The sequence below is a fragment of the Pandoraea sp. NPDC087047 genome (assembly GCF_044745225.1).
GTDB lineage: Bacteria > Pseudomonadota > Gammaproteobacteria > Burkholderiales > Burkholderiaceae > Pandoraea.
This window is the reverse complement of sequence record NZ_JBIUZU010000011.1, coordinates 181,351-227,376: the sequence shown is the minus strand read 5'-3', so window position 1 is coordinate 227,376 and position 46,026 is coordinate 181,351. Positions and strand designations below refer to the sequence as shown.

Annotated in this window: 40 protein-coding genes, 1 tRNA gene and 2 riboswitches (1 of these 43 only partly in view); of the genes, 28 read left to right on the top strand and 13 right to left on the bottom strand. The window is 64.3% G+C overall.

Annotation, left to right across the window (positions count from 1 at the left end):
• Positions 1-197: 197 nt before the first annotated feature.
• The 6 genes from ACIPHM_RS21050 to ACIPHM_RS21025 form a co-directional block, all read right to left on the bottom strand.
• Positions 198-1,919 carry a hypothetical protein gene (locus tag ACIPHM_RS21050; RefSeq protein ID WP_400332479.1) on the bottom strand — a complete coding sequence of 574 codons (1,722 nt, stop codon included), beginning with the start codon at positions 1,917-1,919 and terminating at the stop codon, positions 198-200.
• A gap of 271 nt (positions 1,920-2,190) precedes the next feature.
• On the bottom strand, positions 2,191-3,594 hold the full coding sequence (locus ACIPHM_RS21045; RefSeq protein WP_400332476.1) for an L-serine ammonia-lyase: 1,404 nt from the start codon (positions 3,592-3,594) through the stop codon (positions 2,191-2,193).
• A gap of 135 nt (positions 3,595-3,729) precedes the next feature.
• Positions 3,730-6,657, bottom strand: coding sequence for an aminomethyl-transferring glycine dehydrogenase (gene gcvP, locus ACIPHM_RS21040; RefSeq protein ID WP_400332474.1), 2,928 nt, complete (start codon positions 6,655-6,657; stop codon positions 3,730-3,732).
• Between the two features lie 154 nt (positions 6,658-6,811).
• On the bottom strand, positions 6,812-7,195 hold the full coding sequence (gene gcvH, locus ACIPHM_RS21035; RefSeq protein ID WP_400332471.1) for a glycine cleavage system protein GcvH: 384 nt from the start codon (positions 7,193-7,195) through the stop codon (positions 6,812-6,814).
• Between the two features lie 78 nt (positions 7,196-7,273).
• The gene (gene gcvT, locus ACIPHM_RS21030) at positions 7,274-8,380 is read right to left on the bottom strand and encodes a glycine cleavage system aminomethyltransferase GcvT (protein ID WP_400332468.1); all 1,107 of its coding nucleotides are present in this window, start codon (positions 8,378-8,380) and stop codon (positions 7,274-7,276) included.
• A 151-nt stretch (positions 8,381-8,531) separates the two neighbouring features.
• Positions 8,532-8,644: riboswitch (glycine riboswitch) on the bottom strand.
• An 8-nt stretch (positions 8,645-8,652) separates the two neighbouring features.
• A riboswitch (glycine riboswitch) is annotated at positions 8,653-8,749 on the bottom strand.
• A gap of 68 nt (positions 8,750-8,817) precedes the next feature.
• Entirely contained in the window at positions 8,818-9,669 is an 852-nt protein-coding gene (locus ACIPHM_RS21025; RefSeq protein ID WP_400332465.1) for a hypothetical protein, read from the bottom strand.
• Positions 9,670-10,169: 500 nt separating this feature from the next.
• Between ACIPHM_RS21025 and ACIPHM_RS21020 the strand changes: the two genes are divergently transcribed.
• Positions 10,170-12,278: a UvrD-helicase domain-containing protein gene (locus ACIPHM_RS21020; RefSeq protein WP_400332463.1), complete on the top strand. Its 2,109-nt coding sequence runs from the start codon at positions 10,170-10,172 to the stop codon at positions 12,276-12,278.
• A gap of 505 nt (positions 12,279-12,783) precedes the next feature.
• The gene (locus ACIPHM_RS21015; protein ID WP_400332461.1) at positions 12,784-13,560 is read left to right on the top strand and encodes a metallophosphoesterase; all 777 of its coding nucleotides are present in this window, start codon (positions 12,784-12,786) and stop codon (positions 13,558-13,560) included.
• Positions 13,561-13,752: 192 nt separating this feature from the next.
• Here ACIPHM_RS21015 and ACIPHM_RS21010 read toward each other — a convergent pair whose 3' ends face one another.
• On the bottom strand, positions 13,753-14,658 hold the full coding sequence (locus tag ACIPHM_RS21010; protein WP_400332458.1) for a c-type cytochrome: 906 nt from the start codon (positions 14,656-14,658) through the stop codon (positions 13,753-13,755).
• Positions 14,659-15,052: 394 nt separating this feature from the next.
• On the opposite strand from ACIPHM_RS21010, the gene ACIPHM_RS21005 reads away from it, so the two are divergent.
• Positions 15,053-15,128, top strand: a tRNA-Arg gene (locus ACIPHM_RS21005).
• Between the two features lie 78 nt (positions 15,129-15,206).
• Here the strand turns inward: ACIPHM_RS21005 and ACIPHM_RS21000 are convergent.
• Together ACIPHM_RS21000 and ACIPHM_RS20995 are read right to left on the bottom strand one after the other, a co-directional pair.
• Positions 15,207-15,740 carry a hypothetical protein gene (locus ACIPHM_RS21000; RefSeq protein WP_400332456.1) on the bottom strand — a complete coding sequence of 178 codons (534 nt, stop codon included), beginning with the start codon at positions 15,738-15,740 and terminating at the stop codon, positions 15,207-15,209.
• Positions 15,740-16,465 carry a flagellar basal body L-ring protein FlgH gene (locus ACIPHM_RS20995; RefSeq protein ID WP_400332453.1) on the bottom strand — a complete coding sequence of 242 codons (726 nt, stop codon included), beginning with the start codon at positions 16,463-16,465 and terminating at the stop codon, positions 15,740-15,742. The genes ACIPHM_RS21000 and ACIPHM_RS20995 overlap by 1 nt, the downstream gene beginning before the upstream one ends.
• A gap of 385 nt (positions 16,466-16,850) precedes the next feature.
• On the opposite strand from ACIPHM_RS20995, the gene ACIPHM_RS20990 reads away from it, so the two are divergent.
• The 4 genes from ACIPHM_RS20990 (at position 16,851) to ACIPHM_RS20975 (ending at position 20,325) form a co-directional block, all read left to right on the top strand.
• Positions 16,851-17,957, top strand: coding sequence for an ATP-binding protein (locus tag ACIPHM_RS20990; protein WP_400332451.1), 1,107 nt, complete (start codon positions 16,851-16,853; stop codon positions 17,955-17,957).
• 112 nt (positions 17,958-18,069) lie between these two features.
• Positions 18,070-18,870: a response regulator gene (locus tag ACIPHM_RS20985; protein ID WP_400332448.1), complete on the top strand. Its 801-nt coding sequence runs from the start codon at positions 18,070-18,072 to the stop codon at positions 18,868-18,870.
• A gap of 41 nt (positions 18,871-18,911) precedes the next feature.
• Positions 18,912-19,391, top strand: a complete 480-nt coding sequence (locus tag ACIPHM_RS20980) for a hypothetical protein (protein WP_400332445.1) — start codon at positions 18,912-18,914, stop codon at positions 19,389-19,391.
• Positions 19,392-19,722: 331 nt separating this feature from the next.
• On the top strand, positions 19,723-20,325 hold the full coding sequence (locus ACIPHM_RS20975) for a YSC84-related protein (protein ID WP_400332442.1): 603 nt from the start codon (positions 19,723-19,725) through the stop codon (positions 20,323-20,325).
• A 114-nt stretch (positions 20,326-20,439) separates the two neighbouring features.
• Here ACIPHM_RS20975 and ACIPHM_RS20970 read toward each other — a convergent pair whose 3' ends face one another.
• The 3 genes from ACIPHM_RS20970 to ACIPHM_RS20960 all read right to left on the bottom strand — a co-directional run bounded on the left by ACIPHM_RS20970 (position 20,440) and on the right by ACIPHM_RS20960 (position 23,470).
• Positions 20,440-21,318: an ABC transporter permease gene (locus tag ACIPHM_RS20970; RefSeq protein WP_400332441.1), complete on the bottom strand. Its 879-nt coding sequence runs from the start codon at positions 21,316-21,318 to the stop codon at positions 20,440-20,442.
• An 88-nt stretch (positions 21,319-21,406) separates the two neighbouring features.
• Complete coding sequence (locus ACIPHM_RS20965; RefSeq protein ID WP_400332438.1) at positions 21,407-22,240, bottom strand: ABC transporter ATP-binding protein; 834 nt, start codon at positions 22,238-22,240, stop codon at positions 21,407-21,409.
• 189 nt (positions 22,241-22,429) lie between these two features.
• Positions 22,430-23,470, bottom strand: a complete 1,041-nt coding sequence (locus tag ACIPHM_RS20960) for an ABC transporter substrate-binding protein (protein ID WP_400332435.1) — start codon at positions 23,468-23,470, stop codon at positions 22,430-22,432.
• Positions 23,471-23,729: 259 nt separating this feature from the next.
• Between ACIPHM_RS20960 and ACIPHM_RS20955 the strand changes: the two genes are divergently transcribed.
• From ACIPHM_RS20955 to ACIPHM_RS20905, 11 genes are all read left to right on the top strand, one after another.
• The gene (locus ACIPHM_RS20955; protein WP_400332433.1) at positions 23,730-24,401 is read left to right on the top strand and encodes a response regulator; all 672 of its coding nucleotides are present in this window, start codon (positions 23,730-23,732) and stop codon (positions 24,399-24,401) included.
• The gene (locus tag ACIPHM_RS20950) at positions 24,394-25,788 is read left to right on the top strand and encodes a sensor histidine kinase (RefSeq protein WP_400332430.1); all 1,395 of its coding nucleotides are present in this window, start codon (positions 24,394-24,396) and stop codon (positions 25,786-25,788) included. The genes ACIPHM_RS20955 and ACIPHM_RS20950 overlap by 8 nt, the downstream gene beginning before the upstream one ends.
• A gap of 369 nt (positions 25,789-26,157) precedes the next feature.
• Positions 26,158-27,057 carry a sensor histidine kinase gene (locus tag ACIPHM_RS20945; RefSeq protein ID WP_400332427.1) on the top strand — a complete coding sequence of 300 codons (900 nt, stop codon included), beginning with the start codon at positions 26,158-26,160 and terminating at the stop codon, positions 27,055-27,057.
• A complete protein-coding gene (locus ACIPHM_RS20940; protein WP_010807699.1) occupies positions 27,054-27,713 on the top strand; it encodes a response regulator transcription factor in 660 nt (219 codons plus the stop codon). The genes ACIPHM_RS20945 and ACIPHM_RS20940 overlap by 4 nt, the downstream gene beginning before the upstream one ends.
• Positions 27,714-28,247: 534 nt before the next feature.
• Positions 28,248-29,630, top strand: coding sequence for a flagellin (locus ACIPHM_RS20935; protein WP_400332423.1), 1,383 nt, complete (start codon positions 28,248-28,250; stop codon positions 29,628-29,630).
• A gap of 155 nt (positions 29,631-29,785) precedes the next feature.
• Positions 29,786-31,831: a flagellar filament capping protein FliD gene (gene fliD, locus ACIPHM_RS20930; protein ID WP_400332420.1), complete on the top strand. Its 2,046-nt coding sequence runs from the start codon at positions 29,786-29,788 to the stop codon at positions 31,829-31,831.
• 15 nt (positions 31,832-31,846) lie between these two features.
• Positions 31,847-32,281, top strand: a complete 435-nt coding sequence (fliS, locus tag ACIPHM_RS20925) for a flagellar export chaperone FliS (protein WP_400332418.1) — start codon at positions 31,847-31,849, stop codon at positions 32,279-32,281.
• Entirely contained in the window at positions 32,274-32,612 is a 339-nt protein-coding gene (locus ACIPHM_RS20920) for a flagellar protein FliT (protein WP_400332415.1), read from the top strand. The genes fliS and ACIPHM_RS20920 overlap by 8 nt, the downstream gene beginning before the upstream one ends.
• Positions 32,613-32,653: 41 nt before the next feature.
• A complete protein-coding gene (locus ACIPHM_RS20915) occupies positions 32,654-34,075 on the top strand; it encodes a flagellar hook-length control protein FliK (RefSeq protein ID WP_400332412.1) in 1,422 nt (473 codons plus the stop codon).
• A complete protein-coding gene (locus ACIPHM_RS20910; RefSeq protein WP_400332410.1) occupies positions 34,072-34,443 on the top strand; it encodes an EscU/YscU/HrcU family type III secretion system export apparatus switch protein in 372 nt (123 codons plus the stop codon). The genes ACIPHM_RS20915 and ACIPHM_RS20910 overlap by 4 nt, the downstream gene beginning before the upstream one ends.
• A 225-nt stretch (positions 34,444-34,668) precedes the next feature.
• A complete protein-coding gene (locus tag ACIPHM_RS20905) occupies positions 34,669-35,913 on the top strand; it encodes an AAA family ATPase (RefSeq protein WP_400332408.1) in 1,245 nt (414 codons plus the stop codon).
• A gap of 126 nt (positions 35,914-36,039) precedes the next feature.
• Here the strand turns inward: ACIPHM_RS20905 and fliE are convergent, their stop codons facing one another.
• Complete coding sequence (gene fliE, locus ACIPHM_RS20900; RefSeq protein ID WP_400332405.1) at positions 36,040-36,375, bottom strand: flagellar hook-basal body complex protein FliE; 336 nt, start codon at positions 36,373-36,375, stop codon at positions 36,040-36,042.
• 338 nt (positions 36,376-36,713) lie between these two features.
• Here fliE and fliF point away from each other — a divergent pair, with 338 nt between their 5' ends.
• The 10 genes from fliF to fliO all read left to right on the top strand — a co-directional run.
• The gene (fliF, locus tag ACIPHM_RS20895; RefSeq protein ID WP_400332402.1) at positions 36,714-38,402 is read left to right on the top strand and encodes a flagellar basal-body MS-ring/collar protein FliF; all 1,689 of its coding nucleotides are present in this window, start codon (positions 36,714-36,716) and stop codon (positions 38,400-38,402) included.
• A complete protein-coding gene (gene fliG / locus ACIPHM_RS20890) occupies positions 38,389-39,387 on the top strand; it encodes a flagellar motor switch protein FliG (RefSeq protein WP_072617532.1) in 999 nt (332 codons plus the stop codon). The genes fliF and fliG overlap by 14 nt, the downstream gene beginning before the upstream one ends.
• Before the next feature lie 19 nt (positions 39,388-39,406).
• Complete coding sequence (fliH, locus tag ACIPHM_RS20885; protein WP_400332399.1) at positions 39,407-40,066, top strand: flagellar assembly protein FliH; 660 nt, start codon at positions 39,407-39,409, stop codon at positions 40,064-40,066.
• Between the two features lie 116 nt (positions 40,067-40,182).
• Complete coding sequence (fliI, locus tag ACIPHM_RS20880; protein WP_400332521.1) at positions 40,183-41,772, top strand: flagellar protein export ATPase FliI; 1,590 nt, start codon at positions 40,183-40,185, stop codon at positions 41,770-41,772.
• 12 nt (positions 41,773-41,784) lie between these two features.
• Positions 41,785-42,237, top strand: a complete 453-nt coding sequence (gene fliJ, locus ACIPHM_RS20875; RefSeq protein WP_400332396.1) for a flagellar export protein FliJ — start codon at positions 41,785-41,787, stop codon at positions 42,235-42,237.
• Between the two features lie 19 nt (positions 42,238-42,256).
• Positions 42,257-43,696 (top strand): flagellar hook-length control protein FliK, encoded by a 1,440-nt coding sequence (locus ACIPHM_RS20870; RefSeq protein WP_400332393.1) that lies wholly within the window; start codon positions 42,257-42,259, stop codon positions 43,694-43,696.
• A 223-nt stretch (positions 43,697-43,919) separates the two neighbouring features.
• Entirely contained in the window at positions 43,920-44,402 is a 483-nt protein-coding gene (gene fliL / locus ACIPHM_RS20865) for a flagellar basal body-associated protein FliL (protein ID WP_400332390.1), read from the top strand.
• 7 nt (positions 44,403-44,409) lie between these two features.
• Complete coding sequence (gene fliM, locus ACIPHM_RS20860; protein WP_400332387.1) at positions 44,410-45,408, top strand: flagellar motor switch protein FliM; 999 nt, start codon at positions 44,410-44,412, stop codon at positions 45,406-45,408.
• Positions 45,408-45,854: a flagellar motor switch protein FliN gene (fliN, locus tag ACIPHM_RS20855; RefSeq protein ID WP_400332384.1), complete on the top strand. Its 447-nt coding sequence runs from the start codon at positions 45,408-45,410 to the stop codon at positions 45,852-45,854. The genes fliM and fliN overlap by 1 nt, the downstream gene beginning before the upstream one ends.
• A 20-nt stretch (positions 45,855-45,874) precedes the next feature.
• Positions 45,875-46,026 carry the 5' end (the start) of a flagellar biosynthetic protein FliO gene (gene fliO / locus ACIPHM_RS20850; RefSeq protein ID WP_400332381.1) on the top strand. It continues 421 nt past the right edge of the window, so 152 of the gene's 573 nt are visible here — the first part of the coding sequence; it begins with the start codon at positions 45,875-45,877; the stop codon falls past the right edge of the window.

Genomic DNA, 46,026 nt, shown 5'->3' with positions numbered 1-46,026 from the left:
TCAACGTCACGTTCTGCATGATGGCCTCCAAAATGAAAACACCCTACCGCGTTACCCGCGTGTAGGGTGGGGGTGACCATCTCATTAGCCGCCCGGCAAACGCCGCGCGGCTCAAAGACAAGGCAAGGAGACATCGAGAAGTAGATTACCCGACGTTTGTGTCGGTCATGTGACGTCACTGGATCGCCACCATGCCCTCATAGCAGCCAATCCTGCGACATGAAGATGACTTTCAGTGCGGCCACAAACTCGGGCGAATCGTCTTCGTAAACATAATTGGACGGCCAATACATCCCCCCTCTCGGCGCCAATCCCTGGTTGTTCCATACATTCCAATGGTAGGCAAGCTGACCATTGGTCAGACAGTACACGTTTCCGCTGCCCCATTCTTCTCCCCTCAGGCTGGCGCCCGGGCCGCGTTTCGCGCCGATGCTGCGCGAGAGCCATCCGCCTCTCACAGGATCCAGAAACAATGATGCCTGGGTCCCCGAGAACGTTCCGCCGGCTTTAAGCGCCTCCACATCCCTCGCACAGAAGAGCGGCGCAGGGCCTTTGCCTTTGTGGTACGCCTGAATGTTGTGATCCTTGTAGATGGGATAGAAGCTGCCTTTCGACTTCATCCCGTCCGATCGCGTCAGTGGAATCACCCATACCTTCCACCCCGGTCTGCGGTTCTCCTTCACGATTTGCTCGACGATCGGTTGAGGCACCTCCCCGGCCGTTGTGGGCACACTCGACAGTTTCCACTCCCACTTGTACCGCTTCCCGGGCTGACACGACATGATGCGGCCGGAATTGTCTCTGCCGATTCCCCAGACAGTGCACTCACTCCCCTCGGCCACCGCCTTGTCCAGTTCTACGATGCCGTTCTTCGATTTGAGCTTCCCCTTGACTTCGTCGGCGTCGACCTCCGTCGCTTTCAGCGACTTGGCTTTGACAGACTTCGCATTGTCGATATCGTTGTTGTCCAAACTCAGCGTGCCACGGATCGTCGACGCGCCCTGCGCGTTGAGCGAGCCGACAGTCGCACTCTGCGTCACATTGAGAGCGCCCATGGACAGCTTGCCCGACCCCTCGATATCTCCGGCATTCACGATATTGTTGTTCTTCTGACTGCCGTCGACCTCAGCGCCCAAATCCAGCGTCCCTTTGATAGACGCCGTCCCACCCACATCGAGGCTGCCCATACTGAGCACACCCGAGCCTTTGATGTCGCCCGCACCGACGATGTTGTGACTCACTTCATTGCCCGTGGCGTTTTTGCTCTTGAGTTGAAGGTCACCCGTCATGCCTCGAGAACCGTCACGCATGACAATATTGTTGAGATCCTTCGTCTGCGAGCCGCCACGCATGGCTAACAGACCGGGGAGCCCAGACGGGTTGGGAATCGGCAGCAGGCCCTCGTCCTGCCCCATGAAGTTGAAATTTCCGTCCACCGACACCCCGCCATACGCGCCGATCTTTCGCGCTGCGACGGTCGCCAGGTTGAGGTCGGCATCCGTCGAGTACGTTTTCTTGATCGGCTCAGTCAGATAGGTGAGTGTTTCGATTCTGCAGGAGTTCGAATTTTCACAAGCTCGATCGACCTGAATCTCGTAGTCGCCCACTCCCGGTGGCGGCTCGGCGGAGACACCCGTCAGGTTCAGCGCCTTTATCAGCGATTCGCCGGTCAGGTTGGCGACGCGAGTCCGGTCGGCCGAAATTTGTTCCCTGGTGAATTCGACCCCATTGATCGTGAGCGTGCCCGCGCCGGAGCCCGCCAGGAACTTGTCGATGTCGCTGTGATATTTGACGGTAAAGGTCTCTACCGCATTACCCATGATCTTGAGCGATTCCCCGATTCGCTCCGCGCGCTCCGTACGCATTTGACGCGCCTGCTGAGATCCCCAAAACGCGATCAACGCGCCGACCACTGCCACCGCTATCGCTGCTGAGACTAGAAACACCCCGGATTGCTTTCGCCGCACTGACGCACCTCGCTGAAAACGGCCACCGCTCGATTCGCGTCAACAATCAACGAATGCAGCGGCACGGAAAGCAGACATTCTCCGTGGGGACACTTCTTTCAGGCTTGGGCTTCGGCCGAAAAACGCGACTTGTGCGCACAAATACGGAAGCCGTATCGCAAAAAGAAAAAGCCGTGTGGCGTCTGCCACACGGCTTCTCGTCATACCTCAAACTACCCGACGCTCAGCACTCGACGATATTCACCGCGAGACCGCCGCGCGCCGTTTCCTTGTACTTCGTCTTCATGTCGGCGCCGGTCTCGCGCATCGTCTTGATGACGGAGTCGAGCGAGACGTAGTGCGCACCGTCGCCGCGCAGCGCCATGCGCGCGGCATTCACGGCCTTGACCGACGCCATCGCGTTTCGCTCGATGCACGGAATCTGCACCAGCCCGCCGACCGGATCGCATGTCAGCCCGAGGTTGTGCTCCATACCGATCTCGGCCGCGTTCTCGACCTGCTCGACCGAGCCGCCCAGCACCGCGGCAAGCGCGCCGGCCGCCATCGAGCACGCCACACCGACCTCACCCTGGCATCCGACTTCCGCACCGGAAATCGACGCGTTGAGCTTGTACAGAATGCCGATGGCCCCGGCCGTGAGCAGGAAGTCGATCACGCCCTGCTCGTTCGCCCCGTGCACGAAGCGGTCGTAGTAATGCATGACCGACGGAATGATCCCGGCCGCGCCGTTGGTCGGTGCCGTCACGACGCGTCCGCCCGCTGCGTTCTCTTCGTTGACGGCAATCGCGTAGAGATTCACCCAGTCCATCACCGACAACGGATCGGACAGCGTGCGCTCCGCGCGCTGCGTGAGCTGGCGATACAGTTCCGGCGCGCGACGTCGCACATGCAACGGCCCCGGCAGTTCGCCGTCGGCTTCCGCATTACCGATGCCGCAACCGCGCGTCACGCACGACTGCATCACATTCCAGATATTGAGCAAGCCACGGCGGATATCCGCTTCCGCGTTCTCGCCGTGATGCCAGACCTTCTCGTTCTCCCACATCAGTTGGGCGATGGTCTTGCCGCTCGCACGGCACATCTCCAGCAACTGCTTGCCGGTGCGGAACGGATACGGCAACTGGTCGTGCGCGGCGAGCACCTGCGCATTCGAGGCGCCGGCCGTCACCACGAAACCGCCGCCCACCGACAGATAACGCCCTTCACGCAGCTTGTTGCCGGCACCGTCGAACGCATGGAATTTCATGCCGTTCGGATGTTCGGCCATCGCCTCGCGACGGTAGAACACCATGTGTTCCTTCTCGACGAAAGGCACGTCGTGCTTGCCGAGAATCGACAGCACTTTCTGCTTGCGCAGCGTGGCCAGACGCGCCGCAATCGTCGACGGATCGACCGTGTCGGGGGCCTCGCCCATGAAACCGAGCAGCACCCCCTTATCGGTGCCGTGGCCCTTGCCCGTGGCGCCCAGCGAACCATACAACTCGGCGCGCACCGATGCCACCTGCGGCAGCAAACCGTCGCGCTCCAACCCCTGCACGAACATCAATGCCGCGCGCATTGGCCCCACGGTATGCGAACTCGACGGTCCGATACCGATCTTGAACAAATCGAAAACTGAAACGGCCATGGGGCTTTCCTGAAATCTGAAACGTATGTGTGACTCGACGAATGCAGCAGTCTGCCGCATTCGCGTTACATCCATAGAGACAAAAAGGGGCCAGCAACGTTCTGCTGGCCCCCTTTGTCGAGATTTTGCGACGTTTTACTCGTAGTCGCTCATCGGCACGCAGGCGCAGAACAGGTTCCGGTCGCCGTAGACGTTATCGGCACGTCCGACCGGCGGCCAGTACTTGCGCTCGCGCAGGGCCTTCACCGGATACGCCGCCTGGCTGCGGGCATAGGCATGCGGCCATTCGTCGGCCGTCACGACATCTGCCGTGTGCGGGGCGTGCTTGAGCGGATTGTCCTCGCGATCGGCACGGCCGTCTTCCACCGCGCGAATTTCTTCGCGAATGGCGACCATCGCCTCGATGAAGCGGTCCAGCTCGTGCTTCGATTCGGACTCGGTCGGCTCGACCATCAGCGTGCCCGGCACCGGGAAGCTCATCGTCGGGGCGTGGAAACCGAAGTCCATGAGGCGCTTGGCCACGTCGTCGACGGTGATGCCGCTGGTGTCCTTGAGCGGACGCAGGTCCAGAATGCACTCGTGCGCGACCCGTCCGCCCGGGCCGGTGTAGAGCACCGGGTAGTACGGCGCGAGCTTCTTCGCGAGGTAGTTCGCGTTGAGAATCGCCGTCTCGGTCGCAGCCGTCAGGCCCGAGGCGCCCATCATGGCAACGTACATCCACGAAATCGGCAGAATCGACGCCGAACCATACGGCGCGGCCGACACGGCACCGATGCCGTCGGCGTCGCGCGAGTAGCCCGTCGAGCGCTGGTTCGGCAGGAACTGCGCCAGATGCGCGCCCACCGCCACCGGGCCCACACCCGGGCCGCCACCGCCGTGCGGAATGCAGAACGTCTTGTGCAGGTTCAGGTGCGAAACGTCGCCGCCGAATTCGCCCGGTGCGCACAGACCGACCATGGCGTTCATGTTCGCGCCGTCGACGTACACCTGACCGCCGTTGGCATGCACGATCTCGCAAATCTGACGTGCGCCCGCTTCGAACACGCCGTGCGTGGACGGGTACGTCATCATGATCGCGGCCAGACGCTCGCGATGCTGCTCGGCCTTCGCTTGCAGATCGGCCAGATCGACGTTGCCGTTGGCGTCGCAGGCAACGACCACGACCTGCATGCCGGCCATCTGCGCCGATGCCGGGTTCGTGCCGTGGGCCGACGCCGGAATCAGGCAGATGTCGCGATGCGCTTCGCCGCGTGAGGCGTGATACGCCTGAATGATGAGCAGGCCGGCGTACTCGCCCTGCGAGCCGGCGTTCGGCTGCAACGAGACAGCGGCGTAGCCGGTCGCGGCCACGAGCATCTGCTCGAGCTGGTCGATCATTGCGCGATAGCCAACGGTTTGCTCGCTCGGGGCGAACGGGTGAATCTGACCGAATTCCGGCCACGTCACCGGCAGCATTTCCGAAGTGGCGTTGAGCTTCATCGTGCACGAGCCCAGCGGGATCATCGTGCGGTCGAGCGCCAGATCCTTGTCCGACAAGCTGCGCAGGTAGCGCAGCATGTCGTGCTCGGAGTGGTAGCGGTTGAACACCGGGTGCGTGAGGTACGCGCTTTGACGCGTCAGCGCCACCGGGTAGCCGTTCGAGACGGTGGCTTCGATGGCGTCGAAGTCCAGCGACACGGCGCTCTTGCCGAGGCCTTCGGCGACCACTTCCCACAGCGCGATCACATCGGCGCGCGTGCTGGTTTCGTCGAGCGAGAGGCCCACGGTGTCGGCGTCTTCGCGACGCAGGTTGAAACGGCGCGCGGCGGCCACGGTGTGCACGGTGTCCGCGCGGCCCGCGACGGGCACCGTCAGCGTGTCGAAGAACGTGGCGTTGCGCGGTGCGGCGCCCAGTGCGGTGAGACCGGCGGCCAGCACGGCGGTGAGACGATGCACGCGCTCGGCGATGACGCGCAGCCCCTGCGGGCCATGGTAAGCCGCGTACATGCTGGCCATGATGGCGAGCAGCGCCTGTGCGGTACAGATGTTCGACGTGGCCTTTTCGCGGCGAATGTGCTGCTCGCGCGTTTGCAGCGCCAGACGCAGCGCAGGCTTGCCCTGCGAATCGACCGACACGCCGACCAGACGACCCGGCATCGAGCGCTTGAGTTCGTCGCGCGTGGCCAGGTAAGCGGCGTGCGGGCCGCCGAAGCCCATCGGCACGCCAAAGCGCTGGCTGTTACCGATGGCCACGTCCGCACCCCACTCGCCCGGCGGCGTGAGCAGCGTGAGCGAGAGCAGGTCGGCCGCGGCGATCAGCATGCCGCCCTTGGCGTGGATTGCGTCGGCCAGTGCACGGTAGTCGCGCACGTCGCCGCCCACGCCCGGGTATTGCACCAGCACGCCGAACGCATCGACTTCGGCGGCAGCGGCCACCGGGCCGATCTGCACTTCGATACCGAGCGGCCTGGCGCGGGTCTGCACCACTTCGATGGTTTGCGGCAGCACGTCGTCGGCCACAAAAAACGTGTTCGACTTCGACTTGCCCGTGCGTTTGACCAACGTCATCGCCTCGGCAGCAGCGGTCGCTTCGTCGAGCATCGACGCGTTGGCAATCGCCAGACCCGTCATGTCGATGATCATCTGCTGATAGTTGAGCAGCGCTTCGAGGCGGCCTTGCGAGATTTCGGGCTGGTACGGCGTGTAAGCCGTGTACCAGGCCGGGTTCTCGAGTACGTTGCGCAGAATCACACTCGGCGTGAGCGTGTTGAAGTAGCCCTGACCGATGAACGACTTGAAGACCTGATTCTGGTCGGCGAGCGCGCGCAGTTGCGCCAGCGCTTGCGACTCGGTTTTCGGTGCGGCGAACTGGCCGAGCGACGTGGCGAATTGCGTGCCGTCGCGGCGAATCGATGCGGGAACGACGGCGTCGATCAGTGCGGCGCGCGAGGCGTAGCCCAGCTCGGAGAGCATCGCCTGTTGTTCGGGGGTATCCGGGCCGATGTGGCGCGCGGAGAAGTTGTCGCGCTGCTCGAGCTCGGTCAGCGAGCGGCGCGGTGCTTGCAGGTCAGTCAAGGCATTCATGGGTCAAATCTCTCGTTCGATCACGGCAAGTGACGGCGGGGGTGCTGCCTGGTGCGTAGTACGTACTGCGGCGTAGTGCGGCGTAGTGCGTCTGATGCGCACGGCGCCGGGAGGCCCCGAGTTACCGGAGTCCCCGCGGCGCCATGCGCCGGCATCAGCCGCCGATCTTCGCGGCGTATTGCTCGGCGTTGAGCAGCTTGTCCAGCTCGGCAGCGTTCGACGGCTTCACGCGGAACAGCCAGTTGCCGTATGCGTCGCGATTGATCAGATCGGGCGAGCCGGGCACTTCCGGGTTGACCTCGACGATCTCGCCGCTGACCGGCGAGTGGACATCGGCGGCGGCCTTGACCGATTCGATCACGGTGGAGGCTTCCTCAGCCGCCACGGTGCGGCCGACGTCCGGCAGCTCGACGAACACGATGTCGCCCAGGGACTCCTGTGCGAAATCGGTAATGCCGACCGTCACGGTGCCGTCGGCTTCGAGGCGGGCCCATTCGTCGGACTCGGTGTACTTCAGGTTATCGGGGATGTTCGCCATGTTGACGCTCCGGGATTCAGTGTTTGGGGTATTCGGTTTTCGGTAATTCGTGTCGCCGCACCGTGGCGCCGATGTTGCTCAGGCCACCACGGCCTTGCCGTGACGCACGAACGGTAATTTGACCACACGTGCGGGCAATTGCTTGTCACGAATTTGCACATGGACGATGGCGCCGTCCGGCACGCCCTTCGGCAAACGGGCAAACGCGATCGATTGCTGCAGGCTCGGGCTGAACGTGCCGCTCGTGATTTCGCCTTCGCCGGCGTCCGTCACCACGACCTGATGCGCGCGCAGCACGCCGCCCTTGCCGTCGAGCACGAGGCCCGCGAAGCGCCACGTCTGGCCGCGCGAGAGCAGCGAATCCTTGCCGACGAACGTGCGTTCGCTTTCCTTCTCGACGGTCCAGCCAAGGCCCGCGTCGAGCGGCGACACATCGTCGCCCATGTCCTGACCGTAGAGGTTCATGCCGGCTTCCAGACGCAGCGTGTCACGCGCGCCCAGGCCTGCCGGACGCACGCCTACCGCCACCAGCGCATTCCAGAGCGCCGCCACGTGGTCGGCGTTCACGATCACTTCGTAGCCGTCTTCGCCGGTATAGCCCGTGCGCGCGATCATCAGCTCGCCGAATGCGGTGTCTTTCGCGAACGCGGCGTTGAATGGCTTGAGGGGTTCGCTCACGCTCTGGCTGCCCGGCACGGCCTGCCAGACCTTGGCGCGCGCGTTCGGCCCTTGAACGGCCACGATCGACAGGTCGCGGCGCGGGGTAATCGTCAGGCTGTAGTCGCCGTGGGCGTTGAGCTGACCGATCCACGCGAGATCCTTTTCGGCCGTCCCTGCGTTCACAACGATGCGGAACCAGTCTTCAGCGAGGAAATAAATGATGAGGTCGTCGATCACGCCGCCGCTCGGATTGAGCATGCAGGTGTAGAGCGCCTTGCCCGGGGTTTGCAGCTTGTCGACGTTGTTGGCGACGGCGTAGCGCAGGAATTCGCGGCAGCTCGGGCCGTGCAGGTCGACCACACACATGTGCGAGACGTCGAACATGCCGGCATCGGTGCGAACGGCGTTGTGCTCTTCGATCTGGGAGCCGTAGTTCACGGGCATGTCCCAGCCGCCGAAATCGACCATGCGGGCGCCCGCGGCGCGGTGCGTATCGTTAAGCGGAGTGCGTTTGAGTTCGGTCATCGGGGCATCTGGCCGTCAGGCATCAAGGTTCATGAATTCCGGAAGACGGCGAGCGTCGTCCGAAAATGCAAAAAGGGGTCATCTCGACGACCGGCACTTCACGCTTCGGACACGTGCTTGCGCACTTGCCCGGCGCAATGCCAGTTGGCGAGATGACCCCTCTGTCCTTGGTACCTGAGAGATTGCCCGGTACATGATGACCGGCCCCTTCGGTGGGATGCCCGCGTGCACTGCACGCCGCAACCGCTCTCCAGAGATCGAAAGCAATGCCTTCGGCGCGGCCGGTCCCTGATGCCTGAGAGTTTATGGGTATTACCCCTTCGGCGGCTCCGGCATGTGCTTCCCGGTGCGCTCTCCCGACTACGCTCGCGCACTTTACGGGGAAAGCCAGGGGCTGTCAATTTGACGTAAATACCGCGCGCGCATTGCCGCGCGGGTCAGCGTTGTTCGCCCGGATTCGTGCCTGCCGGACACCCGTCGCGGCCCCATCGTCCGCTGCACACGGCCCAGATGCAGCGCTGTTTCGGTATCACTTCGAACCAGCGATAGCGTTCGCACCGGGCAAGCGCGACGGCAATGGTGCTGGCCGCCGCGGGGGCCGACGCCACCGGCGCAGGCGTCACCTGACGTTGCGCCTCGGCCGCCGCAATCGGGCCGATGTCGTTGTCGTCGTAATGGGCGGGCAAATCGGTGTTCGTCCCAGGGCGGACGGCATTGCTACGCGTGCCGGTGTCGCGACGGCTGAGCAGTTGCATCATGTCGTCCGGGGCGGGCGGGGTCGCCGGGGGGGAAGCAGCAGGCGCGGTGTTGGCGGGAGGCGGTCTCGGCAGCGATGTGGCCGCGGCGGTCAGGGCCGCCGTTGCGGCAGACGCCGTCAGTGACGCCGACGAAGCGGTGTTGCTGGAGGCAGCAATCTCGGCTGCGGCGCCGGACGCCGCGGCGTCCACCGCGGCCAGCGCCTGTGCGCGCGCCAATGCGGCCGAGGCTTCGCTCGTAGCGCCGCTCGGGGTCATCGCCGACGATGCCGATGGCACCGACGGCACCTCGTTACCCGAATTGAACGGTGTGACGACCAGTCCGCCCGGCACTTTGGGCGCCGGGTCGACATACGGTGCGCGCAGATTCCACCAGATGCCGAGCAACGCGATGGCGGCGAAAACCGCCGTGCCGAGCACCAGCGCGCTATTCAGCCAGTTGGGCTCGCCATCGCGCTCATCGCGCTCATCGCTTTCACGACGCTCACGACGCGTGCGCCGTTTGGCGGGCGATGCGTCGGAACCCGCTTCCAACGCTTCATCACGTGCACCGGATGGCGCGGCACCCGGCCTATCGACGGCGCCAACGTCACTGACCGCCCCCGTCACGCCGGCAACGCCAGCGGGCACGGAGGACGTTGCAGCCCCAGAACCGTCATCCCGGAAACCAGGTTCGGCATCCGCGAGGGTTGCACCGCACTTTTCACAGCGCAGTGCGCGCGTCGCATTGTTCGTCCCACAGGTTGGACATTGCACGGCGACCTCACCACGATGGCAACGTTTTTCATTATAGGCACTCGCTCCGCGTCGACGCCAGCCTGTCCCGCGTCGCCTGCGACAGCCCGTCGCGCCAGCCCCACAGTGAAGGCCATCGTTCCCATGGCGGTGTCACGGCCGCGTGCATCCTGCGTGATAGACTTGCCCACCCCCCGGCGCATGTCAGCTCGCAACACGTTCGTATCTCGTTCGTATCACGCATGCCGCACGCGGCCACCGCTGTCGTCTCCCTCATTTCACCCCCGTCGCGTCACGCCATGTCGTCCTTTCCGCTCAATCCCGCCCAGAACGAAGCCACGCATTATTTCGACGGCCCCTGCCTCGTGCTGGCCGGCGCGGGCAGCGGCAAGACACGCGTCATCACGCAGAAGATCGCGTGGCTCATCGAGGCGAAGGGTTTCGAGCCGAAGCACATCGCCGCCGTGACCTTCACAAACAAGGCCGCCGCCGAAATGCGCGAGCGTGTGGCCAAGCAACTCGAAGGCAAGACCCTCACCACGCCGGGCAAGCAAGGCCGCAAGGTGCCCGTCAATCAGCTCACGATCTGTACGTTCCACTCGCTGGGCGTGCAGATTCTGCGACGCGAGGCGGAAAACGTCGGTCTGAAGCCGCAGTTCTCGATTCTCGACGCCGACGACTGCTTCGGCCTGATTCAGGAGCAGCTCGGCACGACCGACAAGGCGATGATTCGCGGCGTGCAGACGGCCATCTCGCTGTGGAAAAACGGGCTCGTCACGCCCGAGGTGGCGCTGGCCGCCGCGGAGACGGCCGACGAGCATCAGGCCGCCGTCGTCTATCGCAATTACATGGCCACGTTGCAGGCCTATCAGGCGGTCGATTTCGACGATCTCATCCGCCTGCCCGCCGAACTCTTCGATCGCGACGAGGAAGTGCGCGATCGCTGGCAGAACAAGCTGCGCTATCTGCTCATCGACGAATACCAGGACACCAACACCTGTCAGTACCTGCTGCTCAAGCTGCTCGCGGGCCCGCGCGCGGCGTTCACCGCCGTGGGCGACGACGATCAGGCGATCTACGGCTGGCGCGGCGCGACGCTGGAAAACCTCAAGCAATTGCAGGTCGACTTCCCGACGCTCAAGGTCATCAAGCTCGAGCAGAATTACCGGTCGACGTCACGGATTCTGACCGCAGCGAACAACGTCATCGCGAAGAATCCGAAAATCTTCGAGAAGAAGCTCTGGAGTGAGCACGGCCTGGGCGATCCGATCACGGTCACGGCGATGAACGACGAAGAGCACGAAGCCGAGTCGGTCGTCTTCCGTCTGTCGGCGCACAAGTTCGAGCGGCGCGCGGAGTTTCGCGACTACGCGATCCTTTATCGTGGCAACCATCAGGCGCGCATCTTCGAACAGGTGCTGCGTCGCGAGCGGATTCCGTACGTGCTCTCGGGCGGCCAGTCGTTCTTCGACAAGGCGGAAATCAAGGACTTGTGCGCGTATCTGCGCCTGCTCGCCAACCCCGACGACGACCCCGCCTTCATCCGCGCCGTCACCACGCCGCGCCGGGGTGTGGGCAGCACTACGCTGGAAGTGCTGGGCAGTTTCGCGGGACAGGCGAAGGTGTCGCTGTTCGAAGCCGTCTACATGGGTGCGGTCGAAGCGCGTTTGCAACCGCGTCAGCTCGACCCGCTGCGCGCGTTCTGCGATTTCATCCAGCGCATTGCGGCGCGAGCGGCGCGCGACCCGGCCAACGAGGTCATCGACGACCTGATGGAAGGAATTCACTACGAGGCGTATCTGTACGACACGTTCGACGAGCGTCAGGCGCAGTCGCGCTGGGCCACCGTGCTCGAATTCCTCGAATGGATGAAGCGCAAGGGCACGCGCGGCGAAACATCGCAGACCGCCGAGGGCCTGGATACCCTCGACGAGCCGGACGACGACGCCAAGAGCCTGATGGAACTCACGCAGACCATCGCGCTGATGTCGATGCTCGAAGGCCGCGACGGCGACGATCCCGACGCCGTGCGTCTATCGACGCTGCATGCTTCGAAGGGCCTGGAGTATCCGCACGTGTTTCTCGTGGGCGTGGAGGAAGGCATCCTGCCGCACATTCGCGAGGACGAGGAAGTCACCGCCGAGAAGATCGAGGAAGAGCGACGGCTGATGTACGTGGGCATCACGCGCGCGCAGCGCACGCTGCAACTGTCGTGGTGCAAGAAACGCAAGCGTGCGCGCGAGACATACTCGTGCGAAGTGTCGCGTTTCGTGCCCGAGATGCAACTCGACGAAGCACCGCCCCCGCCGCCCGAAGACGCGCCCATGTCGCCGAAGGACCGGCTCGCCAGCCTCAAGGCGATGCTCGCGGGTGGCGCAAACAAGACACCGTCATCGTCGGGCGCCTGAGCGCGCCCTGCCCTCATACGTCTGCCGCACACCCACCACTCGTCCGCCACAAACGAATAGCCCCCGCGAACGGGGGCTGGCTTGAGGAACGACGATGTCCGTACCGGGGCTGTCGGCGGCGGCAGGCACGCCGTGAAGTCGATGCTTGCAGCTATTTGCCACTACCCGAAGACGTTTGGTCACACGCGGCGGCCGGGCTCGACGCCACAACGACACCCGCCAGACCAGTCAAACAAAGCAGGACAGCAACCAACAGTTTGCGCATAGGCTCGCCTCCACTTGTCAGGTGAAGTTTCACTATAGGAGTCCGTTCTTTCGAAGACAAAGACATCTTGACCATCGGCGCGGCGCGGGCGATAGTCGGTAAAAAACGGGCGAAACAATGTGCAAGTTGCGTTGATTTCGGTCCAATGCCCACACCTTCGGCCCGCGTGTGACGCGTCTGACGAGCGCCGCTGCCACGCGTGTGCGGCACCGATCCCCGAGTCTTTGTGGAGCGTGGTGCGTGAGACTGCATATCCTGTCCGACCTGCATTTGTCAGTGGCGCCGTTGGCCATTCCCGATGTCGACGCCGACGTCACGATTCTGGCCGGCGACATCAGCCGTCCGGCACAAGCCATCGAGTGGGCGAAGCAATTGCCGCGCCCGGTCGTCTACGTTCCCGGTAATCACGAGTTCTACGGCGCGACGCTCGCGGGCACACTCGCCGAATTGCGGCGTCTCGCCGCAGGCACCAACGTGCATCTGCTCGAACGCGGCTCGGTGGTCATCGACGGCGTGCGTTTCGTCGGCACGACCTTGTGGAGCGACTTCGCGCTGTACGACGCCGAGGGCAAGCACGACGCCGTGATCGAGGAGTCGCAGAAGTTCGTGCGCGACTTCACGCGCATTCGTATCGGTGACCCCGCGGTCCCCTGGTCGGATCTGCCCTTCTTCACGCCCGACGACTGCGCGGCGCTGTGTCGCGAGAACGTAGCGTGGCTCACGCGCGCGTTCGCCGCACCGCACGATGGCCCGACAGTGGCCATCACGCACCACGCGCCGACACCGCAAAGCATTCATCCGCGCTTTGCGGGATCGCTCGTCAATCCGGCCTTCATTTCGGATTTGACCTCACTCATCGATCAATCCGACGCCGCCTTGTGGGTCCACGGCCATACGCACGATTCGTTCGACTATCGCGTCGGCCGCACGCGGGTACTCTGCAATCCGCGTGGTTATTGCTTTGAGGGACGTATCGAGAATCCGTCGTTCGATCCGCAGATGATCGTGCGGGTGTGAGCCGATGGCGTCGATCAGACGCCGAGCCCGCCAAATCCGCTGAATCCGCCAACTCATGCGCTGAAAACGAAAATCCCCGCCAAGGCGGGGATTTTTTCGTTTGTGCTTTAGGGGAATTGGGCGCGCGAGCTACGTCGATTGCGTTGTCGTGACGTCCGCAACCCCCGTGGCTCCCTCCCGGCAGCGAGGCGCTTACTTCGCCGCGCTCACCATATAGTCGACAGCGGCCTTCACGTCGTCGTCGGAGGCGCCAGCGGCGCCGCCCTTCGGTGGCATGGCGTTTAAACCCTTGATCGCGGCATTGTGCAACGTGTCGATGCCAGTGGCGATGCGCGGCGCCCACGCGGCCTTGTCACCGAACTTCGGCGCGTTCATCACACCGCTGGCGTGACAGGCCATGCACACGGTGTCGTAGAGCTTCTTGCCCGCGTCGAGATTGCCCCCGGCACTGGCCGTGGCCGGTGCGGCGGTCTTGAGCGAAGCCATCGCGGCAGCCGCGGCGGCGGCACTGCCCGCGTCGGCGCCCGAAGCGGCGGCGAGTGCCCCCGAGGCCGCAACTGTGGCGGCGGTTGCGCCCGACGCAGGTTGCGCCGGTTCGGCCGGTTCCTGGAGCTTGCCGCCCGAGGCGTTTGCCATATAGACGATGGCACGGCCGATTTCGTAATCCGTCACGTCATCGGGGCCGGTGCCGCCGCGCGCGGGCATGGCGCCTTTGCCTGCGAGCGCGATCTTGAGCATTTCGTCGTAGCCGGGCTTGATGCGCGGCGCCCAGTCTTCGGAGGAGCCGACTTTCGGCGCCCCTGCCGTACCGGCCGCGTGGCAGGCCGCGCAAACGGCTTTGTAAAGTTGTTCGCCCGTCTGGTAGACGCGCGGTGCGCTGGCGTCCTTGACCTCGACGTGAGCCACGGGCGCAATGCGCTCGGCGATGGCTTTTTCCGTCATGGCGGAACTGCCGGCGCCGGTCAGGGCGTTGTTGCCCACGTAATTGACCAGCAAAACGATGATGACGATCGGGACGAGAAAACCGGCGATAACGGCGGCAATGAGCTGCTTGGGTGTTTTGATCAGGGATTCGTGCTCGTTATGTGCTTCACTCATGCGGGATCTCTCAATAGTTTTTGTGGAAACCGAGTGCATCACACCGGATAGCTCGCACCAGAAGCCGGCACCATCCAGTCAAAATAACGAGCCATTGTAGCAACAAACCCTCGGCCAATGACACGCCAAGGCAGCGCGCAGACGGCGCAAAAGTCCCGTATTTTCCCTAACTTACGCGAAAGGCAAAGCGGTGTTCCGCGGGCTTCGTGCGCAAAGTACGCAGGCGTTGCATTCACGGGAAAACCGCGCCCGGCGGGCGTCCGGTCGTGAAATGCCGCATTGTGGGGATCCGCGAAGGGGCCGGGCATGGACGGCACGCGGCAAAACCGCTATGCTTATGCCTCTTTGCCTACCGGTCGCGCGCTCGCGCCTTCATTCACCGGTGGTCAGCACAGCGCCCGTAGCTCAGGGGATAGAGTATCGGCCTCCGAAGCCGAGGGTCACTGGTTCGATTCCAGTCGGGCGCGCCAAATTGCCAGTCCGCCATCGATCCGGACATTCCGGCACATTCAGCGCGCCAGATTCAAGCCCGCCTCATCAAGCCAGCGTCAAAACACGACCAGTCGATCGACGAGTTGCGCCATGCGCGAGTTCGACGCCGACCACGACTCCACCCTCGACGCCTGGCCGTCGAAATACACCGTATTGATGACCGAACCGTTCTGACTGAGCGTGAGCGTCGCGTACGCCAGATACTCGCTCGGCGCGTTGCCCCATAACGAGTTGCGCCACGCGCGTCGCACCGAGTAATTGAGCACGACACAGCCCGTTGGCCAGGTGCCGGGACTGTAGATGGTGCTCACAATGCCATACGCCCGCAATCGTCCCTGAATCGCAGGCAACAAGTCGGAGATTCCGTCCTGCGACAGTTCTATGCACATATTGTGCGAGAGCAGCTCCGGCGCAGCCGGCTTTGTCGGGGGCGACACCGAGGGCAACTGGTCGGACAGCACCACGCCCGTCGTCACCATCGTGGCCGCCACTTGTGCCGCAATCACCGGCGCCGGCGTTGCGAAGAGGCATCCCTCCAGAGTCACGCTGGACACCGCCGCCAGCGCCAGCACCATCGCCAGCCGTTTCATCAGAACGGTGACACGCCGAGCACAATCGATTGCAGCCAGCCACCGGAGCTGCCCTGAGCCGTCTGGCCGTCGTCCACCCTCGCCACCTTGGCCTGCCCGACCTTGCTCGACAGGACGACATTGCCCGATGAGATGTCGAACTTGTTGACCACGCCGGTGAATCGAAACGTCTCCGTATCGCGCCCCTGCATGACCTGCTTCTCGCCGCCGACCACGTAGGCGCCGTTGGGCAGCACCTCCACAATGGCCACGGCAATCGTGCCGGTCAGCGCCGAGCTCGACGTGTTCGAGCCATTGCCCTTGAAGCTGCTGGCCTGCTGGCCGATGTTGAACCAGCGCTCCAGCACCGAATCGGCGCCGTCGGCCTTGGCGCTCTTGGCCGTGACACTCGCGTTGCGCGACGTGTCGCTCTGCGACTTGCTGCTCCCCGACGAATTCTCCGATACGGCAATCGTCAGCAAGTCGCCAATCCGATGTGCGACCGGCGTTTCGAACCAGTTCGTCGCCGTGTTGGATTGGTAGATGGAACCCCCCGTCTGGACGTTGGCCACGCGCGGCATCGGCATGACGGCCATCGGCGTTGTCGTCACTTGCGGGCTGGCGCAGCCGCTCAGAATGACGCCCGTTGTCGTGAGCATCGTCAGCAACGCAAGCGGACGGCCCACAGCGCGCATGGCACGCAGGACGCGCGTAAAAGCGCGCGGTAGCATCGACAGTTTCGACATGGTGAGGCGCCCCCGCGCCGGTCCCGGATGCCGTATCCGGACGTCTTCGAATGAGGTGAACGGTTGGCAGACTGCACAGCTTGCGCAGGCTACGAAGACGGCACGGCGGCCAGCTTCGTGATGGATAGTAAGAACGAGGCGTGCAGCCACTGCGCACAAATAGAGGAAAATTTGTGGAGGCACGCGCGCGACGTCCCGAAGCTGAGAAAATGGCGCGCCGACCTTGGCATGACCGCACGTTACGTACCGAAGACGTCAGTGCGAACGCCGGTCAGGCAGCGTTTCCCGCTGTGTCCGTGTCGACCGTTTCGTCGCAGCACCGTTACCGTCACACCGTTACCGTCATTTACGCAGTCAAAATTCAGTCAGCTCGATCACTCAGCGCATGAATTCAGGCATTACCCGCAAGCTGTTCCTCGCGATCTTCGCGACGGGCCTGGTCACGATGGCGGCCACGGCGGCCGTCGTGCGCGCCGCCATCAGCGGGCACGGATGGCTGCGCGGCGACAACCTGATGTATCTGACGATCCTCGGCATCGCGCTGCTTGGCGCCGTCGCGTTGCGCCTCGCCCAGCGTCTGCTCGTACCCGTCACCCCACTGCTGGAAGCCACGCACCGTATGGCGATGGGCGACTACAGCGTGCGTGCGCCCACCGCCGGCGCCGACGAACTCGCCCGTCTGGCCGTCGATCTGAACCGCCTGGCGGACACCCTGGCGCAGAACGACCGCCTGCGCCGCAACCTGCTGGCCGACATCTCGCACGAACTGCGAACACCGCTTTCGATCCTGCGCGGTGAAATCGAGGCGATGGAAGACGGTGTGCGCCCACTCACGCAGGACGCGATTGCCTCGCTGCGCGTCGAGATCTCGCAACTCTCCAAACTGATCGACGATCTCTACGAGTTGTCGCTCTCGGACGTCGGCGCCCTGACCTATGAATTCGCGCCGGTCGACATGACCGAGCGCGTGGCCACATCCGTGGCCGCGTTCGGCGACTGGTTCGAGGCCAAAGGCATTTCGCTGACCGTGCACATTCCGGACGACACGCTCGTCGTCGACGGCGATCTGCACCGTCTCACGCAATTGATCGGCAACCTGTTTGAGAATTCGTTGCGTTATACCGACGGTGGCGGTGCGGTGCGTGTCTATTTGTCGTCGACGGAGGGTCAACTGCGCCTTGAGATCGAAGACTCCGCGCCCGGCGTGCCTGACGACGCACTGCCTCGCCTGTTCGAACGGCTCTTCCGCGTGGAAGCGTCGCGCAGCCGTCGCAGCGGCGGCGCCGGTCTGGGGCTGGCGTTGTGCAAACATATTGTGGAAGCGCACGGCGGACAGATCGTCGCGCGGCACTCGCCGCTGGGCGGTCTGGCGCTGGCGATCACTTTGCCTTGCCAAAACAGTTCGAGTGCCGGCGCGACAACGGCGGCTGCCTGCGTCCTGAGCGCGGCTTCGGCCTGTTTTGGCACCCAAACCCTGACGACCCTGAGTTGAGCCACTGAGTCCAGCCTCCAGCACGCTACGTATGCACACGCACTCGTCGACACCCTCGCAGACCGCTTCGTCCCACGCGCCCCGATCCGCGCTCGTCTCAACACCCGACGCGATGACACTCCCCGACACCGCCCCGATTCTGATCGTCGAAGACGAGCCGAAGCTCGCCGCGTTGCTCGCGGAGTATCTGCGCGTCGCCGGCATGCCCTGCCGCATTCTCACGGACGGACGCGACGTGCTGCCCGCCGTGCGCAGCACCGAGCCGCGTCTGGTGCTGCTCGACCTGATGCTACCCGGCATGGACGGACTCGAAGTCTGTCGCGCCGTGCGCGAGATCTCCGAGGTGCCCATCGTCATGCTCACGGCGCGCGCTGCCGAGACCGACAGGCTGCTGGGGCTCGAACTCGGTGCCGACGACTACATCTGCAAGCCCTTCAGCCCGCGTGAAGTGGTCGCGCGCGTCAAGGCGATTCTGCGACGCGTGCGGGGCGCCTCCAGCGCAATGGGCGCGCCCGGCATGGCCTTCGGCACCGCCGTGGCACCGCCAATGCCCGCGCTCGTGATCGATCCCGTGCGCCATCACGCGAAGCTCGACGGACACGAACTGCCGCTCACGCCGGTGGAGTTGCGCTTGCTCGCCACGCTGGCCAGCCACCCCGACAAGACTTTCCCGCGCGCGCACCTGCTCGACCGTATGTATGACGATCACCGTGTCGTTGCGGACCGCACGGTCGACAGCCATATCAAGAACCTGCGGCGCAAATTGCAGGCGATCCGACCGGACGAAGAGATCGTGCGCTCGATCTACGGCGTGGGCTACCGGCTGGAGTTGCGCACGGACCGTCCCGGGACACTCGCAGCGCGGCATGGCGTCGCGGCTATCGACAACACGGCAGGGGCGATGCCAGAATAGGCGCACCCGCGCCACAGCGGGGTCCATTGAGGAGAATGTCGATGCCACGCCGCACCGCCACGCTGTCCCCGATGTCCCTGAAGTTCACTGCATCCGCACCCTCCACATCGACGGGTATCACGCCTGCAATACTTGGCAGTGCCGAGTTTGTCCACCGGCGATCGCCCGTAAGCCGTCTGTTGCGAATGCTCACTGCGGCCGCGTTACTCGGCGCGAGCGGCTTCGCGTTCGCGCAAACGCCGGTATGTTTCAACAGTGTCGGCCAACCCCTGCCGCCCGAGCAGTGCTCGCAGGCGGCGCGCGATCAGGCTGCCGCGCAGGCCGCCACCTCGGGCGCAGGCGAGCCGACCAAACGCGAGCAGTGCAAAGCGCTCGCCGACAAGATCGCCAACACACCTGACAAAGCCGTTTACACGCGCGACCAGCGTGTCGACTCGCCGGCGGGCAATCGCGTCGACATTCCGGTGCGAACGAACCCGCGCAAAGCGCTCAAGGAACAGTACATGCGCGAGTGTTCGTAGGCGTATGCCTACAAATTAGCGAAAGATAGCAACGCGTTGAGGGAACTTGTCGCGCTATTTTCTTGACAATACCGACAGAGACCGCATAATCGACGTCACGCCGAAACGTCGTCGCCCAGGCTCGCGGCATCGCGAAATGGGGGGCGCGTTTCGCTCTCTGGCCGGTCGACGTTTTCACCGGCATCCGTCGGATGCCAAACGACTGACCTCATCATCCGCTTCATTACCGCAGGGTGGCGCTCCGTCAGGAGCATGCTCATCGGTCTGACGTTTTATCCATATCCACGCCGTTACGCTTTGCGTGCGGCATATGCTTTCCGGAGGGAGAAAAATGCAAAAACGCGAATTCCTGATGAAAACTTCCGTCGCTGTTGCCGCTGCCGCATTCGCGCTTGCCGGCTGCTCGACGACCACGCCGTCGCAAGCCGACAAGAGCGATAGCTCGGCAGGCGCCAACGTCAACAAGCGCCGCGAAATCGATGCCTCCGTGAACGGTGCGCTCGACAAGATGTACGCGTCCGTGAAGGGCTCGCGCGAGCTGGTGAGCAAGGCTCGCGGCGTGCTCGTGTTCCCGTCGGTGCTGCAAGCCGGCTTCGTGGTGGGCGGCGAATACGGCGAAGGCGCACTGCGTGTGGGCGGCGCCACCCAGGGTTACTACAACACCGTGACCGCATCGTTCGGTTTGCAGATCGGCGCTCAGTCGAAGGCCGTGATCTTCCTGTTCATGACGCAGGACGCCCTCGACAAATTCCAGCGCACGGACGGCTGGACGGCAGGCGCCGACGCCTCCGTCGCACTGGTCAAGATCGGTGCGAACGGCGCCGTCGACCTGAACACGGCGACCTCGCCGGTGGAAGTGATCGTGATGACCAACGCCGGTCTCATGGCCAACCTGAACATCGAAGGCACGAAGGTCACGAAGCTCAATATCTGACGCTCGCACGTCTGCGACGCTTTCCGCGTCTCCAAAGGAAAAACGGCGCCACCTTTCGGTGGCGCCGTTTTTTTATGCCCTCGCGATTCGAGATTCGCAGTACGGCGGCAATGCTTATTCGTTGGAGAACGCCGCCGGACGCCACTTCAGCAAGCGCTTCTCCAGCGACGTCAGCAACCAGTCCGCCCCGAGCGCCACGACCGCGAGCACGATCATCGCGGCGAACACCCCGCTCGCATTGAACGCACCCTGCGCGGTTGAAATCAGCAGACCGATGCCCTGCTTCGAGCCGAGGAACTCGCCAACGACCGCGCCCACGAGCGCAAAGCCGAAGCTCACGTGCAAGCTGGCGAGAATCCACGACAGCGCCGACGGAATCACCACCGACATCGTCACCTGACGGCGCGACGCGCCCAGAATCTGCGCATTCGCGATCATGTAGCGGTCGGCTTCGCGCACCCCCTGGAAGGCGTTTGCGAACACCACGAAGAACACCATCACCACGGCAAGCGCGACCTTCGAGGCCATGCCCAGACCGAACGCGATCACGAAAATCGAGCCGAGCACCACACGCGGAATCGAGTTGGCGATCTGGATGTAGAGACTGAAGACATCCGAGAGCAGCTTGTTACGTCCGAGCACGATGCCGCAGATCACGCCGGCGACACCGCCGATCAGAAAGCCCAGCACCGTCTCCTCCAGCGTGACGAGCACCTGCGTCCAGAGCGGCCCTTGCGACGTGCCTTCCACACACCAGTCATAGATCTGCTGAACGATCAGACTTGGCTGCGAGAAGAAAAACGGATCGATCCAGCCCACGCGTGCGGCCACTTCCCAGCCGCCCAGCCCGACCACCAGAATCGCCACGCGCAGGAAAACCACCAGCGCGCGGCGTTGTTTGATACGGCGTTGCGCCACCGCTTCCTCGCGTGCGAGATCGGCGTCGTCCAACCCGGCCACCCCTGTCAACACGGCTTGTTCACTCATATTCATGCCCTCCTCCTGACGGCAACGGCGCGTTGCAAGTTCGCCAACGCGGCCCGCTAAATCATTGTCGCGGCCCCGGCGGGACCGAAAACCCTCAACCGATCTTCACTTCTTCGCGCAGATCCGCCCAGATCTCGCGCGAGATGTCGATGAAGCGCTGTTCGTAGCGAATCTCGGACATCACACGCGGACGCGGCAAATCGATGGTGTAGGTATTCTTCAACGTGGCCGGACGCGCCGTGAGCACGAACACCCGATCGGCCAGCGCAATCGCTTCTTCCAGATCGTGCGTGACGAACACCACCGAGCCCGACGTCGACGACCACAGTTGCAGCAGTTCGTCCTGCATGAGCGTGCGCGTTTGCATGTCGAGCGCGGAGAACGGCTCGTCCATCAACAGAATTTCGGGGTTGTTGATGAACGTTTGCGCCAGCGCCACACGCTTGCGCATGCCGCCCGAGAGTTGATGCGGATAGTGAGCGCCGAACTTGTCGAGACCGACACGCTTGATCCATTCGTCCGCCTGCGTGTAGGCCGCGTCTTTCGACTGGCCGCGAAACAGCGGGCCGGCGGCCACGTTCTCGCGCACGCTGCGCCACGGGAAGACCGCGTCGTTCTGGAACACGAAACCGATGCGCGGATCGATGCCGTTGACGGGCTGCCCCATGACACGCACGCTACCCGCGGTCGGGCGCAGCAGGCCGGTAATCATCGACAGCGTGGTCGACTTGCCGCAGCCGGTCGGCCCGACAATGGCGACGAACTCGCCGCGCGCGACCGACATGCTGAAGTTGCGCAGCGCGATGGTCGCCTTGCCATCCGGCGAGATGAATCGGCACGACACGTTGTCGAATTCGATGGCGGGCGTGTCGCGAGACACGGCGCTCGCAGCGCGCGCCGGTGCCGTGGGGGTGAGGGTCTGGGTCATGTCCGGCTCCCGAATGACGTCGGAACGGTAGTTGTTGCAGTTTTCTAGGGCTGAACCGGCCCGCACACCGGACGGTCGTCAGGTGCGGGCGGCTCCGCTTTCGGCTGGATAGGGCTGCGCGTCGTGGGGACCGCGCGCCGATACTACAGGGTCAACGGGTAAAGGCCGTACGTGCGAGTGCGAAAGGGCTTACTTCGCCTGATCGACAAACTCGTTGGTGTACGTCTTCGACAGATCGATGTGCTTGCCCTTCACGTTCGGGTTGAACGCGGAGAGCACCTTGAGCACGGTCTGCGGACCGTCCTTCGGCATACGGCCGTCGGGCGAGTACATCGGCAGCGAGTTCTGCAACGCCTGCACGTACAGCGCCTTGTTGTTGCCGTAGTAGTCCTTCGGCATCTTCTCGGTGATCTCGGCGGCCGAGTGCGTGTTGATGTACTTGAGCGTCTTCACGAAAGCGCGCGCGAGCTTGGCCGCTTCCGGCTTGTGCTTGTCGAGCCACGCGCGCTGCACGTACAGGCTCGATGCCGGATAAGCGCCGCCCAGCGCCGCGACCGTGCCTTCCATCGTGCGCATGTCAACGAGCACCGCGGCGTCGCCCGTCTTGAGCAGTTGCGAAGCGGTCGGCTCGGTGGTCATGCCCGCGTCGATACGGTTCTGCTTGATGGCGGCGATGAAGGTGTTGTCGGCGCCGACCGGCAGCACCGAATACTGGGCCGACGTCAGGCCGTGCTTGGCGGCCAGATACTGCGTGAGGAAGTTCGTCGACGAGCCCAGACCGGTCACGCCAAGGGTCTTGCCCTTCACGTCGGCCATGCTCTTGATGGTGTCTTTGCTCTTCGTGTTGACCAGCTCCACTTCGCCCGGCACCTGGCCGAAGATCACAATGGCCTGGATTTCCTTGCCCTTGCTCTGCAGATCGATGGCGTGATCGTAGAAGCCGACCACGGCCTGCACGGCACCGGCGAGCAATTCGTTTTCGGCGTCGACACCGGCGGGCTGCGAGAGCAGTTCGACGTTCAGGCCTTCCTCCTTGAAGTAGCCGAGTTGCTCGGCGAGCTTGGCCGGCAGGTAGACCATCTTCGTGATGCCGCCGACCATGATCGTGATCTTGCCGCTATCGGCAGCGAAACCCGGCACGGCGGCCAGCGCCATCGACACGCCGAAGACGGCGGCCAGAACAGGTCTCACGAAGGCTTTCGGCGCACGCACGCCAAGGCTTGCTCGCATTGTGGTGTCTCCATCGTTTTTAGGGATAATGGCCCGGGCCGCCTCGCGGCGCCGGCCGGCCTCACGTGAAGTCCCATGGGGCCCGGGCAGGGGTCCTCTGATTCGTTTCCTCTGCCTTGCCGCAAATTGTAGAAAACCGAACCTTTCATCGGGCTTTCGTACCCTGCAGGTTTTCGTGCCCGGCTCATGGGTGTTTACCCGCTGTTGGCTCACGCACGTTCCACGGGCACACTCGCCGTCGCATTCCGCACTCCCCGACATGAAACTGCTGCTGATCGAAGACAACGACACGCTGGCCCACTGGCTCGCCCGCATGCTGCGCGACGACAACTTCACGGTCGACGCCGCGCGCGATGGCGACGCCGCCGACCGTCTGCTGCAAACGGAAACGTACGACGTGGTGCTGCTCGATCTCATGCTCCCCAAGCTCGGCGGCAAGCATGTGCTGCGCCGGCTGCGCGAGCGGCGCAACAACGTGCCCGTCATCATTCTGACGGCGAGCGGATCGGTCGACGAGAAGGTCGATTGCCTCGGCGCGGGGGCCGACGATTATCTCGTGAAGCCCTTCGAAGTGCGTGAGCTGATCGCGCGCGTGAAGGCGCTCGCGCGTCGGCATGCGCCCGAGCAAAGCGCCGATCTCGGGTGCGCCGATCTGAGTTATCACGCGGGCACGCGTCAGTTCACGATCGCGGGCGTGGCGCTTGCCCTGCCCTCGCGCGAACACGCGGTGCTTGAAATTCTCATGCGCAAGCAAGGCAAGACCGTGGCCAAGAGCGCGCTTGTCGACGGCGTGTTCGGCCTCGACGACGAACCGAGCGCCGACGCCATCGAGATCTACATCCACCGGCTGCGCAAGAAACTCGAAACGAGCCGCGCCGCCATCATGACCCTGCGCGGTCTGGGGTATTTGCTGCGCGAAAAAGATGCTTAGCCTGCGCGTGCGGCTGTTGATGTGGCTGATGCTGCCGCTCACGCTCTACATCGGCGCGAGCGCGTGGCTCGCCTATCGCAGCGCGCAAGATACGGCCGGCCTCGTGCAGGACCGGGCGCTGCTCACGTCGGCGCAGGTCATCGCGGGCGAAATCACCTGGGTCGACGGCGCATTGCGCGCGAGCGTGCCACCCTCGGCGCTGGAGCTGTTCGCGTCGCCCGCGCGCGATCGCGTGTTCTACCAGGTCATCACCGAAGAGGGCAAGCTGCTCGCCGGGCCGCCCGACTTTCCGCATCCGCCGCTGTTTCCGCAGACGGTGCCGACTTATTCGAACGTCGCAGTGAACGGCGAACCGCTGCGCGCGATCAGTTTCGTGCGTACGATGTACGACACGGGTAAGCCGCATCGCGTGGCAGTGGTGGTTGCAGAGACGATGCACGCGCACGACGACATGCTCGCGCAGTTGTGGGAGCCATCGCTGCACCGGCAGATCGCAATGGCCGCGTTGGCCGCGGTGCTGGTGCTCATCGGATTGACGGTCGAGTTGCATCCGCTCATCCGGCTCAAGGACGAAGTGGCAGGACGCGCGCCGCAAGAACTGGTGCCGATTCGCGCAGGACAACTGCAAACCGAGTTGAGGCCCATCGTCGACGCCATCAATCTGTGTATTCAGCGGCTCTCGGCGCAGGCGCAGCAGCAACGCCGGTTCGTGGCGGACGCCGCGCATCAATTGCGCACACCGCTCACGCTGCTCGATACGCAATTGCAGTTCGCGGCGCAGCTCGACGACCGTACCGCGCTCGCCGACGTGCTCGCCGCCATGCAGACGAGCAGCCGTGGCCTGGCAGACCTGACCAACAAGCTGTTGCTGCTCTCGCAGGCAGAGGCCGCGGACACCCCGGCGTTCTCCCGCTCGCGCGTCGATCTGGTGACGGTGGTGGCGGGGGTGCTCGAAGAACTCGTCGCGCTGGCGCAGCGGCGCAACATCGATCTCGGGCTGGAGACGACTGAGGCGGCAGTGTGGGTGTCGGGCAATGGCGAGCTGTTTCATGCCATGGTCATGAATCTTGTCGACAATGCGATCCGCTATATCCACGAGGGCGGACGCGTGACCGTTGCCATCGACCGTCCGGACGGCACCGCCCGACTGCGCGTCATCGACGACGGGCCTGGCATCCAGGCCGAAGCGCGTCAGCGCGTGTTCGAGCGCTTCTACCGCAACGCACCGCCGGGTCAGCCCGGCACGGGTCTGGGACTGGCCATCGTCAAGGAAATCGTGGCGGCCAGTCATGGGGCGGTCACGCTGGCGCCCGGCAACGACGGTCGCGGCCTGACGGTCACCGTGATGCTCCCCTTACATTCGGAGACCGAAAGCAACGTCTCATAGGGAACGTCACAAAGTAACGTCACCGATGGAGCGCGCGTATACCCGCGATCTCGTCTGAAAGAAAATAACAATCGTATGAAGTTACGCGAGAAATTACGGCATGACGGCCGTTTTGGAACGAGAATGTCGTTTGAAACATACGCTCGACTGGATGTGCTAGGACAAACCCTGATATATTCGGGGTCTTCGTAGAAATCCCTTCAAGCAAGCGAAAACTTTCTGATCCAAATCAAATAGTTACGCATCGCTGTCAACCACGCGGGTGCCCGCCGCGTGTAATTGTGACGAAATGTAAAGTTTGTTAAATTGAATGTCGGTCTCGCCGCGTGGGTTGCGGCACGGGACTTTTTATCTCAGGGATTTGCCTCCATGCCGTTTCTCGTCGATCCTGCCGCACAGGCTGCGAGACGTCGCGTGTCGATTGACGACGCGTTGCACACGTGCGCCACCACGCCGCAGACATCGGTCATGGATCAGCCCGCAGCTTGCGACCCTTCGGTGCCCGTAGCGCCGACCTCGCGCGCCGCCGCGAAGCCGTCGGCTCGCCCGCTCGCACAATCGGTCGCGCGCAAGATCGACGCTGCACGCGAAGGCGAGCGCACGCGACTGGCGCAAGAAATGCATGACGGACTCGGCGCGCATCTCACGGCATTGCAGTTGGTGGTGGCGCGTCTGTCGACGCGTCCGCCCGCCGACGCCGCCGAATGGCACTCCCTCTGCGCCCAAATTCAGAACGTAGCGAACGCTGCGCAAGATGCCGCTGACGAACTCGTCGGCCGCAACCGCCCGCCCGCGCTCGACGCGGGCCTCGTTGCACCGTTGCGCGCGTGGCTGCGAAGCTTCGGCGAGCAAAGCGGGCTCACGTGCATCTGGCGCTGCGACGACGTGACGCGTGAGCGCGTTGCGAGACTCACCCCCGACGCGGTGCTGGCGTTGTACCGCATCGCACAGGAAGCCCTGACCAACGTCGCCCGCCATGCACGCGCCTGCCGCGTGGTCGTGGCGCTCGATGGCAGCCATCGTTCACTCAAACTCACGATTTCCGACGACGGCTGCGGGCTGGCCCGCGGCGCGCGTCGCAAGCAGGGACATTTCGGATTGGTTGGCATGCGCGAGCGCTGCACGGCGCTCGGCGGCACGCTACGTATCGGCAGTGTTCAAGGATCGGGGACGCTCGTGAGCGCACGACTTCCCTGGCACCAGATCCTGCCTGCCCCAGCCGGCCAGCATGGCCCGGAATCGCTTGCTCTTCACGGATACGCATCATGACGCTTAGAGTGCTCATCGTCGACGACCACGCCATCGTGCGCCAGGGCGTCCGGCAATTGCTCTCCGATAGCGGGAGCATCGCCGTCATTGGCGAAGCCGACTGCGGCGCAGAAGCGCTGGAGATGACCGACGCAGCGCAGTGGGACATTGTCCTGCTCGATATCTCGCTGCCCGACACGAACGGTCTGGAGATTCTCAAGACCTTGCGGCGCAAGCACCCGCGCCTGCCGATCATGATCTTCAGCATGTACGGCGAAGGTCAGTTCGCGCTGCGCGCGCTCAAGGCCGGCGCCGCCGGTTATCTGAGCAAACGCTCGAACGCCCAGCAACTGGTCTCGGCCGTGCGGCAAGTCGCCGCAGGCCGCAAGTACGTCAGCCCGATGGTCGCCGAGACACTCGCCGACTATCTCGGCCCGGACGCCGACCAGCCGCCGCACGAGCGCCTGTCGGACCGCGAATACCAGACGCTATGCATGATCGGCTCGGGCAAACGCCTGACCGACATCGCCAATGCGCTCTCGCTCTCGGTGAAGACCGTGAGCGTGTACCGCACGCGTCTGCTCGAGAAGATGCGTCTGAACAATAACGCCGAGCTCACGTATTACGTGATGCAACACGGCCTGGTCAGCGCCGAGATGGGTCCGGTCTGCGCGTAGGCGCAGCGCACGCGAAGGACACCGGCATCACATTTCCTCCCAGATTCGCGCCGAACGCCTTCGAAAAATCCGCGAACTAAGTACTCACTCCGTGGCCCGCTAACGCGGGCCACGCGCATTTTGGATGACGCGCACCGTCATCGCGAAGAATTTTCACAGCGCCGAAAAAATTTTTTCGACCGTCGCCCGGCGGCGCCACCGCTTGAGAATTGCCTGCCGCCCCACCGGGCACCCTCATCCCCTTTCCGCTCCCGCTTCACCTCTCCAAGCCTTACAGGGCATGAATTGGCGGCAGATTGCCCCTTTCCTTGACGGATCAATCGTGGAGGAAATTTGTAGACTGGCCCGATAGCGTTTTTCCGACATCGGCAACGCAAGTCGATGCAAGGTGATGAAGCATTTTGCGAAGTCACCCTAAATTTTCCCAAAGCGCGTCCGATATCCCCTACAACGGCGGCTTTCGGCGATTGGCTGGTGAGCCAAAGTTACGGCGCTTAAGCCGGAGCCAAAAAATTTTGGGAAAGGAGTGGCTAAATGTCATCTGTCATCAATACCAACATCTTCTCGACGATCGCTCAACGCAACCTGAGCACGTCGCAGTCCAGCCTGCAAACGTCGATCACGCGTCTGTCGTCGGGTCTGCGCATCAACAGCGCCGCTGACGATGCCGCCGGTCTGGCCATTACGGACCGTATGACGTCGCAGATCAACGGTCTGACGCAAGCGCAGCGCAATGCCAACGACGGCATCTCGCTGGTGCAGACCGCCGCAGGCGGCCTGTCGTCGATCTCGGACAACCTGCAGCGTATCCGTACGCTGGCTACGCAGGCCACGAACGCCACGAACTCGGCTTCGGACCGCGCCGCTATCGACCAGGAAGTTCAGCAACGCCTGGCGGAAATCACCCGTACGGCTCAGCAAACCCAGTTCAACGGTCTGTCGGTGCTTAACGGCTCGATGGGCACGGCAAACTTCCAGGTTGGCGCCAATGCCGGCCAGTCGATCTCGGTCAGCCTCACGCAAAGCATGACCGCCGGCTCGATCGGTGGTGTGGCTCAGCAAATCGGTACGGCACCGGCGTTCGGTGGCGTGACGATCGATGCGACCAATACGCTGACCATCGGTGGTAAGAGCGTTGCGGCCGGCACGTACAACAGCGCTGCCGATCTGGCGACCGCCATCAATGCTACCGGCACCACGGTCTCGGCCAGCGTCGATCCGACTAGCGGCGAATTGGTTCTCAGCAACAGCGATACGACCAACCCTGTCGCTGTCGCAGGCGCGGTTGCCACGAAGTTCGCCATCGCCGGTAACGTAACCAATGGCACGGCAGTCGATTCGACGGGTCTGAAGGCCGCTACCGCTCCTCTGACCCTTGCCGCCGGTGACCTGACGTTGACCGTCAACGGCACCGCGACGGACATCACGGGTACGTTCAAGAACGTGGGCGAACTGGCGAATGCGATCTCCGCCGCCAACACCGGCGTGCAGGCATATGTCGATTCGAAGGGTCAATTGAACCTCGTGTCGGGCGCAGGCTTCACCGTGGGCGGCACCGGCCTTGCTGCCACTGGCCTGACCGCCGGTACGGAAGCCGTGGGCGGTAGCCTGGCAAACGCCAACGCACTGACGATCGACTCGGCGACCAAGCTGATCGCTCAGGTCGATGCCGCGATCAGCTCGGCTGACTCGTTCAACGCAACGCTGGGCGCCATTCAGAACCGCTTCCAGTCGGCGGTGAGCAACCTGTCGGCAACGACGCAAAACCTGACCTCGGCACGTTCGGGCGTTCAGGACACGGACTACGCAGCGGAAACGGCCAACATGACCCGCTCGCAGATCCTGCAACAAGCGGGTATCTCGATGCTGTCGCAGGCTAACCAGCTGCCGCAGCAAGTGCTCAAGCTCCTCCAGTAATACCGGAGTAGTCCAGGCACACCCGGCGGGCGAAAGCCTGCCGGGTCGACGGCGGCGTCACTGTAAAACGGTGCCGCCGCCGCATGTTTTACAGGCCATCGCGTTTTTGAGCGGGCCGAAAGGTAACGATAAATTCAACGGAGTGAGAGCAAATCATGGCAACTTCTGGCGGTCCGGGCACTATTTCCTCCCCTGGGATTGGTTCAGGGCTGGACGTCAATGCACTCGTGAAGAGCCTGATGACGCCTGCCACGAACAAGCTCACTCTGCTGCAAAACCAGGAAGCGGCGTACAACACGAAGCTTTCCGCCATCGGCCAGTTACAGTCGGCGCTGTCCGCCTTCCAGACCTCACTCGGCACACTCTCAAGCGCAGCCCAGTTCCTGCAAGTCGCAGCGGCCGTCGGTGACAACACGATTCTGTCGGCGACGGCAGACTCCACGGCGAACGTCGGCCAGTACAACATCAACATCTCGCAACTTGCACAGGCACAGAGCCTGAGCACGTCGGGGTTTGCCAACCAGACGAGTGCCATCGGCTCGGGCACGTCGACCAAGGTGACGATCACCCTTGGCACGATTTCCGGCGGCACGCTGACCAACGGCACATACGCCGGCGCGAGCTTCACGCCGAACGCAGGTTCTACGCCGCTGAACATCACGATCGACAGCAGCAACAACTCGCTGACCGGTATTCGTGACGCCATCAACGCCCAGAACGGCGATGCGGTGGCGACGATTGTGAACGACGGCAGCGGCACGCCGTATCGCCTCGTGCTCACCTCGAAGACCACCGGTCAGAACATGAGCATGAAGGTCGACGTGGCCGCCGGTGGCGACCCCGCGATCAGCAATCTGCTGGCCAACGATCCGACCGGCACGCAGAACATGACGCAGACGACCGCCGCGCAGAACGCCAACCTGACCATCAACGGTCTGGCGGTTACCAGCGCGACGAACACCGTCACCACGTCGGTCAATGGTCTGTCGCTGACGCTCGCCAAGGTCGGCTCGACCACAGTGACCACGAGCCGCAACACGTCGGCCGTCACGCAGGCCGTGCAATCGTTCACGGCAGCCTACAACACGCTGCAAACCACGATCGGCAAGCTCACCGCGTTCGACTCGACCGGCAACGGCGCGAACAACGGTCCGCTGATCGGAGACTCGACGGTTCAACTCGTACAGAACCGTCTGAGCCAGATTCTCAATAGCAAGCTGCCGGGCGTGAGCTCGACGGGTCTGGCATCGCTCGCGCAAGTCGGCGTGGCCTTCCAGAAAGACGGCACGCTCTCAGTCGACACGACAGCGCTGAACAAGGCGATGTCCTCGCCGAACGGTTTCAACGCGCTCGCCTCGCTGTTCGCCACCAACGGCCAGACGACCGACAGTCTGGTGAGCTTCACCAGTGCGACCAACGCGACACAGCCGGGCCAGTACGACATCAACATCACGCAAGCGGCAACGCAAGGCGGTGCGACTGGCGCGGTCACACTGGGCGTGACGACCACCATCGCGGCGGGCAGCAACGAACTCCAATTGATGCTCGACGGCAACGTCGCCAGCGTGCTAATTCCGCCGGGCACTTACACGCAGGACAAGCTGGCTGCCGCCATCCAGTCGGCGATCAATGGCAATAGCAAGTTTAGCGCCGCCAGCTCGGCGGTCTCGGTGACCACGAACAACGGCATTCTGACGGTGACGTCGAACCGCTACGGCTCAGCGTCGAAAGTCTCGATCACGGGCGGCTCGGCCTTCACCCAACTGTTCAACGGGAACACCATGACGACCGGTCAGGACGTCGTGGGCACGATCGGCGGCTTCGGCGCGACCGGCAGCGGTCAAACGCTTACCGGCAACAAGGGCACGCCGGTCGAAGGCCTGAAGCTCACCGTGACGGGTTCGACCATCGGCAATCGCGGCAACGTCGGTTTCTCCCAAGGTTTCGCCTCGCTGCTGACCACGCAGGTGACCGACTTCCTGAGCGCACAGGGCGCGGTCACGAACGCGACGAATAACCTGAACACCTCGCTCAAGCAGATCAAGCAACAAGAGTCTGACTGGCAGGATCAGATGACGCAGATGCAGAACCGTTATCTGGCCCAGTTCACTGCGCTGGACGCCACAATGGCCAAGCTGCAGAACACCAGCGACTACCTCAAGCAGGTGCTTGGCGGCTCCTCTTCGTCGTCCTCGAAGTAACCGGCGGAGACATTCATGTACGGTCAGAACGCCGCCAATGCGTATCGCAAGGTCGGACTCGAAACCGGCGTCATCGCCGCGAGTCCTCATCAGCTCATCGTGATGCTGTTCGACGGTGCCAAGGCCGCGCTCACCAAAGCTCGTATTCATTTCGAAGCCGGCCATATCGTCGAACGCGGCCAGGCCATCTCCAAAGCCATCGAGATCATCGGTGGCCTGCGCGACGGCCTGAATATGGAAGTCGGCGGGGAACTGTCACGCAATCTGCGTGATCTCTATGACTACATGGGGCGACGTCTCCTCGAAGCGAACCTCGAGAACGATGTCGCTAAAGTCCAGGAAGTCGACACCCTGCTTGAGACGATTGCATCGGCTTGGCGAGCCATCGCGCCGAGTGCCGGCACGGGTGCTCCCGCCGTTCAGGCGGGCACCGGAGTGCGCTATGAATGAAGCCACGACCTTGTTGAACTGCTACGAAAGTATTGCCGGCCTTACCGAGCGCATGCTCGGCGTGGCACGCGACGGTGACTGGGACACGCTGATCGACCTCGAAACGCAATATCGTGCGCAGGTCGACTCGATCAAGCAGCTCGACGCCAATCTGCCGCTGTCCGAGGACGAGCGTTCGCGCAAGCACGCCATCATCCGCCGCATTCTGGCCGACGATGCCGCGATTCGCAACCTCGCAGTACCCCATCTGGCGCACCTCGACGCCATGATCAACAGCACGCGCCGTCAACGTGCCCTGCACGAAGTCTACGGCCTGAACCTGGGCGCCTGACGCGCGCCGCGCGTCACATCGCCCGCATTTCGGAGTAAGGCATGGCCGGTCTCGACTCGGTTCTGGCCACGACACTCGCACGACGGCTCGACTCACTGCTCGGGCAGGGCGTCGCTTCGACCACCGCCCCCAACGCCATCGCCGGTACGCAGCCGAGCGGCGACGCCACTTCCGCGCTCGGCGACCTCGCCACCAAGACCTCACCGACGGCCGTCGCGCTCGGCAATGCGACTTCGCAGACGGCCGCGCGGCTTCCGACACCCGTTCAGCAGGCGACGCTCTCGGCCGCCGCGCGCACCATCGACACGATTTTGCGTATCGCGCCCGACTCGCCCGGCCCCGTGCAGGCGAGCGCGCCCGTGTGGCCCGCCGCGCCCGGCTCGGGGGCGCCGGCGCTCGCGCCGCTGGTCGCGGCCGCGCTGAAGGAAGCGTTGTCGGCGAGCGGACTGTTTTACGAGTCGCATTTGTCGCAATGGGCTTCGGGCAGCCGCTCGTTCGAGCAATTGCAGGCCGAGCCGCAGTTGCGCTGGCCGGCGTCCGCCAATCTTGCGGCGCAGTTGCGCGCTGCCGGCGCCGATGCCACCCTGCCCGGCCCCGGCCCGCTCACGCGTCTGCTCGGCCCGGCCGGCGGCGAGGCTGCGCTGGCGACGGGTTGGCCGTCGCTGAGTCCGTCGACCTTGCCGACGGCGACCCCCAATCCGTCTCCCGCCCAGCCCGGCACGCCAGCGCAACCCGCGCCCGGCGATGGGGCTGACGGCGGACTGCGCGCTAGCGCGAATCTCCCGAACACCGCCAACGCGCTGGCGCATGCCGCGAGCGTGGCACACACAACCGGCAACGTGCTGCCGACGGGCCATGACGGCGGCGACGACGCACTGGCGGCCAACGGTACGTCGGCGAATACACAGCAGCATGGTGCCGCAGGCGCGATTGCCGCCGTCGCGAACACGCCCGCCGAGAGCGTGACGCTGGTGCGTCAACAGCTCGACATGCTGGTCAATCCCCAATTTCAGTGGAATGGCATGGCCTGGCCGGGCGCGCCGATGGAATGGCAGGTCGAGGAACATCCTGGACAACCGACGCCCGGCGAGGCCGCCGCCCCATCGACCTGGCACACGCATCTGCGCCTGACGCTCCCGTCGCTGGGGACGATCGACGTCACGCTCGGGTTGTCGGGTCAGCAGTTGCAGGCCCGCTTGCTCACCGATTCGACGGCGTCGACGGATACGCTCTCGAGCGAAGGCGAAGACTTGCGCCAGCGACTGGCGTCGGTCGGCCTGATCGCGAGTCAATTGTCATTTGGCGCGCTGGGAGATGAGGGAGAGGCTTCGTCGGAGGCATCTGCTGGGTCCTCCGTGCTCGCGACGCAACCGGGCACCGAAACCCCGCCGCCCGGCGTTGACGCGACAGGGCTGCCCGTCCCCGCGCCGGAAACGACGCCGCACACCGGAGGTAACGCATGACGTTGCCACCCGAGCGCCGCACCGCGGTCGCGCTGGCCTATGGCGCGAAGGATTCGGCACCACGCGTGGTGGCGAAAGGTTACGGCCTGCTTGCCGAGACGATCGTGCGCACGGCGCGCGAGCATGGCCTGTATGTGCACGAGTCGCCTGAGTTGGTGAGTCTGCTGATGCAGGTCGATCTCGATCAACGGATTCCGGCGCAGCTTTATCAGGCGGTCGCCGAACTGCTGGCGTGGCTCTACAAGCTCGAAGCGGGACGTGGCGGCACGCCGCCCCCGCTGCCGCCGGGCATCACGCCCCCCGAAGGCCGGGCCGACGCCCCCGCTGCCGCCACCGTCTCACCGTCCGCTTCGACCCCGTCCGCCTGACCCCGCAGGCGCTAGGTCACGCCATGCACGTGCGAAGCGGGTATGGCGTGAACTGTCCGATTTCCCGCTCGACTCCGCTTTGAATCAGGGCACGCCAACGGCCCGGCAGTCAAGGCTCGCACGGATTCTGCACGCCCGCCCAGACGTCGCGCCGTGCGCGCTGAACAAGGGATCTCAATAGCATTTCTTCCACGCGCCGCGACTCAACCGGCGGCCGGCGAACCCTTGCTTATCCCTTTTTCACCCTTTTCTACCCTTTTCTACCCCATCAAAATGGACGGCATCTTAAGCCCTTTCAATCCCGGCGCAGGTACTGTGCCCCCTGTCCTTTCCGGGCGCGACGAAATCCGCGAGGAAGTCCGCATCTGCATCGAGCGCCTTCGCATCGGACGTCATTCGAACGGTCAATTGCTGGTCGGCTTGCGCGGCGTTGGTAAAACCGTCCTGCTCGAGCGGCTTCTTTACGATACGGAGCAGCAAGGCGCGATCACCGTGCATCTCGAAGCGCCGGAAGTGAAGTCGCTGCCCGCGTCGCTCGCGCGTGAGTTGCGCGTTGCGTTATTGCGCATGAGCGGAACACAGATGGCGAAAGACGCCGTCATTCGAGGCCTGCGGGCACTCGCCGGATTCGTGACGGCGTTGAAGGTGACCTACGGCGATATCGAGGTAGGTCTGGATTACCCGCCGGAGCCCGGTCTGGCCGATTGCGGCGACCTTGAGCTGGATCTCTGCGCCTTGCTCGTGGAGGCGGGACGTGCCGCAAGAATCGCTCAAAAGCCCCTTGCGATATTTATCGATGAGTTTCAAGGCATGCCGCAACGGCAATTATCGTCACTGCTCTACGCGATCCACCGGTGCACCCAATACCAGTTGCCCGTCATTCTCATTGGCGCGGGCCTTCCCCCGTTACTGAGGAAAATTGGTGACGCAAAATCCTACGCGGAGCGTATGTTCGACGTGTACCCGATCGGCCCGCTGACGCCGTCCGATGCGCGCGAAGCCATCTCCGCCCCCGCAGCGCAAGCCGGTGTCTCCATCATGCCGGCCGCACTGGATGCCATTGTTGAACAGTCGGGAGCCTATCCGTACTTTCTCCAGCAATGGGCAAAGCTCGCCTGGAAGGCGGCGAACCAAAGCCCTATCACACCGGAGCATGTCAGCCGCGTATCGGATGCTGCGGTGCGGGCACTGGATAACGGCTTCTACGGATTCCGGTTCGAACGACTGACCCAACCTGAGCGAAACTATCTGCGTGCGATGGCAGAGCTTGGCGAGGGCCCCCACGACTCCCGACGTGTCGCGGCGGAAATCGGCGAATCCGCCGAGGAACTTGAGCCGATTCGCTGCGAGCTCATCACTAAGGGCATGCTCTACACCGCCCCGCTTGGTGACGCGGCCTTCACCGTCCCCCGCTTCCACGAATTCCTGAAGCGGATCATGCCGGGGCCGCTTCACGCCAACGCGGCGTAATAACGCACTACGCCTGGTGGGGCCGAGAACCGCATGACGCCTTCCCCCCCTGCATGCCCGCCCGGCAGATACAAAAAAGCCCCGTCGTCGGACGGGGCCGCTTCGGTGCCGGGACAACCGCCGGTATCAGACCTGCATGTTCATCACGGTTGTATAGGCCGAAACCAGCTTGTTGCGCACTTGCAGGCTCATCTGGAAGCCGATGTTGGCTTTTTGCATATCGACCATGACGTCGTTGAGCGCCACACCCGGCTCGCCCATTTCAAAGGCACGCGCCTGCGCTTCCGCCCCGCTCTGCGACGCCGACACGCGCTTGAGCGATGCCTCGAGTTCCGACGCGAAGCCACCCGTCTTCGACGCGGCACCCGCGCCAACGCTCGACGTGCCCATGATCGAGCCCGCAGCCTGCGACGCTACGCCGCCCAGCTTCTGCAATACCGATTCGATCCCCGGAATGGCCATGATGCTTGTCCTTGATGGGCGTCGGCCGCGCGCGACATCGCGCTGCTCACACCGGTTTGCCCTTTATCAGTCACGTCGGAGCTTACCACCGCTTGGCAAGCCCCCAATAGCTTAATTAGCGGGAAAAACCCCGCCTAATCCACGGAACGATTCCATATTCGCCAACGAATAATCAGGACCATCGGCATCGTGCGCACCGGGAACAAGAGTCTTTCCAATCCTTTACAGCCCAAGGACGCGCGTGCGATGCCAAGCGTACCCGGAGAATTCTGTCGCATGTTAGTGAGCACTTCCACCGCGAAGAACGTCAAATCAACGCCCCTGGCGTGGAGCCGCGCATGAATGCCGCCACCCAGACGGCTGACGTCGCCGCCAAGCCGCCCCTGCTCGCGCAGTTGCGCTCGCGAGAGCGCCTGCCGTTGCTCGTTGGCGGCGCAGCGCTCGTCGCGCTGCTGATCGCCGTCTTCCTGTGGAGCCGCGCCCCCGATTACAAGGTGCTCTACAGCAACCTGAGCGATCGCGACGGTGGCGCCATCATCACGTCGCTGCAACAGATGAACGTGCCGTACAAGTTCGCCGAGGGCGGTGGCGCGATTCTCGTGCCGTCCGAGCAGGTGCACGACGTGCGTCTGCGTCTGGCCTCCCAGGGCCTGCCCAAGGGCGGTCTGGTCGGCTTCGAATTGATGGACAACCAGAAGTTCGGCATCAGCCAGTTCGCCGAACAGGTCAACTACCAGCGCGCGCTCGAAGGCGAGCTCGCGCGCTCGGTCGAATCGCTCTCCGCTGTGCAGGCCGCGCGCGTGCACCTCGCGATCCCGAAGCCGTCGGTCTTCGTGCGCGAGCAGCAAAAGCCGAGCGCCTCGGTGCTCGTAACGCTCTATCCGGGCCGCGTGCTCGACGATGCGCAAGTCAGCGCCATCGTGCATATGGTTGCGTCGAGCGTGCCGGAACTGCCGGTCAAGAACGTCACGGTGCTCGACCAGAACGGCAACCTGCTGTCCGCCCAAAGCGGTAACGCGCTGGGTCTGGACGCCAGCCAGCTCAAGTACGTTCGCGAACTCGAACAGTCCTACGCACGCCGCGTCGAAGCGATCCTGAACCCGATCGTCGGCCCGGGCAATGTGCACGCGCAGGTGACGGCGGACGTCGACTTCAATCAGGTCGAACAGACTTCCGAGAATTACAAGCCGAACTCGGGCGAACAGGCCGTGCGCAGCCAGCAGAGCAGCGAAGCCTCGCAGCTCGGCGCCAATGCGGCGGGGGGTGTACCGGGCGCGCTGTCGAACCAGCCGCCGGGGCAGGCGAGCGCGCCGATCACGCAGCCGCCACAGCAGGTCGCACAGCAAGGCGCCAATCCGGCCAGCGCGGCGAGCGCCCCGCAAGGCCCGCGCAGCGACCGCAAGGACGCCACGGTCAACTACGAAGTCGACCGCACGATTCGTCACGTGCAGCAAGCCACGGGCGGCCTGAAGCGTCTGTCGGCGGCGATTGTCGTGAACTATCGCCCCGGCACCGACGCGAAGGGCAAGCCCGCGATGGTTGCGCTCACGCAAGCCCAGCTCGACCAGATTCAGAACCTGTCGAAGGAAGCCATCGGCTTCTCGGGTCAGCGTGGCGACACGATCAACATCGTCAACAGCCCGTTCACAGTCGAGGCAGATCCGGAAGCGAACCTGCCGTGGTGGCGTCAGCGTCAGAACATCGAACTGGCCAAACAGGTCGGCAAGTGGGTGCTGATCGGGATGATCGGGCTGTATCTGTGGTTCGGCGTGATTCGTCCGGCCATTCGCAAGCACCTGAGCCCGCCGCCCCCGGCCGAGCCAACGCTGGCCGGCGCCGCAGGCGCTGCCGCCGGGGCCGAAGGCGGCGCCGAGGGCGAGAGCGCCGACGGCGAAGCCGACAAGCGAGGCGAACTCAGCGCCTATGAGCGTAATTTGCAGTACGCGCGCCAAGTGGCGCGACAGGATCCGAAGATCGTGGCAACGGTAGTCAAAGCATGGGTGGGTGGTGGCGATGAGCGCGGCTGAGGGACTCCAACGCAGCGCCATCCTCCTGATGTCGCTGGGTGAAGACGAAGCGGCGGAGGTCTTCAAGTACCTCGCGCCGCGCGAAGTGCAGAAGCTCGGCGCGGCGATGGCCTCGCTGCGACAAGTCACGCGCGATCAGATCGCAGATGTATTGCAGGACTTCGTACTCGAAGCCGAGCAGCATTCCGCGCTGTCGCTCGATTCGTCCGAGTACATCCGGTCCGTGCTCAACAAGGCGCTGGGCAACGACAAGGCTGCGGGCCTGATCGAGCGAATTCTGCAAGGTGGCGACACCAGCGGTATCGAAGGCCTGAAGTGGATGGACTCCACCGCGGTTGCCGAACTGATCCGCCACGAGCACCCGCAGATCATCGCCACGATCCTCGTGCATCTCGACCGAGATCAGGCCTCGGAAGTGCTGGCGCTCTTCACCGAACGTCTGCGCAACGACGTGGTGCTGCGAATCGCCACGCTCGACGGCATTCAACCGGCCGCACTGCGCGAACTCAACGACGTGCTGACCAAGCTGCTCTCGGGCAGCGAAAACATCAAGCGCAGCCCGATGGGTGGCGTGCGCACCGCCGCGGAAATCCTCAACTATCTGGGCGGCGTGCACGAAGAATCGGTCATCGAAGCCGTGCGCAACTACGACTCGGACCTCGCGGCGAAGATCGTCGAAGAGATGTTCGTGTTCGAGAACCTGCTCGACGTGGAAGACCGCAGCATTCAGGTGCTGCTCAAGGAAATCGAGTCCGAGTCGCTCATCATCGCGCTCAAGGGCGCACCGTCGGAGCTGCGCGAGAAGTTCTTCAAGAACATGTCGGCGCGTGCGGCGGAGCTGCTGCGCGAAGACCTCGAATCGCGCGGTCCGGTGCGGGTTTCCGAAGTCGAAGCCGAACAGAAGAAGGTGCTGCAAGTCGTGCGGCGCCTGGCCGATCAAGGCGCCATCATGATCGGCGGCCGCGGCGACGACGCGTACGTGTAACGAAACGGGGCCCGCGCGCATGTCGACCATCATCCCGAAAGAACGCCTCTCTGCCTGGCAACGCTGGGAGATGGCGTCGTTCGACCCGCCGCCGCCCCCGCCGCCGCCGCAACCCAAACCGCCCAACCCGCTCGACGATCCCGCGCTCGTGGAACAGATCGCCGCGTGGCGCGAGCAGGCGCGCGCCGAAGGGCACGCGCAGGGCTACGCCACCGGCCACGCCGAGGGCTATGCCGCCGGACAGGACGCCGGGAAGCAAGAAGTCGACACGCGCGCGGCACAACTCGCCGACATCGCACATGGCTTCGGCACGGCCGTGAACGCTATCGACCGCGAAGTGGCCGAGCCGCTGCTCGGCCTGGCGCTCGACATTGCGCGTCAGGCCCTGCATCAAACGCTTACGATCCGCCCGGAAACGCTGCTGCCGATCGTGCGCGATCTGCTGACCAACGATCCGCTGACCGGCTCGCCGCGTCTGCTCCTGCATCCGGACGACGTTGTGCTGGTCGAAGCGCATGTCGGCACGGAACTGCACGCCGCAGGCTGGACAGTACGTGCCGATCCCACCATCGAGCGTGGCGGCTGCAAGGCCGAAGCCGCCAGCGGCGAAGTCGACGCCACCGTCGCCACCCGCTGGCAGCGTGTCATGGCCGCCCTCGGCAAGGATCTGCCGTGGTGAGCGCCGAACTCACCCCACTCGCCGCGCATGCGCCGGTGCTGCCCAGCACCGAGAACACGCACGATCAGACGACACCGTCCACGCCCGCGCCGGCCAACGACGGCACGTCGCCTTCGGTGCGACTGTGGGATGAGATCGATGCGGTCGATACGAGCGCCCACACCGCACAAGACGGTGCGCTGCAACCGGACGATCACGATCACCACGACCAGAACAACGACGATAGCGCCGCCGCCACGCCGCACGCAAGCGAAGCAAGCGCGCCCGCCGCGCCGAAGGCCACCGTCCACAACGCGCTCAGTGCCCGCGAACTCGCGCGCGACGCCCATCTGCGGCGCTGGCAGAACACGCTGCGCGAGCGCATCGCGCACGTGCACGCCGTGGAGCCGACCCGCCGCTGCGGCCGCCTCACGCGTGCCGCCGGTCTTGTGCTCGAAGCCGTCGGGCTGCGCCTGCCGGTCGGTGCCGGCTGCCTGATCGAGCTGCCGGTGCACGACGCCTCGCGCGAACCCGCCACGGCCGAAGCCGAAGTCGTGGGTTTCGGCGGCGACCGCCTCTTTCTCATGCCGCAGACGGAAGTCGCCGGCCTGCTGCCCGGCGCACGCGTGTTCCCGATGGAACCCGCCGCCGACGGCCCGCTGCCGTCGCAACGTCACAACGGCAAGCGCCTGCCCGTGGGCGACGCGCTGCTCGGACGCGTGGTCGACGCCGCCGGCCGTCCGCTGGACGACTTCGGCCCGCTCGGCATGACCGACAGCGCCTCGCTCGCCTCGGTGCCGATCAACCCGCTGGGCCGCGCGCCCATCGAATCGGTACTCGATGTCGGCGTGCGCGCCATCAACTCGCTGCTCACCGTGGGACGCGGTCAGCGTATGGGTCTCTTCGCAGGGTCGGGCGTTGGCAAGAGCGTGCTGCTCGGCATGATGGCCCGCTTCACGCAGGCCGAAGTCATCGTCGTGGGCCTGATCGGCGAGCGCGGCCGCGAAGTGAAGGACTTCATCGAAAACATTCTCGGCCCCGACGGGTTGGCGCGCGCCGTGGTCGTCGCGGCACCGGCCGACGTGTCGCCGTTGCTGCGTCTGCAAGGCGCGGCCTATGCCACCACGCTGGCCGAATACTTCCGCGATCAGGGCAAAGACGTGCTGCTGATCATGGATTCGCTCACCCGTTACGCCATGGCGCAACGCGAGATCGCACTGGCCATCGGCGAGCCGCCCGCGACCAAGGGCTATCCGCCGTCGGTGTTCGCGAAGCTGCCCGCGCTCGTCGAGCGTGCCGGTAACGGCCCGAACGGCGGCGGTTCGATCACGGCGTTCTACACCGTGCTCACCGAAGGCGACGATCAGCAAGACCCCATTGCCGACTCCGCGCGCGCCATTCTCGATGGCCACATCGTGCTCTCGCGTCAGCTCGCCGAGTCGGGTCATTACCCGGCCATCGACATCGAACAATCGATCAGCCGTGCCATGGCCGCACTCATCGACGACGCGCAATTCGACACGGTGCGCCGCTTCAAGCAAATGCTCTCGCGCTACCAGCGCAACCGCGACCTCATCAATGTGGGCGCGTACGCGCCGGGCAGCGACCCGATGCTCGATCAGGCAATCGAGCTCTACCCCCGCCTCGAAAGCTTCCTGCAACAAGGCATGCGCGAGCGGGCCAGTTATCCGGACGCCGTGCAGCAGTTGCGCGGACTGTTCCACTAATCGGAGGCGGCCATGAATTCCACCCTGCCCCTCAAGCTGCTCATCGAACTCGCCCAGAAGGACGTGGACGAAGCCGCGCGCCTGCTTGGCGAGCGTCAGACGCAACGCGCCGAAGTCGAGCGTCAGCTCGAAGCGCTGCGTCAGTATCGCCACGAGTACCGCACGCGCATGCAGACGGCAACGATCCAGGGCATGGCGGGCTGCGACTGGCGCAACTTCCAGCAATTCATCGATACGCTCGACACCGCCATCGGACAGCAAGCCATGCTGCTCCAGCAGGCGGAAGAGCGCCTCGCTGTCGCCCGCCGCGAATGGCAGGCACAGCAACGCCGTTTGAACTCCTTCGGCACGCTCGCCTCGCGCGAAGAAGCCCGCACCGCCGTGCGGGTGGCGCGTCGCGAGCAGAAGGAAAATGACGAGTACGCCGCGCGCAGCCTGCGCCGTCGTGCCGAATCCCCGATTTAAAGGATTGAAGGAGCCCGATATGTCGATTCTGAGCTTCCTGACCGATGCCGCAGGTGCTGTCCAGCAAGCCGTGAATGGCAATCGCGCAGGGTCGTCGAATAGCGACGACAACAGCGCGCTGCCGTTCTCCACGGTACTCTCGCAGCAAACGCGTCAGACCGCACAGCCCGCCGCCAACAGCGCGAACAACAACGCGGCGCAGTCCGGCCAGACGAATACGTCGTCCAGCAACGCGTCGAATAGCACCAAGTCGACCGACAGTGCGTCCGCCGGACAAACGGGCAAGACCGCACAGTCGGGGCAGTCCGGCCAGACCGGACAAACGAACGCTTCGACCAAACCCGCGAAGCCGACGAAGGCCAACGACGGCACGGACGACGACGACGAAACCCAAGCCAGCGCAGCGCCCGGCGATCCGGCCGCCGCATTGGCCGTCGCGCTCGCCGCGATGAATGGGGCACCGCTGCAACCGGCAACGCCCCTCCCGGAGACCACCACCGCCGATGCCACGGCCACCGACGGCAAGCCCGGCACCGGCGCCGGCGCCGCCATTACGGCTGCCGTGACCGGCGCATTGCAGGCCGCAGGCGCCGCGCAACTGACCGGCCAGCCGCCGGCAGGCACCGACGCCAAAGCCACGGCCACTGCCGCCGACACCGGCACACCGGCGAAAGGCACGGTGACGTCGGCCGCCTCCACGACCAGCCCGACGGGCGGCATTTCGCTCGACGCCCTGGCCAGGAACGCCACCACGACGCAAGCCGCGACGACCGCACAACCGGCCGCCACGGACGCGAAAACCGCCACGCCGCTGGCCGGCGCCGGCGCCGACGCACAGGCGCAACGCATGGCCGACGCGCTCTCGCAGGCGCAGGGCAACCGCGACGCCGCATCACAAGCCACCACCGCCGCAACGCAGGCCGCCGCTCAGGCCGCACAGGCGGCCACGCCTGCCGTCGACGCCCAGCCCCAGTTGCAGGCGCAAGCCAATCTGCCCGCCGCCCTCGCGCTGAATGCGCGCGTCGGTACGCAGGACTGGAACAACCAGCTCTCGCAGCAAGTGGTATGGCTGTCCAGCGCCCACGCACAGACGGCGCAACTGAGCCTCAACCCGCCCGATCTCGGCCCGCTGCACGTGGTGTTGAACGTGGCGAACGACTCGGCGCAAGCCATGTTCGTCTCGCAACACGCCGCCGTGCGCGACGCGGTGCAGGCCGCCCTGCCGCAACTGCGCGAAAGCCTTGCCAACAGCGGCATCGCGCTGGGTAACGCGACCGTGGGCAGCGACACCTCGCAGCAGCAAGCCTTTGCGCAGCAGGGCGCGAACGGCAATGGCGGCGGGAACGGGAACGGACGCGGCACGCCGGGCTTCGGCGGCACCGCCGACGACACCCCGATCGCCACGACCGTGAACGTGCCGGTGCGAGCCAGCAACGGTTTCGTCGATACGTTCGCCTGACAGTCCCGGCCGGCACGGCCAGCCCCGAAACCGGCACCACCAGGGTTGCACCCCGGCGCGAAGCAACGCGACCGGGTGCCGCATCTCCCGACGGCGCCCTAAAGCAGGCGGGTTTTTCTGCCGTTAAGACAAAGACGCGAGTTAGACGCGATTGTCCCTTCTTTTCGGCCGATCACCCCTTGGCGGGTTGGCCGACAATCACTACCCAATAGCAGGCGAATACATGGCAAATCCCGCACCGACGCAAGCCGCGGCTTCCTCCAAAGGGGGCGTGCGCAAATGGATTCTGTTGATCGTTGCGGTTGCGCTCATGGCAGCGGCCGGCGCGGCAACGGCCGTGTATTTGCTGACCGGACGTAGCGAAGCGGCAAAAGCACCGCCGCCCCCGCCCCCGCCCGTGTTTGTCGGCATGGACCCGTTCACGGTGAACCTGTCGGGCGACGACGGCGAGCGCTACCTGCATATCGGCCTCTCGCTCAAGGTGGCAGACGCCGAAACGCAAGCCCGTATCACGCAGCACATGCCCGAAGTGCGTAGCCGAGTGTTGTTGTTGCTGTCGTCGAAGCAGCCGCAGGATCTGGCGACGATCGACGGCAAGCGCCGTCTGGCAAGCGAGATTCGCGCGTTGGTCGCACAGCCGTTCGCCGCCAATATGCCGCAGCAAGCCGTGGGCGACGTCCTGTTCACCGCGTTTGTAATTCAGTGAGTGATTCATGGCGCATGAGGAGTTCCTGTCGCAGGAAGAAGTCGATGCCCTTCTGAAGGGTGTCACCGGCGAGCAGGATGACCGGTCCGAGTCGGAAGATCATTCCGGCATCAGGCCATACAACATCGCGACGCAAGAGCGCATCGTGCGCGGGCGCATGCCCACGCTCGAGATCATCAACGACCGCTTCTCGCGACTGTTCCGCATTGCGCTGTTCAACTTCATGCGCCGCAGCGCCGAAATCTCGGTAAGCCCGGTGCGCGTGCAGAAGTACAGCGAGTTCATTCGCAACCTGCCTGTCCCGACCAACCTCAACCTGGTCCACATCAAGCCGCTGCGCGGCACGGCGCTGTTCGTGTTCGATCCGAACCTCGTGTTCCTCGTGGTGGATAACCTGTTCGGTGGCGACGGCCGGTTCCATACCCGCGTCGAAGGGCGCGATTTCACGCAGACCGAGCAGCGCATCATCGCGCGCCTGCTCGATCTGGTGTTCGAGAATTACGGCGCGTCGTGGAAGCCGGTGTATCCGGTCGAGTTCGAGTACGTGCGCGCCGAAATGCACACGCAGTTCGCCAACGTCGCCACGCCCAACGAAGTCGTGGTCACGACCACGTTCGACATCGAGTTCGGCTCGGTGGGCGGCGAGTTCCACATCTGCATGCCGTACTCGATGATCGAGCCGATGCGCGATCAGCTCTCGAGCCCGCTGCAAGGCGAGACGCTCGAAGTCGACAAGCGCTGGGTGCGTCTGCTCTCGCAGCAGGTGCAGGCCGCCGATGTGGAAATCGTGACCAACCTCGCCCAGATCGACATGACGCTCTCGCAGTTGCTCAACATGCGCGTGGGCGACGTGATTCCGCTGGACGTCCCCGAAGTGCTCGAAGCCAAGGTCGACGGCGTGCCCGTGATGCAATGCAATTACGGCGTCTTCAACGGTCAATACGCGCTGCGCGTGAACCAGATGATCAACCATTCGCACAGCGATTACACGAAGGACAATGAGTGATGAGCGATACCCCTCAAACGCCCGGTGACGACGCCCAGGCCATGGCGGACGAGTGGGCCAGTGCCATGGCTGAGCAGACGGCTTCCGAGCCGGCCGCCGCCGCACCGCAACCCGCCTCTTCCACTGCGTCCCCCGTGTTTCAGCCGCTCGCCGCCGCCGCAGGCAGCACGACCCCGGCCACGCACAACGACATCGACCTGATTCTCGACATTCCGGTCCAGATGACCGTGGAGCTCGGCCGCACGAAAATCGCCATCAAGAACCTGCTGCAACTCGCGCAAGGCTCCGTGGTGGAACTCGACGGCATGGCCGGCGAACCGATGGACGTGCTGGTCAACGGTTGCCTCATCGCCCAGGGCGAAGTGGTGGTCGTGAACGACAAGTTCGGCATTCGCCTGACTGATATCATCACGCCATCCGAACGCATCCGTAAGCTCAACCGATGATTGCAACGAAAGTCCGCGGCATGCCCGTGCGGCGTGCTGCGGCAGGCGCCGCCACGGCGACGGCCACCGCCCGTGCGCTTCGCGCCATGGCGCGTCCGATCTCCGCGCTGACCGACCTGCCCACCCCGACCAGCCTGTGCCTCACGACCGCCCTTGGTCTGTTCGGCCTGTT

Excerpts from the sequence above, each read along its gene's own strand:
- gcvH (WP_400332471.1), bottom strand. The coding sequence starts at position 7,195 with ATGGCGAACATCCCCGATAACCTGAAGTACACCGAGTCCGACGAATGG.
- ACIPHM_RS20940 (WP_010807699.1), top strand. The coding sequence starts at position 27,054 with ATGACGCTTAGAGTGCTCATCGTCGACGACCACGCCATCGTGCGCCAG.
- ACIPHM_RS20985 (WP_400332448.1), top strand. The coding sequence starts at position 18,070 with ATGACACTCCCCGACACCGCCCCGATTCTGATCGTCGAAGACGAGCCG.
- ACIPHM_RS21020 (WP_400332463.1), top strand. The coding sequence starts at position 10,170 with ATGTCGTCCTTTCCGCTCAATCCCGCCCAGAACGAAGCCACGCATTAT.
- gcvT (WP_400332468.1), bottom strand. The coding sequence starts at position 8,380 with ATGACCGAACTCAAACGCACTCCGCTTAACGATACGCACCGCGCCGCG.
- ACIPHM_RS21000 (WP_400332456.1), bottom strand. The coding sequence starts at position 15,740 with ATGAAACGGCTGGCGATGGTGCTGGCGCTGGCGGCGGTGTCCAGCGTG.
- gcvP (WP_400332474.1), bottom strand. The coding sequence starts at position 6,657 with ATGAATGCCTTGACTGACCTGCAAGCACCGCGCCGCTCGCTGACCGAG.
- ACIPHM_RS20870 (WP_400332393.1), top strand. The coding sequence starts at position 42,257 with ATGTCGATTCTGAGCTTCCTGACCGATGCCGCAGGTGCTGTCCAGCAA.
- fliN (WP_400332384.1), top strand. The coding sequence starts at position 45,408 with ATGAGCGATACCCCTCAAACGCCCGGTGACGACGCCCAGGCCATGGCG.
- ACIPHM_RS21045 (WP_400332476.1), bottom strand. The coding sequence starts at position 3,594 with ATGGCCGTTTCAGTTTTCGATTTGTTCAAGATCGGTATCGGACCGTCG.
- fliF (WP_400332402.1), top strand. The coding sequence starts at position 36,714 with ATGAATGCCGCCACCCAGACGGCTGACGTCGCCGCCAAGCCGCCCCTG.
- fliE (WP_400332405.1), bottom strand. The coding sequence starts at position 36,375 with ATGGCCATTCCGGGGATCGAATCGGTATTGCAGAAGCTGGGCGGCGTA.
- fliG (WP_072617532.1), top strand. The coding sequence starts at position 38,389 with ATGAGCGCGGCTGAGGGACTCCAACGCAGCGCCATCCTCCTGATGTCG.
- ACIPHM_RS20910 (WP_400332410.1), top strand. The coding sequence starts at position 34,072 with ATGACGTTGCCACCCGAGCGCCGCACCGCGGTCGCGCTGGCCTATGGC.
- ACIPHM_RS20915 (WP_400332412.1), top strand. The coding sequence starts at position 32,654 with ATGGCCGGTCTCGACTCGGTTCTGGCCACGACACTCGCACGACGGCTC.
- ACIPHM_RS20960 (WP_400332435.1), bottom strand. The coding sequence starts at position 23,470 with ATGCGAGCAAGCCTTGGCGTGCGTGCGCCGAAAGCCTTCGTGAGACCT.
- fliH (WP_400332399.1), top strand. The coding sequence starts at position 39,407 with ATGTCGACCATCATCCCGAAAGAACGCCTCTCTGCCTGGCAACGCTGG.
- ACIPHM_RS20975 (WP_400332442.1), top strand. The coding sequence starts at position 19,723 with ATGCAAAAACGCGAATTCCTGATGAAAACTTCCGTCGCTGTTGCCGCT.
- ACIPHM_RS20945 (WP_400332427.1), top strand. The coding sequence starts at position 26,158 with ATGCCGTTTCTCGTCGATCCTGCCGCACAGGCTGCGAGACGTCGCGTG.
- ACIPHM_RS20965 (WP_400332438.1), bottom strand. The coding sequence starts at position 22,240 with ATGACCCAGACCCTCACCCCCACGGCACCGGCGCGCGCTGCGAGCGCC.
- ACIPHM_RS20935 (WP_400332423.1), top strand. The coding sequence starts at position 28,248 with ATGTCATCTGTCATCAATACCAACATCTTCTCGACGATCGCTCAACGC.
- ACIPHM_RS20995 (WP_400332453.1), bottom strand. The coding sequence starts at position 16,465 with ATGTCGAAACTGTCGATGCTACCGCGCGCTTTTACGCGCGTCCTGCGT.
- ACIPHM_RS20920 (WP_400332415.1), top strand. The coding sequence starts at position 32,274 with ATGAATGAAGCCACGACCTTGTTGAACTGCTACGAAAGTATTGCCGGC.
- ACIPHM_RS20990 (WP_400332451.1), top strand. The coding sequence starts at position 16,851 with ATGAATTCAGGCATTACCCGCAAGCTGTTCCTCGCGATCTTCGCGACG.
- fliM (WP_400332387.1), top strand. The coding sequence starts at position 44,410 with ATGGCGCATGAGGAGTTCCTGTCGCAGGAAGAAGTCGATGCCCTTCTG.
- fliL (WP_400332390.1), top strand. The coding sequence starts at position 43,920 with ATGGCAAATCCCGCACCGACGCAAGCCGCGGCTTCCTCCAAAGGGGGC.
- ACIPHM_RS20950 (WP_400332430.1), top strand. The coding sequence starts at position 24,394 with ATGCTTAGCCTGCGCGTGCGGCTGTTGATGTGGCTGATGCTGCCGCTC.
- fliS (WP_400332418.1), top strand. The coding sequence starts at position 31,847 with ATGTACGGTCAGAACGCCGCCAATGCGTATCGCAAGGTCGGACTCGAA.
- fliD (WP_400332420.1), top strand. The coding sequence starts at position 29,786 with ATGGCAACTTCTGGCGGTCCGGGCACTATTTCCTCCCCTGGGATTGGT.
- fliJ (WP_400332396.1), top strand. The coding sequence starts at position 41,785 with ATGAATTCCACCCTGCCCCTCAAGCTGCTCATCGAACTCGCCCAGAAG.
- ACIPHM_RS21010 (WP_400332458.1), bottom strand. The coding sequence starts at position 14,658 with ATGAGTGAAGCACATAACGAGCACGAATCCCTGATCAAAACACCCAAG.
- ACIPHM_RS20980 (WP_400332445.1), top strand. The coding sequence starts at position 18,912 with ATGCCACGCCGCACCGCCACGCTGTCCCCGATGTCCCTGAAGTTCACT.
- ACIPHM_RS20970 (WP_400332441.1), bottom strand. The coding sequence starts at position 21,318 with ATGAATATGAGTGAACAAGCCGTGTTGACAGGGGTGGCCGGGTTGGAC.
- ACIPHM_RS20955 (WP_400332433.1), top strand. The coding sequence starts at position 23,730 with ATGAAACTGCTGCTGATCGAAGACAACGACACGCTGGCCCACTGGCTC.